Annotated in this window: 64 protein-coding genes and 2 pseudogenes (2 of these 66 cut by a window edge); 38 read left to right on the top strand and 28 right to left on the bottom strand. The window is 63.4% G+C overall.

Annotated features, from left to right (window positions below):
- The 9 genes from ACOQFP_RS04680 to ACOQFP_RS04640 form a co-directional block, all read right to left on the bottom strand.
- Positions 1-738, bottom strand: the 5' portion of a protein-coding gene (locus ACOQFP_RS04680) for a LysR family transcriptional regulator (RefSeq protein ID WP_230074817.1). The gene continues 168 nt to the left of window position 1, outside the view; 738 of the gene's 906 nt are visible here — the first part of the coding sequence; it begins with the start codon at positions 736-738; its stop codon lies beyond the left edge, outside the window.
- Between the two features lie 170 nt (positions 739-908).
- Positions 909-1,943, bottom strand: a complete 1,035-nt coding sequence (locus ACOQFP_RS04675; protein WP_051364866.1) for an arsenic resistance protein — start codon at positions 1,941-1,943, stop codon at positions 909-911.
- Positions 1,940-2,371 carry a MerR family transcriptional regulator gene (locus ACOQFP_RS04670; protein WP_027494242.1) on the bottom strand — a complete coding sequence of 144 codons (432 nt, stop codon included), beginning with the start codon at positions 2,369-2,371 and terminating at the stop codon, positions 1,940-1,942. The genes ACOQFP_RS04675 and ACOQFP_RS04670 overlap by 4 nt, the downstream gene beginning before the upstream one ends.
- Positions 2,372-2,683: 312 nt before the next feature.
- Positions 2,684-3,562: a phosphatase PAP2 family protein gene (locus ACOQFP_RS04665; protein WP_051364869.1), complete on the bottom strand. Its 879-nt coding sequence runs from the start codon at positions 3,560-3,562 to the stop codon at positions 2,684-2,686.
- A gap of 367 nt (positions 3,563-3,929) precedes the next feature.
- Positions 3,930-4,490, bottom strand: a complete 561-nt coding sequence (locus ACOQFP_RS04660; protein WP_027494243.1) for a universal stress protein — start codon at positions 4,488-4,490, stop codon at positions 3,930-3,932.
- Positions 4,491-4,516: 26 nt separating this feature from the next.
- Positions 4,517-4,882 carry a fluoride efflux transporter CrcB gene (gene crcB / locus ACOQFP_RS04655; RefSeq protein ID WP_027494244.1) on the bottom strand — a complete coding sequence of 122 codons (366 nt, stop codon included), beginning with the start codon at positions 4,880-4,882 and terminating at the stop codon, positions 4,517-4,519.
- A complete protein-coding gene (locus ACOQFP_RS04650; RefSeq protein ID WP_027494245.1) occupies positions 4,879-5,364 on the bottom strand; it encodes a fluoride efflux transporter FluC in 486 nt (161 codons plus the stop codon). Before ACOQFP_RS04650 ends, crcB begins: the two co-directional genes overlap by 4 nt.
- A gap of 1,120 nt (positions 5,365-6,484) precedes the next feature.
- Positions 6,485-6,682 (bottom strand): hypothetical protein, encoded by a 198-nt coding sequence (locus ACOQFP_RS04645; protein ID WP_206498364.1) that lies wholly within the window; start codon positions 6,680-6,682, stop codon positions 6,485-6,487.
- On the bottom strand, positions 6,679-6,918 hold the full coding sequence (locus tag ACOQFP_RS04640) for a hypothetical protein (protein ID WP_206498363.1): 240 nt from the start codon (positions 6,916-6,918) through the stop codon (positions 6,679-6,681). The genes ACOQFP_RS04645 and ACOQFP_RS04640 overlap by 4 nt, the downstream gene beginning before the upstream one ends.
- Before the next feature lie 398 nt (positions 6,919-7,316).
- Here ACOQFP_RS04640 and ACOQFP_RS04635 point away from each other — a divergent pair, with 398 nt between their 5' ends.
- From ACOQFP_RS04635 to ACOQFP_RS04615, 5 genes are all read left to right on the top strand, one after another.
- Positions 7,317-8,996, top strand: coding sequence for a Mu transposase C-terminal domain-containing protein (locus ACOQFP_RS04635; RefSeq protein WP_421583635.1), 1,680 nt, complete (start codon positions 7,317-7,319; stop codon positions 8,994-8,996).
- Positions 8,997-9,000: 4 nt separating this feature from the next.
- Positions 9,001-9,939 carry a TniB family NTP-binding protein gene (locus ACOQFP_RS04630; protein ID WP_421583634.1) on the top strand — a complete coding sequence of 313 codons (939 nt, stop codon included), beginning with the start codon at positions 9,001-9,003 and terminating at the stop codon, positions 9,937-9,939.
- 17 nt (positions 9,940-9,956) lie between these two features.
- On the top strand, positions 9,957-11,168 hold the full coding sequence (locus ACOQFP_RS04625) for a TniQ family protein (RefSeq protein ID WP_421583633.1): 1,212 nt from the start codon (positions 9,957-9,959) through the stop codon (positions 11,166-11,168).
- Positions 11,169-11,373: 205 nt separating this feature from the next.
- Positions 11,374-12,540 (top strand): tyrosine-type recombinase/integrase, encoded by a 1,167-nt coding sequence (locus tag ACOQFP_RS04620; protein ID WP_421583632.1) that lies wholly within the window; start codon positions 11,374-11,376, stop codon positions 12,538-12,540.
- Between the two features lie 88 nt (positions 12,541-12,628).
- Complete coding sequence (locus ACOQFP_RS04615) at positions 12,629-13,666, top strand: recombinase (protein ID WP_421583631.1); 1,038 nt, start codon at positions 12,629-12,631, stop codon at positions 13,664-13,666.
- Positions 13,667-14,152: 486 nt separating this feature from the next.
- Here ACOQFP_RS04615 and ACOQFP_RS04610 read toward each other — a convergent pair whose 3' ends face one another.
- A complete protein-coding gene (locus ACOQFP_RS04610; protein ID WP_232433770.1) occupies positions 14,153-14,323 on the bottom strand; it encodes a hypothetical protein in 171 nt (56 codons plus the stop codon).
- A gap of 567 nt (positions 14,324-14,890) precedes the next feature.
- Between ACOQFP_RS04610 and ACOQFP_RS04605 the strand changes: the two genes are divergently transcribed.
- Positions 14,891-15,715, top strand: coding sequence for a hypothetical protein (locus tag ACOQFP_RS04605; RefSeq protein ID WP_206510273.1), 825 nt, complete (start codon positions 14,891-14,893; stop codon positions 15,713-15,715).
- On the opposite strand, the gene ACOQFP_RS04600 is transcribed toward ACOQFP_RS04605, so the two are convergent.
- Both ACOQFP_RS04600 and ACOQFP_RS04595 read right to left on the bottom strand, forming a co-directional pair.
- On the bottom strand, positions 15,691-16,890 hold the full coding sequence (locus ACOQFP_RS04600) for a diguanylate cyclase (RefSeq protein ID WP_421583630.1): 1,200 nt from the start codon (positions 16,888-16,890) through the stop codon (positions 15,691-15,693). The two genes, ACOQFP_RS04605 and ACOQFP_RS04600, sit on opposite strands and share 25 nt — an antisense overlap.
- Before the next feature lie 79 nt (positions 16,891-16,969).
- On the bottom strand, positions 16,970-17,998 hold the full coding sequence (locus ACOQFP_RS04595; protein WP_206510271.1) for an Rv1355c family protein: 1,029 nt from the start codon (positions 17,996-17,998) through the stop codon (positions 16,970-16,972).
- A gap of 409 nt (positions 17,999-18,407) precedes the next feature.
- Here ACOQFP_RS04595 and ACOQFP_RS04590 point away from each other — a divergent pair, with 409 nt between their 5' ends.
- From ACOQFP_RS04590 to ACOQFP_RS04550, 9 genes and pseudogenes are all read left to right on the top strand, one after another.
- Positions 18,408-18,575: a hypothetical protein gene (locus ACOQFP_RS04590; protein ID WP_421583629.1), complete on the top strand. Its 168-nt coding sequence runs from the start codon at positions 18,408-18,410 to the stop codon at positions 18,573-18,575.
- A 576-nt stretch (positions 18,576-19,151) separates the two neighbouring features.
- Positions 19,152-19,751, top strand: a complete 600-nt coding sequence (locus tag ACOQFP_RS04585; protein ID WP_094689029.1) for a recombinase family protein — start codon at positions 19,152-19,154, stop codon at positions 19,749-19,751.
- A 139-nt stretch (positions 19,752-19,890) separates the two neighbouring features.
- Positions 19,891-19,998 (top strand): recombinase family protein, encoded by a 108-nt coding sequence (locus ACOQFP_RS04580; protein WP_421583628.1) that lies wholly within the window; start codon positions 19,891-19,893, stop codon positions 19,996-19,998.
- A gap of 12 nt (positions 19,999-20,010) precedes the next feature.
- Positions 20,011-20,508: pseudogene (locus tag ACOQFP_RS04575) on the top strand (recombinase family protein); the annotation flags it as partial.
- A gap of 6 nt (positions 20,509-20,514) precedes the next feature.
- The gene (locus ACOQFP_RS04570; protein ID WP_421583627.1) at positions 20,515-20,781 is read left to right on the top strand and encodes a hypothetical protein; all 267 of its coding nucleotides are present in this window, start codon (positions 20,515-20,517) and stop codon (positions 20,779-20,781) included.
- 91 nt (positions 20,782-20,872) lie between these two features.
- On the top strand, positions 20,873-21,808 hold the full coding sequence (locus ACOQFP_RS04565) for a DUF2637 domain-containing protein (RefSeq protein WP_421583626.1): 936 nt from the start codon (positions 20,873-20,875) through the stop codon (positions 21,806-21,808).
- Positions 21,805-22,473, top strand: a complete 669-nt coding sequence (locus ACOQFP_RS04560; RefSeq protein ID WP_421583625.1) for a TetR family transcriptional regulator — start codon at positions 21,805-21,807, stop codon at positions 22,471-22,473. Before ACOQFP_RS04565 ends, ACOQFP_RS04560 begins: the two co-directional genes overlap by 4 nt.
- A 97-nt stretch (positions 22,474-22,570) precedes the next feature.
- Positions 22,571-23,065, top strand: coding sequence for an LNS2 domain-containing protein (locus ACOQFP_RS04555; protein ID WP_421583624.1), 495 nt, complete (start codon positions 22,571-22,573; stop codon positions 23,063-23,065).
- An 86-nt stretch (positions 23,066-23,151) separates the two neighbouring features.
- Positions 23,152-23,982, top strand: a complete 831-nt coding sequence (locus ACOQFP_RS04550) for a hypothetical protein (protein ID WP_421583623.1) — start codon at positions 23,152-23,154, stop codon at positions 23,980-23,982.
- A 14-nt stretch (positions 23,983-23,996) separates the two neighbouring features.
- Here ACOQFP_RS04550 and ACOQFP_RS04545 read toward each other — a convergent pair whose 3' ends face one another.
- A complete protein-coding gene (locus ACOQFP_RS04545; protein WP_421583622.1) occupies positions 23,997-24,368 on the bottom strand; it encodes a histone-like nucleoid-structuring protein Lsr2 in 372 nt (123 codons plus the stop codon).
- A gap of 198 nt (positions 24,369-24,566) precedes the next feature.
- On the opposite strand from ACOQFP_RS04545, the gene ACOQFP_RS04540 reads away from it, so the two are divergent.
- The 4 genes from ACOQFP_RS04540 (at position 24,567) to ACOQFP_RS04525 (ending at position 26,398) form a co-directional block, all read left to right on the top strand.
- The gene (locus ACOQFP_RS04540; RefSeq protein WP_421583621.1) at positions 24,567-24,767 is read left to right on the top strand and encodes a type II toxin-antitoxin system HicA family toxin; all 201 of its coding nucleotides are present in this window, start codon (positions 24,567-24,569) and stop codon (positions 24,765-24,767) included.
- Positions 24,764-25,150 (top strand): HicB family toxin-antitoxin system, encoded by a 387-nt coding sequence (locus tag ACOQFP_RS04535; RefSeq protein ID WP_421583620.1) that lies wholly within the window; start codon positions 24,764-24,766, stop codon positions 25,148-25,150. Before ACOQFP_RS04540 ends, ACOQFP_RS04535 begins: the two co-directional genes overlap by 4 nt.
- A 128-nt stretch (positions 25,151-25,278) precedes the next feature.
- A complete protein-coding gene (locus tag ACOQFP_RS04530; RefSeq protein WP_421583619.1) occupies positions 25,279-25,515 on the top strand; it encodes a hypothetical protein in 237 nt (78 codons plus the stop codon).
- Between the two features lie 28 nt (positions 25,516-25,543).
- A complete protein-coding gene (locus ACOQFP_RS04525; protein WP_421583618.1) occupies positions 25,544-26,398 on the top strand; it encodes a hypothetical protein in 855 nt (284 codons plus the stop codon).
- 358 nt (positions 26,399-26,756) lie between these two features.
- Here the strand turns inward: ACOQFP_RS04525 and ACOQFP_RS04520 are convergent, their stop codons facing one another.
- The 3 genes from ACOQFP_RS04520 to ACOQFP_RS04510 form a co-directional block, all read right to left on the bottom strand.
- Complete coding sequence (locus tag ACOQFP_RS04520; RefSeq protein ID WP_141216750.1) at positions 26,757-27,281, bottom strand: hypothetical protein; 525 nt, start codon at positions 27,279-27,281, stop codon at positions 26,757-26,759.
- Between the two features lie 133 nt (positions 27,282-27,414).
- Entirely contained in the window at positions 27,415-28,503 is a 1,089-nt protein-coding gene (locus tag ACOQFP_RS04515; RefSeq protein ID WP_421583617.1) for a matrixin family metalloprotease, read from the bottom strand.
- A gap of 221 nt (positions 28,504-28,724) precedes the next feature.
- Complete coding sequence (locus ACOQFP_RS04510) at positions 28,725-29,666, bottom strand: GlxA family transcriptional regulator (RefSeq protein WP_421583616.1); 942 nt, start codon at positions 29,664-29,666, stop codon at positions 28,725-28,727.
- A gap of 107 nt (positions 29,667-29,773) precedes the next feature.
- Here ACOQFP_RS04510 and ACOQFP_RS04505 point away from each other — a divergent pair, with 107 nt between their 5' ends.
- Both ACOQFP_RS04505 and ACOQFP_RS04500 read left to right on the top strand, forming a co-directional pair.
- Entirely contained in the window at positions 29,774-30,085 is a 312-nt protein-coding gene (locus ACOQFP_RS04505; protein WP_006247389.1) for a putative quinol monooxygenase, read from the top strand.
- Positions 30,086-31,076: 991 nt separating this feature from the next.
- Positions 31,077-32,402, top strand: a complete 1,326-nt coding sequence (locus ACOQFP_RS04500; protein ID WP_099040036.1) for an ISL3-like element ISPfr2 family transposase — start codon at positions 31,077-31,079, stop codon at positions 32,400-32,402.
- Between the two features lie 927 nt (positions 32,403-33,329).
- Here ACOQFP_RS04500 and ACOQFP_RS04495 read toward each other — a convergent pair.
- The 5 genes and pseudogenes from ACOQFP_RS04495 to ACOQFP_RS04475 all read right to left on the bottom strand — a co-directional run.
- Positions 33,330-33,764: a hypothetical protein gene (locus ACOQFP_RS04495; RefSeq protein ID WP_042940335.1), complete on the bottom strand. Its 435-nt coding sequence runs from the start codon at positions 33,762-33,764 to the stop codon at positions 33,330-33,332.
- Complete coding sequence (locus ACOQFP_RS04490) at positions 33,761-35,854, bottom strand: hypothetical protein (RefSeq protein ID WP_094642678.1); 2,094 nt, start codon at positions 35,852-35,854, stop codon at positions 33,761-33,763. The genes ACOQFP_RS04495 and ACOQFP_RS04490 overlap by 4 nt, the downstream gene beginning before the upstream one ends.
- Positions 35,851-37,632 (bottom strand): hypothetical protein, encoded by a 1,782-nt coding sequence (locus ACOQFP_RS04485; RefSeq protein ID WP_141215008.1) that lies wholly within the window; start codon positions 37,630-37,632, stop codon positions 35,851-35,853. Before ACOQFP_RS04485 ends, ACOQFP_RS04490 begins: the two co-directional genes overlap by 4 nt.
- Positions 37,633-37,667: 35 nt before the next feature.
- On the bottom strand, positions 37,668-38,471 hold the full coding sequence (locus ACOQFP_RS04480) for a site-specific integrase (RefSeq protein WP_232433769.1): 804 nt from the start codon (positions 38,469-38,471) through the stop codon (positions 37,668-37,670).
- A 270-nt stretch (positions 38,472-38,741) separates the two neighbouring features.
- Positions 38,742-39,152: pseudogene (locus ACOQFP_RS04475) on the bottom strand (site-specific integrase); the annotation flags it as partial.
- Positions 39,153-39,573: 421 nt separating this feature from the next.
- On the opposite strand from ACOQFP_RS04475, the gene ACOQFP_RS04470 reads away from it, so the two are divergent.
- The 3 genes from ACOQFP_RS04470 (at position 39,574) to ACOQFP_RS04460 (ending at position 42,196) form a co-directional block, all read left to right on the top strand.
- Positions 39,574-39,960, top strand: coding sequence for a hypothetical protein (locus tag ACOQFP_RS04470; protein ID WP_421583615.1), 387 nt, complete (start codon positions 39,574-39,576; stop codon positions 39,958-39,960).
- Between the two features lie 203 nt (positions 39,961-40,163).
- Positions 40,164-40,448 carry a hypothetical protein gene (locus ACOQFP_RS04465; protein ID WP_421583614.1) on the top strand — a complete coding sequence of 95 codons (285 nt, stop codon included), beginning with the start codon at positions 40,164-40,166 and terminating at the stop codon, positions 40,446-40,448.
- 101 nt (positions 40,449-40,549) lie between these two features.
- A complete protein-coding gene (locus ACOQFP_RS04460) occupies positions 40,550-42,196 on the top strand; it encodes a ParB/RepB/Spo0J family partition protein (protein WP_421583613.1) in 1,647 nt (548 codons plus the stop codon).
- Between the two features lie 88 nt (positions 42,197-42,284).
- Here ACOQFP_RS04460 and ACOQFP_RS04455 read toward each other — a convergent pair whose 3' ends face one another.
- On the bottom strand, positions 42,285-43,274 hold the full coding sequence (locus tag ACOQFP_RS04455; protein WP_421583612.1) for a DUF2971 domain-containing protein: 990 nt from the start codon (positions 43,272-43,274) through the stop codon (positions 42,285-42,287).
- Complete coding sequence (locus tag ACOQFP_RS04450; RefSeq protein ID WP_421583611.1) at positions 43,271-43,513, bottom strand: transcriptional regulator; 243 nt, start codon at positions 43,511-43,513, stop codon at positions 43,271-43,273. The genes ACOQFP_RS04455 and ACOQFP_RS04450 overlap by 4 nt, the downstream gene beginning before the upstream one ends.
- A 239-nt stretch (positions 43,514-43,752) precedes the next feature.
- On the opposite strand from ACOQFP_RS04450, the gene ACOQFP_RS04445 reads away from it, so the two are divergent.
- From ACOQFP_RS04445 to ACOQFP_RS04390, 12 genes are all read left to right on the top strand, one after another.
- Positions 43,753-43,992, top strand: coding sequence for a hypothetical protein (locus ACOQFP_RS04445; protein WP_421583610.1), 240 nt, complete (start codon positions 43,753-43,755; stop codon positions 43,990-43,992).
- Between the two features lie 125 nt (positions 43,993-44,117).
- Positions 44,118-44,333 carry a hypothetical protein gene (locus ACOQFP_RS04440; RefSeq protein ID WP_421583608.1) on the top strand — a complete coding sequence of 72 codons (216 nt, stop codon included), beginning with the start codon at positions 44,118-44,120 and terminating at the stop codon, positions 44,331-44,333.
- Positions 44,333-44,989 (top strand): DUF6349 family protein, encoded by a 657-nt coding sequence (locus ACOQFP_RS04435; RefSeq protein ID WP_421583606.1) that lies wholly within the window; start codon positions 44,333-44,335, stop codon positions 44,987-44,989. Before ACOQFP_RS04440 ends, ACOQFP_RS04435 begins: the two co-directional genes overlap by 1 nt.
- 38 nt (positions 44,990-45,027) lie before the next feature.
- Positions 45,028-45,966 carry a hypothetical protein gene (locus ACOQFP_RS04430; protein WP_421583604.1) on the top strand — a complete coding sequence of 313 codons (939 nt, stop codon included), beginning with the start codon at positions 45,028-45,030 and terminating at the stop codon, positions 45,964-45,966.
- A gap of 127 nt (positions 45,967-46,093) precedes the next feature.
- Positions 46,094-46,426: a hypothetical protein gene (locus ACOQFP_RS04425; RefSeq protein ID WP_421583602.1), complete on the top strand. Its 333-nt coding sequence runs from the start codon at positions 46,094-46,096 to the stop codon at positions 46,424-46,426.
- Positions 46,423-46,803 carry a hypothetical protein gene (locus ACOQFP_RS04420; protein ID WP_421583601.1) on the top strand — a complete coding sequence of 127 codons (381 nt, stop codon included), beginning with the start codon at positions 46,423-46,425 and terminating at the stop codon, positions 46,801-46,803. Before ACOQFP_RS04425 ends, ACOQFP_RS04420 begins: the two co-directional genes overlap by 4 nt.
- A gap of 372 nt (positions 46,804-47,175) precedes the next feature.
- On the top strand, positions 47,176-47,532 hold the full coding sequence (locus ACOQFP_RS04415; protein WP_421583599.1) for a hypothetical protein: 357 nt from the start codon (positions 47,176-47,178) through the stop codon (positions 47,530-47,532).
- Positions 47,533-47,934: 402 nt separating this feature from the next.
- Positions 47,935-48,171, top strand: coding sequence for a glutaredoxin family protein (locus ACOQFP_RS04410; protein ID WP_421583597.1), 237 nt, complete (start codon positions 47,935-47,937; stop codon positions 48,169-48,171).
- Between the two features lie 50 nt (positions 48,172-48,221).
- Positions 48,222-48,821 (top strand): DnaB-like helicase N-terminal domain-containing protein, encoded by a 600-nt coding sequence (locus ACOQFP_RS04405; RefSeq protein WP_421583595.1) that lies wholly within the window; start codon positions 48,222-48,224, stop codon positions 48,819-48,821.
- A 169-nt stretch (positions 48,822-48,990) separates the two neighbouring features.
- Complete coding sequence (locus ACOQFP_RS04400) at positions 48,991-49,260, top strand: hypothetical protein (protein WP_421583593.1); 270 nt, start codon at positions 48,991-48,993, stop codon at positions 49,258-49,260.
- Positions 49,261-49,335: 75 nt separating this feature from the next.
- Entirely contained in the window at positions 49,336-49,671 is a 336-nt protein-coding gene (locus ACOQFP_RS04395; protein ID WP_421583591.1) for a CopG family ribbon-helix-helix protein, read from the top strand.
- Positions 49,668-49,895 (top strand): hypothetical protein, encoded by a 228-nt coding sequence (locus ACOQFP_RS04390; RefSeq protein WP_421583590.1) that lies wholly within the window; start codon positions 49,668-49,670, stop codon positions 49,893-49,895. Before ACOQFP_RS04395 ends, ACOQFP_RS04390 begins: the two co-directional genes overlap by 4 nt.
- Before the next feature lie 138 nt (positions 49,896-50,033).
- Here the strand turns inward: ACOQFP_RS04390 and ACOQFP_RS04385 are convergent, their stop codons facing one another.
- Both ACOQFP_RS04385 and ACOQFP_RS04380 read right to left on the bottom strand, forming a co-directional pair.
- Positions 50,034-50,972 carry a methyltransferase gene (locus ACOQFP_RS04385; protein ID WP_421583589.1) on the bottom strand — a complete coding sequence of 313 codons (939 nt, stop codon included), beginning with the start codon at positions 50,970-50,972 and terminating at the stop codon, positions 50,034-50,036.
- Between the two features lie 121 nt (positions 50,973-51,093).
- Positions 51,094-51,525, bottom strand: a complete 432-nt coding sequence (locus ACOQFP_RS04380) for a hypothetical protein (protein WP_421583587.1) — start codon at positions 51,523-51,525, stop codon at positions 51,094-51,096.
- A gap of 276 nt (positions 51,526-51,801) precedes the next feature.
- Here ACOQFP_RS04380 and ACOQFP_RS04375 point away from each other — a divergent pair, with 276 nt between their 5' ends.
- Both ACOQFP_RS04375 and ACOQFP_RS04370 read left to right on the top strand, forming a co-directional pair.
- Entirely contained in the window at positions 51,802-52,164 is a 363-nt protein-coding gene (locus ACOQFP_RS04375) for a hypothetical protein (protein ID WP_421583586.1), read from the top strand.
- 14 nt (positions 52,165-52,178) lie between these two features.
- Positions 52,179-52,805 (top strand): DUF6308 family protein, encoded by a 627-nt coding sequence (locus tag ACOQFP_RS04370; protein ID WP_421583584.1) that lies wholly within the window; start codon positions 52,179-52,181, stop codon positions 52,803-52,805.
- Positions 52,806-53,011: 206 nt separating this feature from the next.
- On the opposite strand, the gene ACOQFP_RS04365 is transcribed toward ACOQFP_RS04370, so the two are convergent.
- From ACOQFP_RS04365 to ACOQFP_RS04355, 3 genes are all read right to left on the bottom strand, one after another.
- Entirely contained in the window at positions 53,012-53,347 is a 336-nt protein-coding gene (locus ACOQFP_RS04365; RefSeq protein WP_421583583.1) for a hypothetical protein, read from the bottom strand.
- 112 nt (positions 53,348-53,459) lie between these two features.
- Positions 53,460-54,017: a hypothetical protein gene (locus ACOQFP_RS04360; RefSeq protein ID WP_421583582.1), complete on the bottom strand. Its 558-nt coding sequence runs from the start codon at positions 54,015-54,017 to the stop codon at positions 53,460-53,462.
- Between the two features lie 3 nt (positions 54,018-54,020).
- On the bottom strand, positions 54,021-54,272 hold the 3' portion of the coding sequence (locus ACOQFP_RS04355; RefSeq protein ID WP_421583580.1) for a hypothetical protein. It continues 213 nt past the right edge of the window; the window shows 252 of its 465 coding nt (coding positions 214-465); its start codon lies off the right edge, out of view; its stop codon occupies positions 54,021-54,023.

Below are 54,272 nucleotides of genomic sequence, written 5' to 3'. Positions count from 1 at the left end.
GAGTACGGCCGGTGCGAGGCCGCCGATGACGGCAGCTTTGATGGCAGTGGTGGAGGACACCTCGAGCAGTGGCGCGGCGAGTGGGCCCGCAGTCCGGAGCGCACGTTCGAGCGCGAGACGTGTGCCGGACCCGGGTTCGCGGGTGACCAGCGGTGTCGCGGCCAGTTCGCTCGCCGTGATCGTTCGTCGAGCCCATTGATGATCGGGGGCGACGACGACGACGAGTTCGTCGCGGGCAACGTCCTTCGAGTGGAGTCCGCTGGGCAGATCGGGGCTTTCGACGAATCCGATGTCGGCGCGGCCGTCGAGCACCGATGCGGCTACGTCGACAGAGTTTCCGGAGGTGAGAGTCGGTGTGATGGAAGTGTCGTGGGAGCGCAGTGTGATGAGCCATCGCGGTATGAGGTATTCGGCGATGGTGAGGCTTGCGGCGATACGAATGTGGCTGTGGCGGTCGGTGCGCAGCATTGCGATGCTCGTGGCGAGCTCGGCGGCTTCGGCGATGACGCGCTCGGCCCAGCCGGCGACCAGTTCGCCGGTTGCGGTGAGGGTGGCACCTCGCTGCCCGCGATGCAGGAGTGCTACCCCGATGCGGCTTTCGAGTGCTTTCAGGCGTGCGCTCGCCGCTGGCTGCGACATGTCATGCGCCTCCCCTGCGCGTCCGATGCTTCCCAGCTCGGCGACGGACAGCAATAATTCGTAGCTGATCAGGTCGGTCACATGGGTCGGCAGGGGCACGGTGCCAGCGTAGAGACTGCAGTCGTAGCGGGCGCGGAGCCCACAGGCGCGTTTGCCGGAAAAGTCCCCATTCGATGCTCAATGCTCGCGGGAAGTGGAACGGGGTCGCGGCACTGGATCCCGTGGTTCGTTCACCCTCACTGACGCCACCTGCTTTTATCCAGTTCTCGTCACCCAGGATTGCCTTGGTTCGTGCGAGTTGTTTCGAACTTCACCGGTGCTCTCGCAGCGTGAGCTGGGACAAGGCAGGGGATGAGTCGGACGTAGGCGACCATTCCGATCAGCTCCACCAGTGTCTGCGTCACCACGACCACGGCAGCAAGAGACAGTGCTGGTGGCAGCGCGAGCGCCAGCGGCAGAACGACCAACGAATTTCGGGTGGCACCGGAGAAGATCAAGGCCCGAGCGTCCGGGACGTCCAGGCGGGTCACTCTGGCCGTCGCCCATCCGACAACCGCCATGATGACCAGGAACGCGACGAAGATCGGCACCGCGGCAAACAGCTGGGAGCCTTCGGAGCGGACTGCGTCGATCTGCGACGCCACGACGACGGCAAGAGTGGCCATCATGACCGGCACCATCGCCGCGGCCATCACATCCATGATCTGGGTGCCGATACGCCGACGACGCGCAAGTGCTTGCGTCAGGGCCGCCAACACCAGAGGAACAACGATCAACAGCACGAACGCTTCGACGAACGGTGCAATGTCGATGATCTCCACCAGCTCGGACCCGACGAACAACCACAGGTAGAGCGGCAGGAACGCGATCTGCAACAACATCAACAGCGGCGCGCTCGCGAGGAGCCGTTCCGACGCTGCACCGGCCAACCCACTGAAGACGATGACGTAGTCGATGCAGGGAGCCAACAACACCAACAGCACACCGACGAGTACCGCCTGATCAGCAGCAACGAACCGGGTCAGAGCGAATACGACGATTGGAACGAGCACGAAATTCAGTACTACGACGCTGAGCAAGAATGTGCCGTCGCGCAGCGATGCGCCGATGGCGGAGAACGGAACCGCGAGGAACGTAGCGTAGAGCAACACGATCAGTACCGGATTGATAGCAATCTCGAACGCATGCGCCGACGACGGCGCACCCAAACCGACACCGCCACCGATGAGCAGGGCCAGCAGGTAGAGCGGGATCTGGAACTTCTCCAGCCACGCCACCACCGAGGTGGTGCTCGATATGTTCATGCGGTGCCCACCGCGGTGTTCGCTGAGATCAGCCAGGTGCAGTCCGGATTGCATGGCGTCGGCGCGTCGGGTGTGTCCCCGAGCCGGGCCAGCGCGTCGGTCAAACTCTCACGCAGAGCGGTCAATTGAGCGATCGATTCGTTGGCGTGCGCGATGTGGGACTCGATGGCGGGGCCGAGTTCGGCTTTGACTGCTGCGCAGGAGTCTTTCTCCCAGACACGAAGGAGAAGTTTGATCTCCGGCAGCGACAGGTTCAGGCTCTTGGCGGCGGTGATGAACGCCAAGCGTTGCCGAGCGCGGTCGTCGTAAACGCGGTAACCGTTCGCCGAACGGTCCGCCGGGAGCAGGCCCTCGCTTTCGTAGAACCGTAGCGTGGTCGCCGGGACGCCGGTCGCCGATGACAGCTGTGAAATGCGCAGAGCGGACATGCGCACGAGGATAAACCTTCGAGTCGGGTGGAAGGTCAAATCCTTGACCTTCCACGCAGGTGCTGGGGCTAACGTCGGGCCATGTTCCCAGCGAGACCGCGCCCGGACGTCCGGGCGCTCATCCGTCTAGACCTGACGCCTCTCAGCGAGATGAAGGCCCCGTCGGCGTGCACGCTCTCAACGGCTGACCAACCTGAGGGTATCGAGTTGTGGGCAACGATCCTCACCTGCGCTACCAGCCGCGGACGGTCGACGGCGGACTTGTATTCACCTTCCCGTCACGTAGTGCTCGGAGTCGGAGTGGGTCCGCGATCAGTCGGGTGAGGCTGCCTGAGGGGTCGGTCCGAGCCGGACATTGACCCAGTGTCGGACCGGAGGGATCGACCACATGGTCCACAGTGCGAGGAGCGCAGTGCTGGCGGCAAGAATGCTCGCGGCGACGTCGAGCGGGAAATGTACGCCGAGGTACAGCCGGGAGGCAGCGACGGCGAGCGCGAACAGCACTGATGTCGTGCGGGCCAACCGCCGGACAATTACGTGCGCCCGAGCGGTGAGCAGGACCACAAGCCCGATCATGGCCGCAGCCACCGCTGTATGTCCAGACGGGAACGACCACACGGTGTCGGGAGGAATCAGCCAGAACCGTTGCGGGGGACGGGGTTCGCGGATGCTGTATTTCGCGATTGTCGACACGACGAGGGTAGATGCCATCACTGCCAGGGCCCATGCCGCGTCGACCCGTCGGCCTCTCCACGTGAGCCATGCGGCGATACCGATCGCCACCACGATTCCGACGACCGGTTGTGCGCAGTCCGTGACAAATTCGGCGAGGGCAGTGGCCCAGCCGGCGCGATGAAGGGCGATACGGTCGTGGAACCGCAGACCCGCCTCTGTCACAGCAGTGGTGGAGGCGAGAGTGCCGGCGGCGAGCAGTGCGGCAAATGCGAGCAGAGCGGCGGCAAACGGCCGAATCCACGGACGAGCAGGAAACATAGGTGACTTTCCTTGGTTGGGTTGCGTGGGATGGACGGTGGGGTGCCAGGTGCGGCGACGACCGGTGGCGAGTAGGGCGGCCACTGCGATGACCTGGATTGCGGGAACGACGGTGAGCGACGCGGGAATCGAATGTCGTAGAGCAGATCGGTTTTCGGCTGGGGAACGGATGGCTTTGCCGCTCCGTTCGTCGATCACGAGAACGCAGACGCGCCAGTGCGCCGGCGATCCAGAGGAAGTGCACGGCGATGACGGGGTGGGCGTAACCGGAAACGTCGACGCCCAGAAGCGGCGGCTTGGTGTATGCCACCGGGCCGGAGACCGAGCGCACCATCAGCGCTGCGACCTCGTCGGATGCGGTGACCACACCCCGACGACGAAGGCGGTAGCCCCCCGCGAGGCGAGGGGGCCGGTGATCGAGCGGGCACCTTCGTAGACGAAGTCCGCGAGCATGCTGACCGTCCCGAACGCGACAACGAACCGACACGCCCCCCATCGATGGTCGTGGCGGTTCGGTGGATTTCTTTCTGGAAGCGCGCGGCGGGAACCCGGTGCGGCGGATGGGTCACCGGCGTGTTTGGGCTGCGTCACTATGCTGCCTATCGGTAGCGGGGACGAGGAGGACCGGGCGGTGGGCGTGGCGGGCGAGTGTCGCGGACACCGATTCGCCGACGGCCCTCTCCACCAGTGACATCATCCCGCCGCGGGTGGTACCGATGATGATCATCAGGGCGTCGTTGGCGTCGGCGATCGTGGTCAACAGTCGAGCCGGGTTGCCCCGCCTCGAGTAGAACGCCCAGTTCCCGGGGATGGCGGCCAGCATCGCGCATGCCTCGCGGCGCTCTTGTTCGACAGCGTCGGCGATGCGTTGTTCCCAGTCGTCGCTGTCCGGGTCGATCGGCAGGTCATCGGTGTCGACGATGTGCGCTACATGCAGGAACGCGTTCAGTCGACCGGCAAGGTCCATCGCGTAGGTCAAGGCAGCGTGGCTTGCTGGGTGCCGGTCGAACCCCACGACCAGGTGGCACACCGGTTCTACCGAGGCGGCGGGGCCGTCCACCTGTAGCGGAGCGCGCCAGTCCCCTAGGTCGTCGCAGGAGGCGTGGCTGGGATCGTCCTCGGTCATTGTTTTCTCCTCATATTGTTTTCTCCTCATACGGAAGCCAGGACGAGACCGGCACCGCCGGCGACGACAGTCACCAGCAGGGTGCCGACCGCGTTCAACACGCCAGCGATGTACTTCTGACGTTGGATCAGCCGCACCGTCTCGAAACTGGCGGTGCTGAAGGTGGTGTACCCGCCGCAGAAACCGATGCCCACGATCAGCTGAAGTTCCTGGGGTAGTCCGTGGAAAAGGATCAGTCCGGTGACGAATCCGAGGAGCAGTGATCCGGTCACGTTGATGATCGCTGTCGCCCAGGGAAAATCCGACGCCCGGCGGTGCCTGATGGCCCCGTCGAGCACAAAACGGACGATCGCCCCTGCACTGCCCGCGCAGGCGATCCAGAGTGTCGTCATTGTGTTGCCTCCGCGGGCCGTGTCCGCAGTCGCGCGGCGATCGCGATTCCGGCGGTGGTGGCGACCAGACCCACCAGTACGGTGCCGGCCGCGTAGCTGCCGGCGGCCCACCACTGATGGCTGCGCAGAAACAGATCGGTATCGACGGCCAGTGTGCTGTAGGTAGTGAACGAACCGAGCATCCCGGTGCCCACCAACAGCCGGACCCGCTGCCGCCACCCTGTGTCCGGGCCCAGGCGAGCCAATCCCTCCAGCAGCATTCCGAGCAGGAACGCCCCGACGATGTTGATAGCGAAGGTCGTCACCGGCCAGCCACTCGCGGCAGAGGAACACCACAGTCCGAGTTGGTATCGGAGCGGGGCCCCGACCAATCCACCGACACCGACGGCGGCGATCGCGGACGCTCGCGCATGCAGCGGGCTTGGGGGCGCACTGTCGGGATCGACCGGTAGGGTCGGATTCGGGTCGTGATGGCCGTTCATGGACAGACTCCTTCCACTCAGGGAAAGGAGCCATCAGCCCCAGGGTTGGGGCGGTTCAGACAACCCCCTACGGGGCGGTCTCGGCGGAGATCCATCGCCGGACACCACTATAGCCTGACCAGGGATCGACCCAAGCAGATCCGATGTACGTTCGAGATTCTCGGTCAGCAGGCCGAGGTGTCTATGTGCCAGCGCTGCAGCTCAACAACCGAACCCGGTTGTTGAGCTCGACTAACGGCCACGACGGCACCGGCCACGACGGCACCGGCCGTGCAACGGGTCGGATTGGACACCTGTGTTCGCGTATCAAGCCCGGTATTCCCGATCCGCCGACCACCGCGATCTTCTCAACACGGGTACGTGGCACACGGCGTCACCAAGACGCTGAACATTTCGCCGAACACAGCATTGTCGTCGAACTCAGAGCGGGCACCAGGCTCGGAACCGAGGTTCATTGCCACGCCGCATCGACACGCAGTCGACTAGACCACACTCGAACATGAACTGCGCCACCCAATTTAACCCCACTGCAGTAGGTCGAGAGTGAATCGGGATACTTCGAATCGAACGCATAGAACGTCTGGCGCACAAGCGCACTCAACATACCGGTGACGAGCTACGTCAAAGTCAAAGACTCCAAGGGAACACACACGACGTGTCGAGGGCAATCATGTTCACTGGTAGATCGAGGACTTTTCGATCACAGAAGCTGTTCTATATGGTGGTTGTACGCGTAGCTCGGCGGGATGAATGCTACTGACCGGCGCTCCCGTGTGGTGGGTAAGTGCAGTCGTCTTCTGAACTAGTGCAGTCGTGTTCTGAAACTGACAATTCGGTCGACGCTGTCAGTTTCAGAAGTGGCCGTCATGACTTCCCTGGGGAATTACCTCCGATTGCAGTCGCCTTCTGACATTTTGAATGCAGAAGTGAACTTCACAATCGATCACCGGAATTGAATTTTCAGAGACTGCGATAGAAGCACACAAGTTCAACTTCGTTCAGGGGGTGTCTGGACCGCGCCGACCGAGTGCTGGGAGTGGGCACGGTTGCGGTTCGCGACGTCAAGCGCGGGCTGGTGGCTCGATTCTCGGCCCAGGTAGCGGGCACCTCCGTGGTCGACTCAGGTGCCTATTCGGTTGATGCCGTCGTCCTGTTCGAGCATGATTTTGCCACCCAAGAAAACCGCTCCCGCAGCAATTGCACCACCCCCGAAGACCGCGACCTTTCCGAGGACGGTGTTGAGGAACTCCTTGTTCTCACTGTCCTTCTGGGATACTTGCTTCCCGTTTTCTTGGATCAGTTCGATGATGAACTTCATTGGTCCCAGGTGAGGTCATCCTTGTCGAGCTCACCCTTGAGGATCTCGCGGATATCTTCAAAAGCCTTGTATGCCTGTTTCTGGCTCTTATCATTCGACTTGAGCGTGGACTTGTGAGCCTCTTCTATCTCTTTCACCGTGTCCAGGGCGAATTCCTTGAAAGCTGGGAACTGTTCGATGATCTTGAGGGCTACTTCGGTGTCCATGTCGGGCATGAAAGCGGCAAACCGCAGCATCTTGTCCTTGGAGAGGTTTCTTCAGGATTCGATGTCGAGTTTGCTTCATGACTTCGACTTCGCTGAGTCCCATGCCTTGCCCTATCTGTCGTACTGTCCGGTATCTCCTCAGAGCCTAGCGAGCTGCGCCGACAGCTAGTCGTACACAGACGAGTTCACCGAGCGACCACCGGGCAGTCTTCGCCTGAGTCGCTTTCTGCGGGTTTGGGTGTGCGTTTTGACCGTCGTCATACCGGACGAGTGCGAACGGGCCACTGGGAGTGATTGATGTCAGTTTCAGAAGACGGCGGCACCTTTTGCTGGCGATTTGTGGGTAAATGCAGTGGTCTTCTGACATTCTGATGTCAGAAGTGCGCTGCACGATCGCGCTCGGCTCTCGGTGACAGGGGAGGCTTGTGGTGGACCCGGGCAAGCTCGCCATCGTAGAGACCGGTGTGCTGACGGCGTCGGGGGAGCGGTGGGCGCAGGCAGAGACCCGATTCGCCGTGTTGGCTCCTATGTTGGAGATGCATCCGGTGCGTTTGGAAGCGGTCGATGATGCGGCCGAACGACTGGGGTTGTCGCGGCGTCGGGTCTATGCGTTGCTCGGCAAACTCAGGGATGGGACGGGTACGGTCACCGACCTACTGACGAAGGTCTCGTCGGGAGGGCGTGGCCGCAGCCGAGTAACGGCTGAGGTCGAAGAAGTGATCAGCGACCATCTCACCCGATACTTTCTTCACCGCCAGAAGCTCAGTGTCGCTGCGCTGCACCGACGTATAGCACTGGCCTGCCACCGCGCAGGTCTGCCAGTGCCGGCCAGAAACACCGTCACCGCACGAATCGCCGCCCTCCATCCGGCATCGGTGGCCAGGTCACGCGGAGGATCCGATGCCGCCCGCCCACGTCAGTCCGCCGGCGACAGTCCACCGACAGTTGCGGGGATTCTCGATCAGGTCCAGATCGACCACACCGTCGTCGATCTGATGATCGTCGACGAGTACGAGCGGCAACCGATCGGCCGCCCCTACCTGACGATCGCCATCGATGTCCTCAGCCGTTCCGTACTCGGGTTCGTCGTAACCCTGGAGCCGCCGTCGTCGATATCGGTCGGGTTGTGCCTGGGCCGCGTGTGCTGCGAGAAGCAGACATGGCTAGAGGCATGCGAGCTCGCGGAGCAGGTGCAGTGGCCGATGGCAGGTAAACCGAAACAGTTGTATCTCGACAACGCTGCCGAGTTCAAAAGCGAAGCGCTGCGCCGCGGATGCGCCCAGCACGCCATCACACTCCAGTACCGTCCTCCGGGCCGACCGCACTACGGCGGGATCGTCGAACGCATCATCGGAACGGCGATGACGGCGGTGCACGAGCTACCTGGGACCACCTTCTCGAACCCAGCGGATCGCGGAAGTTACGACTCGGACAAGCACGCGGCGCTGACATTGCGTGAGTTGGAGCGCTGGCTGGTCCTGGCCATAGCCTCGTATCACGCGAGCGTTCACACAGGGATCGGGAACACTCCTGCCGGCGTGTGGGCCGGCGAGGTCGCCGCAGTTGGTCATGCCCCTCGTGTGGTGCTCGGCGAAACCGCGTTCCTGGTGGACTTTCTTCCCGTCATCCGGCGACGTCTGACGCGTACGGGCTTCGTTCTGGATCACGTGCACTACTTCTCGAACGCGCTCAAACCGTGGGTTGCGCGGCGAGAGGATCTGGGGCGGTTCGTGATACGACGTGACCCACGAGATTTGAGCAGAATCTGGGTCCTCGAACCAGACGGTGCCGGCTATGTCGAGGTGCCGTACCGGACGATGTCACATCCCGCGGTGACACTGTGGGAGCACAGAGCTGCTATCACTCGTCTCCGCGAACAAGGTCGGTCGAACGTTGATGAGAGCGCACTGTTTTCGATGATCGAGCAGATGCGCGAGGTTACCGACCGCTCGCAGAAAGCCACCCGCAAAGCCCGGCGCAACCGCGCCCGCCGCACACACCTCACCGACGCCGCGTCTGCACCGATTCCGGTGGTTCACCCGCCGGTGGAGTCTCAGACGGACGGCAGCACCGCAGCGCCGGTTTTCAGCGACATCGAGGAATGGTGAGCCGATGACCGCATCGACAGGAAGCAGCGACGAAGCCACCGGGTCGTCCATCGAGGATTTGGGGCACCTGCGGGAGTCGGTTCGACCGCTCACCGCACTCGACGACGCGGACCGGATCCGGTTGATCCGGTCGGAGAGGTGGATCGGGTATCCGCAGGCCCGTACGGTCATCGACCATCTGGAGACGTTGCTGTCGTGGCCGGACCGGCAGCGTATGCCGAACCTACTGTTGCTCGGTCCGACGAACAACGGCAAGTCGATGATCATCGAAAAGTTCCGGCGCACTCATCCGCCGATCAGCTTGTCCGACCGCGAGCAGATACCGGTGTTGTGCATGCAGATGCCCCCGGACCCGTCACCCGGCCGGTTCTACCTCGCACTGCTCACAGCGTTGGGAACACCGACCCGACCACGCAATCGGGTCCACGAACTCGAACAGCAAGCATTGATGCTGCTCCGCGCCACCGGCGTACGGATGTTGATCATCGACGAGCTCCACAATGTTCTCGCCGGCCGCGACAACGTCCGCCGCGAATTCTTGAACGTGCTGCGATTCCTGGGCAACGAACTACGCATTCCTCTTGTCGCCGTCGGAACCCGCGACGCCTACCTCGCCATCCGGACCGATCCCCAGCTGGAGAACCGATTCCACCCCATGACTTTGCCGGTCTGGACCAACACGGCCGACACCAGATCACTGCTGGCCAGCTTCACCACGAGCTTCCCCCTCCGGAAACCCTCGCACCTGACATCACCGGAGATGACCGACTACCTCCTCACTCGCTCCGAGGGCACCATCGGTGAACTGACAACGCTGCTCACTGCCGCAGCAGTGACCGCCGTCGACAGCGGAGAGGAAGCGATCACCTCATCGGTGCTCACGCGCACTCCGTACGTCGGCCCCACGGAGCGCCGCCGCCAGTTCGAGCGCCACCTCGCATGAACGCGCGGCTCGCACCTATGCCCGATGATGCGTACGTTCGCCCGTGGCCGCTGCACCCGCAGCCACTGCCAGGTGAGGCCCTCTCGTCCTGGTTGGCCCGGATATGCGAGCTGTATCCGCACATCAGGCCCTCTGACCTGCTCGCAGACCTCGAAATCGATTGTGCTGTCGAGGATCTCGACCGCTACACACCGGAGCCGATACTTGTCGAGCTGGCCGGTCGCGGCGCAGTCCCGGTAGAGAGGGTGCGGATGATGACGTTGGCGGGGTGGACACCGTGGTTGCTCGACAGCACCGACCCCGCCGACTGCGACTTCGACACCTACGTCCACCAGTTCTCGATCCTGCTACCGGCCGACCTCGCGAGGGAGGATCGACGACGCCGCACACCCACGAGCGAGGCATGGTTGCCGTGGGCTAGCACTCCGCGCAGTCGGGCATGCCCGGCATGTATCGACAGCCTCGAATCCACTGCTGATATCAACATGACTCTGCTGCAGCAATATCCGGTGCTGAGCAGCTGCCTCGACCACCGTTGTCGACTCGAACCCTGCTCTGCTTTCCCTGGTCATGCAATCTTCTGGGATCAGGTCCGGTTCGGTTCGGACGAACGGGTCTCGCCCGTTCCGGTTCCCTCAGCGGTCACGGACCTCGATCGGCGCAGCACCGAGGCTCTGACGACGGGATGGGTGGAACTCGGCCCAGGCCGGGTACATGCCGCAGTGTGGTTCCGGCTTCTGCGCACCGTCGTCGACGAAGTGTCCTCGCCACTGGTTCGCACCGGACGGTGGGCGACGAGGCTCGTTGCGATCTGGAGGGCCGCCGGTCGTTCTCGCCCGTTGCGGACAGCGTGGGTTCCGTTCGAGGACCTGCACTGGGACGAGCAGGCGAAAGTTCTCGAGGCTGCAGCGATCGGCATTGCGATGGTCGAGAGCGGTGAGATCGATGCCGGCGGTGCGCACGCATCTCTGCTGAGCCCACGACCGTATGAGCCGGTCGATCCCGGGACAGCTCCGACGCGCTCGTCTTATCCCGCACCCGAGCGCGATCTGTGGGCTGACGCGCATGCTGCGGCTGAGGCCGCCATCGCGGCGGCGCGCGTCGATCCCGCATCCGCCAGTTCGTTGTACAACTTCCTGCGCTGGGGGTGCCGCACCGCAGCGGAGCTGGATGAGACGGTGCAACTGTTCCTCGACCACGGGATCCCGCTGCAACATCCGCCGACGTAGCTCTCGCCCGATGGAGCGGGGTCGTCCGCGACGCACACGCTGCGACAGCCGAGAAGCCCGTTTTCGCGCCGGGGTCATAGTCACCAACGTTATTTGTGCGGTCACCGACGAGAATTTTCCTTCCCGCACCATCATCGCTGAAACGCCTGTTCAGCGTGTTTTGGACTCGAAAAAGCTGTCGGGGGTGCTCGCTACAGTCCCTGTCATGGCAGAACGGCAGCTCGATGAGGTCCTGGACACGTATTCGGTCGTTTCAGTGAGTGGTGCGGCGGTGTTTCCGGACCTGCCGGTCGAGATCGCGGCTCGGATAGAACGGTCGATGGCGTCGGCACGGTCTCCTGCTACCCGCCGCGCCTACGATTCGGCGTGGCGACGATTCGAGACCTGGTGCATCGCCGCCGGACAGATCCCGCTACCGGCGCACCCCGCGACGGTGGCGGCATACCTCGTCGCCGCGGCCGACACACTCACCGTCGACGGCACGCGGGCGTACGCGCCGTCGACATTCGGCAAATGGGTCGCGGCGATCACCGACCGCCACCGCGCTACCGGCCACGACAACCCGTGCAGCCACGAGATGGTGCGCGCCACCCTCGCAGGCATTCGCCGTGATTACGCGTCTGCGGGGGAGCGGCCCCGCAACCGGCGTGCCCCGCTGCTGACTACTGACATCACCACGATCGTCGACTACGCACGCCGCAGTGCGTCCGGGTGGGCATCGGAGGTACTCGAACGTCGCGACACCGCGCTGCTGCTGATGGGCTACACCGGGGCGTTTCGCCGCAGCGAACTCGTCGCCCTCGAGTGCCGCGATATCCGCCGTGACCGCCTCGACGGCGCACACGTACGGATCCGGAAATCCAAGACCGACCAAGACGGCACCGGAACCGTCAAAGCCCTACCGTTCACCGACCGCCACGAATCCTGCCCGGTCTGCGCGTGGATACGCTGGCAGCAGATCGTCGCCGCGTTCGACACCGGCGGCAGAGTCGCCGTCATTCGGTTACATTCCCGCGCAGCAGAATTCGATTCTCACGTCTGTCGCGGCCCCCTGCCCACTCCCGAGAAGCGATCACCCCTCTTCCGATCCATCCGTAAGAACGGCAACCTTTCCGCCGCCGCGTTGTCCGGGGCTGCGGTACATGCGGCCATCCGCCGCCGCGCCGCTCACGCCGGGTACGACCCCGACACCGTCGCACAACTCGGCGGGCATTCACTACGGGCAGGATTCGTCACCCAAGCTTTCCGCAACGGCGCCGACGCGCACGCGATCATGCGGCAAACCGGACACACCACACCCGGCATGGTCGAAATTTACGCGCGCGAGCATGCGCCGCTGGTCGGCAACGCCGTCACCGACCTAGGATTATGAGCCAACTCGAAGATCGGGGGGCACGTGCGCCGGCGAGCCGACCGAAGTCTGGGCGGCACCTGCAGCCGACGTCGCCAATCCTGATCCGGTGCATGCGGCACGTAGCGTGAAAGCGTCTGTGGTGGAGCGGGATCGGCACACCTGGTCACTGTTCGAGGACTGGTGCGCCGCTCTCGATCAGCCGGCTGTGCCGGCCTCGCCACAATCGCTTGCTTGGTTCCTACGAGCGCATCCTGCAGCGCCAGGGACGCAACGCCGCCGGATCGCGGTCATCGACGCCGCCCACTACCGCCGCAACCTACCGCCACCGGGACGCGCAGAGACCGTCCGGGCTGCCCTCGACGTGGCCCGCGCAGAACGACTGCACGATCTCACTACCCTCATCGGCGGCATCATCGGGCGTCTCCCGGAATCGGGTTGGCCGACAGCGTTGTTCGCGCGACGAGACGCCCTGATGCTTGTGTTGGCTTCGACGGGTCTGCCGTCTACGCAGATCGCGGCGGTGCGGATGTGCGATGTCACTGTAGATCTGCAGGCAGATGCTCTACACGTCGAGACAGCCAACGGCGCTCACGCCGTCACCTCGCCCAGATTGGTGAGATCGGGTGTATCCCCGGAGAGTGTGTATCGACGTTGGTGCGAGGTACTCGGGCACTACGAGCGGTACCCGAGCAACGGCATGCTCGCTGATGCCATCGAGGAGGTAGGCGTTACCGAACTCGCCGGATGTGACCGGCATCTCGATCCGGCCAGCGAACAGCTACTGCTGACTCCGATCGACCGGTGGGGCCACACCCCGCTGAGTGAAGCCCCGCTCACCCCGCGTGCGGTGGCCGACATCGTGCGGATGCACCTGAACGGGCGAGCGCCTATCCACCCACGCCATCGAATTCGGGCTCAGCGCCCCGAACCGGATCTTGCACCGGAACCCGCATCGACGACGACCTCGTTCGACTCTGGCTACTACGAACGTGGAACACTCGCACGCAGACGAGCTCATGACTTTCTCGGCGACATCGAGTCCGTCTTCGCCGACGTCGAAAGCCGCGCTGAGAAGATGCTGAACGATCTTCTCGGGTTCCTCGACCCGGACGCGGCGGGAGACTGGTCCGACGTCGTCGAGTAGCGAACAACTCTCTGCTGGAACCCAGCTGAGTGAGAGGGTAGAGGCACGCTGGTCGGTCGTTGCACGAGATCCCGCACAGCCTCGTGCGAGTGCTGTCGGGGTTGTGGTGTGTCGGTTCCGTCGTACCGCCGCGACGACGGAACCGACACGCCGCATACTGAACCTACCGGGAGCGCACAGACCTCTCGTCGTCCGTATCCGCCACCCATCGGTACCGAAACAGTGGTGACGCTTGCTTTTTCTTCACTATTCGCCGACGCGGCGCGCGCTCATCCCGGCGTCGTGAATACTCGACCAGCCGATCCCGTAACGCCGGGTCGAGGCAATCTCGATCATGTGCGTCCAGTCGTTCCCTCAACCGGCGGCGATACTCACCCATCCCGAGTCCGAACTCGACGAATACATCCGATGCCGACGCTCCCCCGAACGGCTCCCACAACACGGCAAACGCAACCAACGATCACATTGCTGCTCGGGCGCCACCGCTCACCGTTTCTTTCCGTCGATCTCGGTCAGCAAATCACCGTCGTCGACGAAGGCGAGTTCTCCCGAGTTCAACGCGACAGCCCATCGATGCGGGTGCGCCCAGTCGCGACCCAACGCGGGACCGGAGACAAGTTGATCGGAGTAGTCCTCGACGACGATCCCCGACACCATTTCTCCGCCCCTCCGGAGCTGGACCTCATCACCAACAGCCGGTCCAGAATTTGTGTTACTTCCTGCAGCAACCATGGACGAATTCAAGCAGAGTCCGCTCGGATCGTCACTCATCGGGCACGCAGAGCACCAGACAGACCCGCTGGATGGCGAGAGCGAGAGCAGCGCAAGAACTCGACAACGATTCGTGTTCCCGATGGGTGCGGATTAGCCCGCAGCCCTTCGTGTGCGGCGAAGAAGCCGTCGTCCCCGCTCCGCCGTAGGACGGCCTGTGACTGAGCGACATCCGGAGCGAAACGAAGTCGTTGACCGACACATCCTCGCTGAAAACCGGCTCCACGCAACCAGGTGATGTGATGAATCATGAACTGTGCGACTTCCATGCGCTCAATTCAGTGACATAACACATTTGAGCCGCCGTTAACAGACTGAAAGGATGTTTTGAAGCATTCCTCCGGTCCGTAGGCTTGTTTGTTGCACAATAGCTGTGTTAGCTGTTCCACACCGACTACTCGCTCGACATGCCCCAGAAGGGTTATCGGGCACCACCCCCTCAGGAGCTCATCGATGACGATTCCCATACTTTCGAGCTCGCACTCGGCCGATGCCATCGAGTCCGCAGCCGATCGGCACGCTACGCGCAACTCGTCGGCCAGCCGACAGAGCACACAGACAGACAGGCTCGTCCGTCCCGTCGGTCAAGGGCTCGACGTCGGTTCCCGGTCGACGCGCTGCGCCGGTGGAACCATGACATTGACGGCCGCGACACCATCGGGATCCCCGGAACTGTGGTCCCGCTATGTCGAAGGAGCGTGGGAATCGTACTCACGCCATGGTGTCACCGCTGCGCTCGATCTGGACGAAGTCGCCTCCGGCGCAACGACAACCCTGTTCTACGTGGTGCTCGACAGGGCAGGACAGATGCTTGGCGGAGTCAGGGCACAAGGCCCCTACACGATGATCGAGCAGTCCCACGTGTTGACCGAATGGCAGGACTCGCCTGGACTGCCTCTGGTCACCGAACTGTTGCACGCCCGGATCCCCCACGGGATCGTGGAAATGAAAAGCGCGTGGGTCGATGCGGGTGCCGCAGGGCGGACGGTGTCGAATGTGCTGGCTCGGACAGCATTGCCGACGCTCGAACTGACCGGCAGCCGGTACCTGTTCGCCAGCGCGGCCGATCACGTCCTGCGCCTGTGGGAAAGCTCCGGCGGGCGGATCGACCATGCCATTCCGGCCGCGGCGTACCCGAGCGAGCAATACCGGACCGTCATGATGTGGTGGGACATGCACACACTGGCCCTCAGTGCGAGACCCGAGGTGTGGCAGTCGATGGTCCGCGAGGCCCACTCATTGCGTGGAGACGGTCAGCGCGTCCCGTCGGCGGCGTGACGGCTGGTCGGGAGTTTGGGGCGGTTCGTCCTCATCTGGCCGGACCTGGGGCTGCCCGACCATGTGATCGTGAGTGTGCCGGCGTGGAACGCGCGATCTCTCCCGTCGGCTTTGGCGCGATAGAGCGCGGCGTCAGCGGCGCGGATCACGGCGTCGAGCACGTGATCGAGACCTCCCGATTCGCGGGAGGAAACGTTTGCGGTGGGCAACGCCGGTTCGCCGGGCGCAGTGGGCCGGACGTCGAGCGTCACCGTTCCGATGCTCACAGTCACCGTGCAGTCGGACCGGACTCGATCGAGTATCCGTTCGGTGAGTTCGTGGCCGTCTCGGTGCGGGGCGAGAATCAGGAATTCTTCGCCACCGGTTCGAGCGACGACCGCGTTTTTGCCGACCGCTGCGTGCACAGCGCAAGCCAGGGTGTCTGCGACTGCTGCAAGCGTTCGATCCCCGGCCGTATGACCGGCGGTGTCGTTGACGGTCTTGAAGTAGTCGACATCGATGACGAGAGCAGACAGCGGTTCCCTCCGCTCGCACGCCTCCTGGACGAGAACCTGGGCATTCGAAAGCAATCCACGGCGGTTGACCAGACCGGTCAACGGGTCCGTGTCGGCCAGCCGCTGCAGTTTCTCGTTGACCGAGGACAGGGTTCGGCGTAGGCCGCCGATGAGCGCGACCGGCACCAGCACCGTGGTCGCGGCGGCACCGATCGCGACGGCGGTCACCGCCCACCCGGAGGATCCCACACTGACCACCGAGAGCGCCGTGACCATGACGACCGAGGCCGCAGACAGGCGGGCGGTCACGCGTGGCGGTGAGCTGGATGCGGCGATGGCCGGAACGATCGCGAGCATCGAGGTGACCGCGCGCGTCCCGGACGAATCCGCGATCAGGTAGGCACTGATCGCGACACCGATCATGCCCCCGAGACCCAGGACCGCGAATTGGCGTTCACTCAACCGCCCCACTTTGGCAGCGAAAAGCACGGTGACTGCGGTGAACGTGAGCACCACGATGAGAATCGGAAGCGCGTTCGGGCGTAGGAACGTCGGAGACACCAGGGCAATGGCCAACAGCGGCACAGCGCCGGTGGCGCTGACAATGACCGCGGTAGTACGGGTATCGAGTCGTGATCGCCAAGGGTTCGCGCGCCGACGAGACTTGTCGATTACGTTCATCGGGTGATTCCTCGAATCAGAGTTGGGCGCGATCCCGGCACGGAATGTCTGGCTGCCCTTGTTGTCTTGGCGCGCTCGTTCATCCCCCTGCGTATCCGGCCGTCGGATCGACTCCGGTACGCACCAACGAATCCAGGTCGATTCGCCGCCGACCGGACGAGAGCGGTTCACCGCGGCCGAACGCCCTCACAGCGGCGGTCACCGCGGCACCGCCGAGCGCGACGTCGCCGCCGAGCTGCGGCCATGTCGAGAGCGTGCGCCCGATTTCCGGCACCGACGCGATCATTCTCGGGGTCAGTTTTGTCGGCTCGAGCAACGTCGCTGCAATTGTGCTCTTCTGCTCGACGGTCAAGTCGGCCACATCCGCGGTCGTCATCTCGCCGAGCAGTCCGTGGAACACCGGTCGGTCGGGTTCGAGATCGAAGCGTTCGACATCGAGTACGCCTCCATCGCTGGTCTCCATCACCACAGGAATTCCTCGGGCGCGGGCGTGATGGCGGACCAACAGTTTGGTGTCGATCGAGTCGCATTCCTCCACAACGAGATCGAGCCCGTCCAGAAAGTTATCGAGCGTCTCGGCCGTCACACCGTCCGCGAAAACCCGCACATTCAGGTAGGGGTCGAGTTCGGCGATCCGCCGGGCCGCGACGACCGCCTTGTTCAGGCCCAAGTCGAAGACCGAGGACGGCACACGGTTGAGATTGGAGAGATCGAGCTCGTCGAAGTCCGCCAGACGCAACTCCCCGCACAGTCCTTCCATCGCGAGGGTATGAGCGACGGCATGGCCGACGCTCAACCCGACAACTCCCACTCGCAGGCCTCTGAACCGAGCTTGCTCTGCGGAAGTAATCTTGTTTCTGTTGCGATCCAGTCGTAGCCGATCGAAGCTGCGTGGACCGAGGACCCGCACCAGGGTGCGCCGCCACGGGTAATGCACCCACCGCGGCAATTCCTCGGTCTTGCCGGTCATCGCGGGAAGTAACCGGCGAAGCGAGGCCAGCTGTTCGAGTGTCGTGTCGACGACACCGACGGTGGGATCATCGAGCAGTGCACGGACAACCGAGTCCTGTTCACGCTCGGATGGGTCGAACACGCTGTGCTCTGACATTGCTGATGCTCCACATCTTTCGGATGACTGTCGACGACACACAACGCCGATCGTGTCCGACGGCCTGGAGGGACATCAGACTGCTTCACGTTACTTAAGTACTTCCCGGCGGTGCGGACACCACGTCGACGTTGATACTGGCTATCCAGGCGACCGAATCTACTGCCTATGGGAATACATCGCCAGGGACTGCCCTGGTCTTCCGATACGGAAGTGAGCTGCACAATCGCTCATCCTGCTCTCGTGGCACGGAGGCGTGTGGTGGACCCAAACAAGCACGACATCGTGGAGACCGGTGTGCTGACGGCGTCGGTGTCGCTTTCGGCTATGAAGCGGGAGCTGGCAAGTAGCCTTGCATATGCGTCGGCATTCACGGCTCGGACGCTGGCATCGACGACAGGACATCACCATGGGCTACCGAATCCGTTACGACGGAGTGACCTTCGAGGTCGATGACACGATCGGCAAAGATTTGCTCGACGAACTGGGCAAGGAGGTCGAGGGTCTTTTTCAGCTTTCGGGGCAGTCGTTCATCACGATCGGGCGCGGTATTCCGATCGCCATTGAAAAATTTTGAGGACGGTCGTAGCCGGTTGCACCGCGGTCTGTCGATGCCTGCTCCGACTTCAAGCCCCTAGCGCCGGTGAGCGGGAACGAAGGTTATCTCGGTGCTGAATTAGCCGGCGGCGACGGTGACCCATTCGGATCGGTCGGTCAGTTTAAGGTAGAGCTTGCGATGGAGCCGATCTTCTCGCCGCTGGCGCGTCTAATTGCGAACGACACCGTCGAGGCTCCTCCGTCGTCGAAGCGAACTCGGTGGCCGGCCGCACACCCCGACCCCTGAAGAACGGGTATACCTACTCCAGGTATACGAAACGCTACAGTTCAAAATCGAAACACTCTGCAAGAACATTGGATTGAAACGATCCGCCCTCTACAGCAACCTCACCCTAGCGAGGGAAGAACGGGACGCTCTAGCTGTCGCGAGAGGTGGCTTGTGCAGTCCACTTCTGAAACAGTGCAGTCGTCTTCTGAAACTGACAATTGACCACGACGTTCTCTCGGCCAAACCGTCCACTGGAAGTGTCCACTTGATTGGTCCAGCTTCCCGTAGTCTCTACTGGACAGATCGAGTTCAGCGGGCCGGAGGGGAATGAAAATCGGGTACGCGCGGTGCAGCACCGCCAGACAGGACACCTCCGTTCAAATTGGACTGCTCGCCAAGATCGGTGTCGAACGCGACCGGGTCTATATCGACCATGCCGTCAGCGGCCGTCAGGCAAAACGCCCCGGACTCGAAAATGCCATCAACGCCAGCCGCGAAGGCGACGAATTCTGCGTCACCAAACTCGACAGACTCTCCCGATCAGCCGGAGACCTCCACGAAACCGTGAACCGCCTCGCCGCTAGGGGAGTAGCACTATTGATCGACGGCAAGGTTTACGACCCAGCGGATCCCATGGGCAAAATGTTCATCGGCATGCTCGGTCTGATGGCCGAATTCGAGTCCGACCTGATCCGAGCCCGCACGCGCGACGCCATCGCCGCAGCCGCAGCCGCCGGCAAGATGAAAGGACGGCCCCATACGCTTACCCAGGAAGAGCGGGCCTACCTGCTTCAGGTGTACGAAACTCGTCAGTTCAAGATCGAAACACTCTGCAAGAACACCGGATTGAAACGATCCGCCCTCTACAGCAACCTCACCCTCGCCAGGGAAGAACGAGACGCTCTAGCAGTCGCGAGAGGTGAGTAGTGCAGTCCACTTCTGAAACAGTGCAGTCGTCTTCTGAAACTGACATCGGTCGACGCTCCGACCAGCCTGTCGGTGTCCTGGTAGATAGTGTTGCAAGTAATCCCAGTTTGATCGCAGATTTCGAGACGGAGGGCTCCAGGTGGACGAGAACCTGATCGGGTACGCCCGATGCTCCACGCGAGGACAGGATCTGCGAGCGCAGCGCACAGCCCTCCGCAAGCTCGGCGTCGACACCGGCAACATCTAGACCGACCGCGGATATACCGGACGCAACCGTGAACGGCCCGGCCTCACCGAAGCCCTCGCGGCAGTGGGGGAGGGGGACACCTTGGTAGTTACGAAACTCGACAGACTCGGACGATCGGTCACCGACCTGAACGCTATCGTCACCGAACTCGACGCCAAAGGGGCACGGTTGATCTACGGTGGTCAGGTCTACAGCCCCGGCGATCCGTCGAGCAAGATGTTCTTCACGGTCCTCGGCGCTATGGCCGAATTCGAGGCCGACCTGACCCGCGCACGCACCCGGGAGGGCGTCGCGATCGCCAAAGAGCAGGGCCGGATGACCGGCCGCAAGCCCAAACTCACTGCACTGCAACACGAACGCCTTCTCAAGGACTACGAATCCGGCGAATTCGGTGCCGTAAAACTCATGGAGCTGTACGGGTTGAGCCGATCGGCCGTCTACGCCGCACTCATCCGGGCCCGCGAGCAGCGTGACGCCATACCCTCCCGCACCGCGACGACCAGGAGCTGACTCTCGATGACCACCAACCCCGCGGATCGCTACGCCACCGACTGGCTCGACAAAGCCCAGTTCGCCCGCACCTGTAACGAACTCGGCGAACCCTGGCCCGCGTGGTCAACAGGCCAACACCTCGCGGTAGCTGTCCTGCTCCAGGACATGAGAAAGCTTGCTGACCTTGACTACACGGAAGTCGATGCACTGGAACGACTTCGGTACGACGTCGATCTACCAGACCTGAACGCAGCGGCGCAGTGGTTCGCGGATCTCCGCGACCGCTTGTGAGCACATCAAGTACCCATCCGGCCACAAAAAAGGCCCCGGCAGTGCTGGAACACCGCCGGGGCCGGTCGATCACAGAACGGACCTGCGATCAATGAACAACGCTAATACCCACCCTGATCAGAACACCACCGAGGACACCCGCGAGATCCACCCTGCTGTCATCACCTGGGCGCTCGTCATCGGATTGATCGTCGCCTTCGCGGTTACCGCGTCCAGTTTCAAGCTGAGCTTCACCACCCTGCTCGACCTGGGGTCCATGGCCGGACTGCGCGATTCCGCGTGGGTCATACCGGTCGTGCTCGACGGACCGATCCTGGCGGCCAGCATCTTCCGTATCGCGCTGTCCCAGCACACAGACCGCGCCACCGTTCGCGGCCGCCGATTCATCATCGCCGTCTTTGCCCTCGCTGGAGTGGCCAGCATGGCAGGAAACGCTTACCACGCCGTCCTCACCGTCACCGACCTGAACGCGGCCGTTGCCGCCATGATGGGTGCCCTCGCTCCGCTGATGGTGATGACCATGGGCGAGATGATGTCCGTCGCAATCAGTGCTCCCCGTCGACGCATCATCACCGCGGCACCGGTTGCAGGCGATGATGCGTCGACCGGGCCGGCCTCCATCGCCGCCGCACAGGACCCCGCCGTCGAGCACCCTGCATCGCGGCCTTTCGAGGCTGTGGGAGTGGAGGAAGACTTGGACAACGGCCTGCTCAAGCCTGCCGTGTGGACCAGTGTCCATCTCTACCTCGCAAACCCCGACTGGTCATTCAGTGATATCGCACGCCACCTCGAGCTCCACACCTCGACTGTCTCGCGGCATATCAAGACCTGGACTCAGGTACAGCAGAACATCGCTGCCGAGCGCAGCACCGCGACCCCCACCATCGTGGCCGACGAAGCGCACACCACGACCGACGTCGATCACGACCACAGCGCCGATGGCGCGACCGAAGCACGTTCGGGGTACGACGACGCCGACTACGACTCGATGGACAGCGATCGTGACTACGTGGGTGCGTCGCGGTGACGCAGGAGCGAGCCGTCAGGACCCGCGCTGCCATATTGGACGGAGCAGCAACAGAATTCGCGCGGTACGGGTACGCCGGATCGTCGGTGACCCGAATTCTCGACAACACGTCGAGCACCAAAGGCGCGATGTACTTCCACTTCTCCTCCAAGCAGGAGATAGCAGTCGCGGTACTCGACACCGCCGCCGCCGCGTACACCGCCATAGCGGCACGCTGGAGTACTGCTGACGGTGTTCCCCCGCTCGATGCGATCGCTGGCATGGTCGACGACGCCGCGCAGGCCTTCGACCACGACGTCTCCTTGCGCGCCGAAGCCAGGTTGAGCGTGGAACCGGACTTCCATGCTCACCGCTCGTCCGCAGCGTGGGAGGCGGCAATACTCGACCTCGCGGACCGCGCTGCCGAATCAGGCAGTCTACGAGAAGGTTTCACCGCGGAGAGGTTCGTGCGCGTTCTGGCGGCATCACTGGCCGGGTATCGCCTGCTGGCCCACATCGTCCCGACAGGGTTCAGGGCGTCTATTGCGATCGGCTACCGCGAGTCTCTCGATACCGTCCTCGCCGCCGCGCGCAACACAGCCGCCACGGACGCGGCGTCGGAGGAGATGAACACCGCGTCACCTCTGCGGCGCGCCACCGAGGATGGCGATGTCGCTCGGGTATGAACGAGGAGTGGACACCGTCACCGAGCCGACCCGGCCAGCACCGACACGGCGACGGCCCAGACCTCGAGTGCACCGCCCGAACGAGGACCGGGTGGTCATGATCGACATCGACGGCGTCCTGGCCGACCTGTCCGCGCACGACAGCGTGCTGACCGACGACGAGATCGACCCAGCTCAGCGGTGGCGCGAATTCTTCGCCCACGTACCCGAAGCCGCAGTGCTCGCCGGCGGGCACGATCTGGCCTGGGCGGTGCACGGTCTCGGCTACACGATCGTCTATTCGACGACGCGGCCCTCATATGCCCTGCCCGCGACACGAGCGTGGCTCACCGACCAGGACTTCCCCGACAGCAGAGCGGTCCTCGGCCGACCGGCCTCCGAGTACAACCAACACACACGGCAGGCCTGGCAGATCAAGCTCGGGCACGCCAGGGCAGTGATCAACCGGCACCCGGCATGGCTGCGCGGCTTCGTCGACGACGACCCGGACGCCGTTCGCCGCCTGAGCGTCAGCGGTGTCCGCGCACACGAGGCGGACAGTCTCGCCCAGCTCGGAATCGCGTCACTACGCGACCGATTGGACAACCCGTAGCCCCGCTATCAGCGAGCACTTTTCGGGGCGATCACCGAGCGGGCGCTGCCACCCCGCATCACCACTATCGAAGAACGGGAAGAGACATGGACGCCGAGCAGGCGCGGTACGAGGTCACCGAGATCAAGGTGATCCGGGGTGCTGAGTCGAAAACGATCGCAGGTAAGCAGCAGGAAGGTTGGGAGCTGGTCGACCGACAGGATGGCATCCTGCGAACCACCATGACCTTCCGTCGACCAAAGCCAAAGCCTCCCTGGCGATTGTGGGCCGCACTGGGAGGGGTCGGGGTCATCCTGGCGGGCATCATCACCGTCGGAGCGCTCACAGAGGACGACGACGCGTCCGCGACCGACGCCGCAACGGCCTCGAGCGCCGAACAATCCTCTCCGCAGCCTGCTCCGGCACAGGAAGCGGAACCCTCCCCGTCGGCCGACCCGATGGTCTGCGACACGACGGACCCATGGTCCCGGGGAGGTCCATGCACGTTCGGGCAGACCGCAATCTACAGCGACACGAGGCGGGATTTGAGCGAGGTGAGGCTGGAGATCACAGTGGGCGCACCGGTCGAGTTCGCACTGAGCGAGGACGCCATCATCGACTCTGACCAAGCTCCGTACCCCGTGAGCGTCTACTTCCCGGTCACCGTCAAGAACACATCACCGGACTCAACCATGCCGGATATGGTCTCTACCCAGGCGACAAACGCCGAACAGAGCAAATACAGCGGTACATACGTCGGTATTCAGCAAGTGAGCGATGGCGACGTCGATTCGTCCGCGGCCAGCGGCATTGAAGGACTGCCGATGGGCGAGACCCTGAGCGTCAAGGAAGGCTGGAACATGACGACACTCGAGGGTGTGCAGTACAGCCTGTCGATCGACGGTCTGGGTGGATACACCGTTGAGTTCGCGCGGTGATCCTGAAGTAATGATCAGTGTGCAGCGTTGAATGCTTCTTCGATCGCAGCGGGAATGCGGCCCCTGTCGCTGATTTTGTGGCCATTGTCTGCGGCCCACTGCCGGACAGCTCTGGTCTGAGCCGGATCACGTGTGGCCCCGCTGTTCGAGGGTGCAGCAGACGGAGCCGTGAGGGTGGGGGAGTGCCGACGCTTACGCCCGCCGACACGGGTCGCGTGCTCGATGTAGTAGCCGATCTTGCGATGAAACTCGCTGGCGTTCTTTGCCTTCAGATCTACGAGGTAGTCGACACCGTTGACGGAGAATTCGATCGTCTCGCCTGAATCGTCGTCGATGACCGAGCCGTCGATATCGTCGACCAATTGGGTGAATACTTTTTTCGCCACGGTTCGATGCGGCCTTTCTCGAGTTGAAGACACACTGCTGTCGACAACCACCCTAACCAGACCGAACCCGCAGGCAGATGCGCCAGATGAGGAAATGCGGAGTAAGCACTTCCTCCGTGTCGACCACCGCACCGCCATTAGGCCGGATTTCGTCTAGTCGACTTGACTAGAAAGTGTCCAATCGACTAGACTAACCTCATGGTTACCGAGCAGCCCACGCGGAAAGTGGTCAAGGCTCTCAAGGCGGCCGGGTTCACCTCGGTCCGCACGGTCGGCTCGCACAGCACGTGGGTCTCGGCCGATGGAGCAGTCAAAGTGACTGTGCCGGAAGGGCACCGGACGATCTCGCCCGGCGTCTACCGCAAGATCCTCGCAGTCATGAAGGAGGCACAGCAGTGAGCAAGACCTACACGGTGTCGGTGACCCGAGACGGCAAGTGGTGGATGATCGCCGTCCCCGAACTCGACGCCCTCACTCAAGCCCGTCGCATCGACGATGTCCCCACCGCAGCGAAAGAACTGATCGCCCTCGAAACCGGAGTCGCACTTGCCGATGTCGAGATCGAGCAGCACATCGAACTCGAACCCGGGGGAGAGGATCTCGCGGTCCGCATCGCCGAGATCGCGACACAGCGAGCACGTCTGGCCGAGGACGAAGCCCGCGTCAAAGCCAGCACCGAAGCCTTCGCGAAGAAACTCGCGTCCGCCCAGGTGCCCGTCCGAGACATCGGATCGCTTCTCGGCGTGACATTTCAGCGAGCCAGCCAACTCGTCAACAGCTGACCACCCAACCATGCGGTCGCGGCGGACGAGACGCTCCCGAGCGGATAGCGGGCCTACCGCTACGAAGGGTCCGACGACCTGATCTACGACACGGGAACCGCGCCCGACGCCGCCGCGTCGAACTAGGTGTGGACCCCATCGAACGCGCGGCCATCATCGACGAGGGCTACGACCCCGACGACCCGACCGTGCGCGATGCCCTGGACGACGTAGTGCGAATCCTCGCCGAGCATCGCCACCTCACCGGCGATCCCGATCTCTCACTCGAGCACGTCCTCGACGCGGCGAGAGCGTACGAGTCGGGCCTGGAGGCGAGGTACGCAGGCAACTCGACATCGAACATGTGTTCGCATAGATTGGGGTGACTGATCCGTTCGGCGAAAGGCGCATCTCATGGCCGGTATCGCCAGCGCTTCGCCCGACCTCACGGGGCTCGACAAGGCCTCCCAGCTCGCAGCGTTGCGCCGACAGATGGCCTCCATCCCTGGTCGTCGTGACCACGCGCCCACGGAGCTGCCCGACCCCATTGCGCCCGTTCAGGAGTCGGTAGCCGCGACGTCCCCAACGGGAGCCGCTACTGCCGAGCCGCTCACGGTCACGCTGCGGGGACGGAGCCTGCGGACCATCCCGACACCCACGCCACTGTCGGAACTGCTGCCACAGGGCGCACTGGCCCGCGGAACGGCCCTGTCGATCACCGGAGCGGGGTCCGTTCTCGTCGGCCTCGTCGCCTCTGCCAGCGCGGCCGGCCATCACGTCGCCCTGATAGGCCTACCCAAATTCGGGCTCCTCGCCGTACACGAACAGGGTGGGAATCTGGCGAAGGTACATCTGATAGATCCCGGCGACGGAGACCCATTGGACGTCGCCAGCATCTGCATCGATGGCATCGATCTGGTTATCAGCACCGTGCACGGCCGCGACGTGCCGCCGACTCGCGCTCGGTCGATTCTGGCTCGAACACGCACGCACGCTGGAGTATTCGCGATCACGGACGGGCGCATGCCCGGTCTGGATCTGACCATCGCCTCTCGGCCCATCGCTTTCGGCGGCATCGAGGGAAGCCGAGGCCGGTTGCGGTCGATCACCATCGAAACCGCCGTCCACGGGCGCGGTATCGCCCAGCGCACCGGCAGATACACCCTGACCGCCCCGAGCTTCGGCGAGCAGGGCCTACGCTGGTCGCCCACCGCCGAGAGCATCCCCGCCGGGACCGAGACGACCCGTCGACTGGCGGCGGCGCAATGACCAGCGACCTGTACGAGAACTGGCCCGTCACGTTCGAACCACCGACCCGCCGGATCGTTGATCCGCCCCAGCGAGTTCTGGTCAATATTTTGTAGACGGGGTTTGCCTCTGACCACTGTGCATCCGATTAGTATCCCGCTGTTTCGGGCCATCACCAACGAGGGTTCGACACCTGCCCGAATCACGCTCGGACCATGAGCTGCCGCTGTAGCGGAGCCACCGCGGATGAGGATTTGGCCCGTCGACAGCCAAGACAGGCTAAAACGTCAGTGCAGTTCGGGAATAAGTCATACACCCCCGAACTGCACTGGTGGGACGTGAAGATCAGCTTCCGGTCCAGTCGACTGAAGTCACACACCTACCTTGGTGGCACTGGCGGTTCGGAGCTGACGGGCTCCGATTCGCGGTTCGGATCGAACGGAATCTCGTTGTCGATGGCATCTCGCATTGTTGCGACCGGCGCTGGCTCATCGGTTGATCGCCGCGCAGTTCCATCGCTGACGGCAGCAACTTCCTCTGCTGACAACGTCACTTTGCCCGCGCGTGGAGCGACCGTGTACCAGTTTTCGGACGGCAAGAAGCCAGCCGACATAAGGTATGTTGCTCCCGGCTCGATCAGTGGGTCATCGTCCAGTAAGTACAACGTACCGTCGGTGCCATACCCGCCTTGCTGATTGACGAGTATTTGGCCCGCGACGTCACCCTTTAGGGTCTGAAGCACCTCAACAGAAAACTGCGTCTCGGGAAACGGCCCAACTGCCTTCGTACCGACTTGCTCAATCACTGTTCCGACGAAGACCGCGTCGGCCCAACCGGCAAGCTGCTGAGGGTCTGTCACATCGAAAGCCGAGTCCATTTCCACTGCTTGTGTGCGCGTAGTCACGCTGGCAGTCGTGCCAGCATCTCCAGGTTGCGTGCCTGCCGAAGTGCTGCAGCCAACTAATACAATGCAGGCGAATAAGCTCGCAACGCCCACCGTGCCGTACTTTGATCCTAAACTTCTGACCTTCATCATGTCATCCCCAGAGTTGACGGTAGGCGGCTTGATCCATGAACTGCGGCGCAAAAACCGATGAGTTTGAAATCGGATCCATCAGCTGACTTTTGCAGTTATGCGCCAAACCGAGCGCATGACCCATCTCGTGTGTCATAACGTTCCGTTGATTACTGGCGTTACCGAGCTTCGCTGTATTCATTTGAATAGTGTCCACCCCAAAGTCGGTGTTGCTGTATAGCCCGGCCCATGTGACGTCCGGACGGTTGGCGTCGGAAATTTCCACATTAGTGAGCGTCGGGTTCACAGGGTCATAGGGGGTAACCTGGACGCTCCCAAGTGCATTCCAAGCAGTGGATGCCTGCGAAATTGCGGTCGTGTATTGGGAAGATGACTGATAGGTGAGTTTGGAGAAGAGGACTGAGCTGTAGCCCAATGTCGGCGGCCTGCGTCCTGACGTCAGATACTGGCCGTTCTGGAAGTTCTGTCCGGAAGCGCCATATGACTCGTAACCATCATTGGACGTTGTTCCATCTTGACACAGGTACTCATCACTGCTCGGGAAGCCCAAGGGTCCAAGCTCGTAGTTCTGCGCAGCCCACTGATCGCGAATGTTACCCCAGGTGGCATAGGCAGATGTGGCTCCGAACTTGTATGTAATCGCGCCGCCCTGGAAGTTGTTGTACCGCCCGCCAGAAGCAGGGCTCTCACGTGTGACCGGGTACCCGAGTCGTCCACGTTCGTCGCTTCGCTTCTCGTACTGATACGGGCCGTTGACATACGTTCTGTACTGACGCGATGGCAAATTAAGCCACTTGTTCATGATCAAGCCGCCGATTTGACGACCTTTGTTTGGGTCGACATTCGGCGACCAGTAAATGCGATTAGTAAACCCGAATTCCTGCCACCGCCCCTCGTTGCTGTTTCCTGCGTAAAGCGGCTCTTCCCAGATGAGGGTGTAGGTCGGCCGGGCGCGTCGGTCCGCAGATAGACGTCGAGGTCTCCCGACGATGGAGGTTTCTACGCCATCCATCCGAAAGACCTCGACGTGTCCGACGCTACCCCGCCGGCCGGCTTCGGCCGCCCTGACCTGACCGCCTTCGCGGCTCATCCCAATCGACCCTGATCGGGTCTGCTGACCCCCGGGACGAGAACGCAGCGACATCACAGCCACCCAACCCCGACCGTCCGGGAAGCCGGGGCACGTCACATGGCCTGTGCTGCGGGCGTGTCGAGTGGGTCGTCCAGGGGCGACGCAGGAGCGTCGACGCGACGTGCTGAGAGGTGGTTCCAACCGAGCGCTAGGACACCGGCTACAGGCATGGCGATAGGTCAGGAACGGCGTCGCTCCCTGCGCAGGAGGGAGCGCAGAGTCTCGGCGTTCGCGTAGCCGACCCGTAGCGCGATCTCGGCGGAGGTGAGGTCCGTGGTTGCTGAGAGGTGCCGCGCTCGTTCGATGCGAAGCCGTTGGACGAAGCCGAGCGGAGTGAGGTTGAGCGCCGCACGGACTCGTCGTTCGAGGGTGCGCCGGCTGGTGCCGAGCGACTGCGCGACGAAGGCGACGTTGAACGGTTCGTCCAGGCGGGCGCGCACGAAGCGTTCGAACTCGACGACGATCGGGTCCTCGTGCCGGAGATGTTCGTAGGCGACGAAGGCCGCCTGCGACGGACGCTCGTCGATGATGAGGAGCTTGGCGACATGTTGGGCCAGGTCGGGGCTGATCGATCGCACGAGTGAGAGCGCGAGGTCGATGTGGGCGAACGCGGCGCCGGCGGTGACGAGGTTCCCGTCGACCACGACCATGGTGTCGAGATCGAGGGCGACGGTCGGATAGCGCTTCAGGAACTCCGGCCCCAGGAACCAGCTGGTCGTCGCCCGCCGATGATGCATCCGTCCGGTCTCGGCGACGGCGAACACGCCGGTGCACGCCGCGGCGATCCGGGTGGTCGCGTCGTCGAGGCGCCCGAGTGAGGCGATGACCGAACGTGCATCTCGGCTCTGGAGGGCGTCGTGGGTCGCGGCGGCCGTGAGGGTTCCAAGCGCAGGGACGACGACCACGTCGAACTCTGCGGACTCCGACAGCGGGTGGTCTACCGACAGGGTCATCGATGTTGTCGTGGTCACTCGCCGTTTCGGTCCGAGGATGGCGAGTTCGATCGGGTCGATCCGCGGGTCGACATCGCCGCGGGCTCCGTCGGCCACCCGCACGATGTCGATGACCGACGCGACCGCCGAACCGAAGCAGCCGTCGATCGCGATCAGTCCGATACGCATGGCGCGAACAATAGCAATACTGTCGTATACGCCACTCCCCACCGGCCCTTGCTCGTCGTACGCTGAACTCGCCCCACGAAGAACCCCGACTTCAAGGAGAACCCCTCATGTCCACGCCCGCATCACTTCCGTATGCCTTCGTCGCCAAGATCGTCGCGGCCGATGGACAGCACGACGCGCTCGCCGATCTGCTCGCCGGCGCTGTCGCTCTCGCCAACGAAGAAGTAGGAACGATTGTCTGGTTCGCGGCTAGGACCCACGCCGACACCTTCTGGATCTTCGATGCATTCCCCGACGAGGCCGCTCGCGACGCCCACGCCAACGGCGCCATCGTCGCAGCCCTGATGGCCAACCAGCACCTCCTCGGGGCAGCACCCGAGATCCTGGCGGCCGACGTCCTCGCGTCCAAGCTCCCGTAGTCCGCCAACGCACGAGACGATCGCGCCCCGTCGAGCCGTCGGACCCGACCGCCTCGACACCCGCACCACGTTGACGATCCCCGACGGGCCGATCACGAGGAGGCCAGGCAACACCAGGCGCAAGCCTGGAGCGGCACTGTTTCACCGGTGGTCATCGAGAGAGCCAGCGCGGTTTCATGGCAGCGCAACTGTGTCAACTTGCCCTCCGTCCCGCGAGGCGCCGTGGGCGGGTCGTGGTTGCGATCCGTTGCCGTGACGGGAGACGCGTTGCGCGTCGCAGCGATGACGGGTCGTTGGCGTTCCGGGGCGTTGCGTTCGTGCGCGTCGCGCGTGCGGCATGGAGCATCTCGCTGCGCACACAACGATCGCTGCGCCGACGCACCGTTGACACCTCGCACGTCCAGGTCGCGACACAACGCCACGCTGCGTTGCCGAGCGGAGCGAGGCCTATCGGCACACGGACAGGATGCCGGCCGCGAGCGCTCAGCAGGCGAGGGGTCCGTCGCAGAGGAGAGCGACGTCGGTGTCGGGCAGAGCCGTGAGGCCAGCGCATCGCGCGACCACCAGAACCGAACCGCCCCTGCCCTGCGTTTGCGCAGGTCAGGGGCTGTTCGCCGGAGCCGCCTGTCGGAATCGAACCGACGACCTAATCACGTCGGCTCTGCGTCTATCGCTTGATGCGCCCACTGGGTGAACGAGCCGCTGACCTGCGCAAACGCCGAGCGTGGGGGACGCTGCCATCCGACGACGACCGACCAGTACCGACCGTTTTACCGGAGTTTCACCGGAGCTCGCGGCGGCGTCGAAGCCGAGCAAGCTCCATTCTTTAGCTCACCGCGCCTTGCTCCTCGCCGGTCCCGTCGTCGTCGAAGACGTTTCAGGGCTCTTCCCAGGTCAGGGTGTGGGTCGGCCGGGCGCGTCGGTCCGCAGATAGACGTCGAGGTCTCCCGACGATGGAGGTTCCTACGCCATCCATCCGAAAGACCTCGACGTGTCCGACGCTACCCCGCCGGCCGGCTTCGGCCGCCCTGACCTGACCGCCTTCGCTCGACTCGACGGCCTCGGTCTGAGCGTGACCGGGCAACGACTTGAACCGGATCGTGCGGTCCTCGCGTGCCGCGTGGTGGAACCAGATCAGTGGTGCCGACGGTGCGGCAGCGAAGGCGCTGCTCGTGACACCGTGATCCGGCGGTTGGCCCACGAGCCACTGGGCTGGCGACCGACCGTGCTGGAAGTTGTAGTGCGCCGCTACCGCTGTGCCGACTGCGGACACGTGTGGCGCCAAGACACCAGCGCCGCGGCGGAGCCACGCGCGAAGCTCTCGCGCACCGGGTTGCGGTGGGCGCTGGAAGGGATCGTGGTCGCACACCTCACCGTCGCCCGTGTCGCCGAGGGACTCGGGGTCGCGTGGGACACCGCCAACAACGCGGTCCTGGCCGAAGGCAAGCGGCTGCTGATCAACGACCCCACGCGGTTCGAGGGCGTGAAGGTCATTGGCGTCGATGAGCACGTCTGGCGCCACACCAGGCGTGGCGACAAGTACGTCACCGTGATCATCGACCTCACCCCGGTCCGCGATGGCTCCGGCCCAGCAAGGCTGCTGGACATGGTCGAGGGCCGGTCGAAGGCGGCGTTCAAGACCTGGCTCGCCGACCGCGACGACGCCTTCCGTGACGCGGTCGAGGTGGTCGCGATGGACGGCTTCACCGGGTTCAAGACCGCCGCTGCGGAGGAGATCCCGGACGCGGTCACGGTGATGGATCCCTTCCACGTCGTGCGCCTGGCCGGTGACGCCCTCGACAGGTGTCGGCGCCGGGTCCAACTCGCGATCCACGGGCACCGTGGGTTCAGGGACGACCCGCTCTACAAGTCGCGGCGCACGCTGCACACCGGCGCGGACCTGCTTACCGACAAGCAGAGCGACAGGCTACGCGCGCTGTTCGTTGATGACGCTCACGTCGAGGTCGAGGCGACCTGGGGTGTCTACCAGCGCATGATCGCCGCCTATCGCCACGAGGACCGGCAACGTGGCCGCGAGCTCATGGAGAAGCTGATCACCGACCTCAGCGCCGGCGTCCCCAAGGTGCTCACCGAGCTCACCACCCTGGGCCGGACCCTGAAGAAGCGAGCCGCCGACGTGCTCGCCTACTTCGAACGACCTGGCACCAGCAACGGGCCGACCGAGGCGCTCAACGGACGGCTCGAACACCTGCGCGGCTCCGCACTCGGGTTCCGCAACCTGACCAACTACATCGCCCGAAGCCTGCTCGAGACCGGCGGCTTCAGACCCCAACTCCTACACCCCCGATTGGGATGAGCCCGTAAAGCTCGCCACTGGTGGGTTCTCCGATACTCGAGGTGCCGCCTTGGCCGTATTGGTTAGCACCAGAAAGGAAATCGATAAATTCGCGTTCGATGGAGCCGAATACCCACTGGTTGTTGCGAAATTGATCGGCGTTCGCAACGCCAGGTGTAGAAACTAGCAATGCAAGGGATGTAATTAACGCACCGATAAGTGACATTCTTCGAGCGACAATTTGATTTCGCGTCCGATGCTGCCTGAAGCGGACATTGATCAATGGGCTTGGATCGCCAATATGCGACTTGAGAGGTAGCCTGCTCGGTTTCATGGAGCTCCCACAGTAAAGGGCATCAAGGACGAACCGAACAGTACGGTCAGTTTGCCCACCGTTGGAGAGACACGCGAACACGAGTTTGGTCACAATTCGGTCACCGTGACCGCCGCCAACTCGACGGCGGCTAGACTTCGAACGCATGAGCAATACAGGTTCTCGGTGGCTACGGCCAGCTGTCCTGCTGGTTCTAATCGGCGTCTTGCTCGTTGGTGTTGCATTTGGGGCGACCAGCCAGGTTGGGCTCGGTCGCTCGGCCTCAGAAATTTGCGAGAATGCTTATCCGGGGGCTGTCGACGTCGAGTCCAGTCGTCCCCTCCTACCGCTAGTCGTCGTGCGTTGCGCTGCACAGGATTTTGACACGCGTGTGGAGACTCATGAATTTGATCCGCTGTCAACGCTTGTCCTCGCGGCTGGGATCGCAAGCATTGTCGTTGGTGTATCTGCCATCCGACGTCAAAAGCTGAACGAGTCATCTCAAAAAGGACAGCGGTGAACATACTCGGAGTGGTCTGGTCTGATTCGCTGTGTGAGAACTCGAATTAATTCTGGTCGGAGGATACTTCCTCCCCGACGCCCAGTATCTTGCAGCTTTATCGGTGGATCGAGGCTTAGCGGTCCTGCCGGCCACACGCGCCCACGACAGCGTCCGCGGAGCTCGAGCGTGACTGCAGGGAGGTCACCCCTGACGTTGTTTCCAGTTCTTTCCGTAGGGCGTGGTTGTCGAGTGTTAGCCGCTGGATGACGGCCAGTGCGAGGGTGAGGTCTTGAGTCAGCGCCGCGTTGTCTCGTTGCACGCGTTTGTTGGAGGCAAGGAGTTCGGTCCGGTCGTCATGCCGTGTGGCGACGGGAGCTGCGACGGAAGCGGCTCTGAGTTCGGCAGCGATAGCGGGGTAGTGCCGCCAGAAGGTTGCGTTGGACAGACCCAGTCGACGGGCAAGGCCGATGACAGTGGCGCGGCCGCCGGCCGATGCTGCGTCTTCGATGTGCTCTGTCATCACTCGACGGACGTCCTGCTCGCTCGGGAGGTCGATGCGTTTACTCATCGGATTGAGTTCGGATCGTGTCGGTCGACGAACTGATTTATCTGCTCACTCCGTTGCCGTAGTCGATGCTGCAGCAACGGAGGCAGCGACGGTGTTCGTTCGAGCTCGCGCTCGATATCGGAGCTCTCCGAACGCAACTCGTCGAGGTTGCCTGAGGTGAGCGCGACGTTGCGGCATTCGAGAGGTCGACAACCACCGAGCGTCGGCGCGTTCTGGCCCGAAAGGTTTTGTGCGCGTGTGCACAGTGCCTTGTCCGGATCGTAGACGCAGGTGGCGTATCGGCCTGGATAGATTGCTGGGTCGAATCGGCGTATCAAGCGGTCGTGCCGACGCCGGTCGGTGACGACCTGTCCTTGGTATCGGATATTCGACTCGAGCTCGCTCAGACGTCGGCGGGCTTCGTCGGCGGCGGGTCCAACGAGATCGGTGTGTTCGTGGGCATCGATCATTGCCATCAGACCCTCCCCTCGGGCAAGGGCCTCCTCTGACTCGACTTCGGCGCGGAAACCGCTATCCGATGTGCCGGCGTAGCCCTCGAACATCTGGACAGCTTGGTGGCGATATTGAATTGCCCCGGCAATGGATCCGCCGGGTTGGCGTGCGATGAACCAGGCGAGTGTTCGTCTGAACTGGCGGGTTGTCAGCCGCCACGTTTGGGCATTCACAGCCGGAATGTCCTCTGCGAGATCATGTGCGCGACAATAGCCATCGATCCAGGACACCAGATTGTTGATGTGGTCGTTCGTGGTCTTGGTCAAATTGACGTGAGCGGCGGTTTTGCCGATCCGCACAGCGGTGCCATGAGTTGAGGGTGCGAACAGCCGGGTTTCGTTACGGGGTTGGAGGAGTTCGAGGACCGCCACGGCGCGGGCGGCCGGAGCGCCGACAACCCAGGTCGCTTGCACTCCGGTGGGGTCGCGTTCACCTTTGAACGCCAGGCTGGTGATCATCCACCGGTAGGGCCTGCCGTGAGGGTCACGTTTGACGCTGATGCAGCCCCGCTGCAGATGCTTGATCTCGCTGTCACGCATGCCGGACAGGAACGCGATGATCACGTAGCAGGCTGCGCTCAGCGCCGACAGCAGGTGCAAGATCCCGGCCTGCCGATCACGCCGATTGAACAGGATGCGGTCAATCCAGGGGGACCCGTTGATCCGTCCGTTGATCACCACGTCACACGAGACATCGTTGTCGACCCCGACCAGTCGAGCTGTGTCCTCGATGAGGTCATGGTAAGTCCGCAAGGTCGAGCGATCGCATCCAAGCAGGCGGGACAGGTGGCGAAAGCTCGGTTGGCCGTTGTGTCCCGGTAGTGGGCGTTCTGCGTCACGGTATTCAGCTAACAGATGGACCAGATCCTTCTCTACCCAACGCCTTGCCTCGGGCGGAACTACCCCTTCTTGCAATCGAACTCGTCGCCACTCGCGGTCTGCCGCGAGAATGTCCGATGCAAACTCATCGACGAACCGCAGACTCCAGGTGAGTAGGGGTCCGAGCACCGCCTCCGGAATTCTGGCGGTCGCGTTGTCTGGCCCGCTCCTGTCGCCGGACTCGCTCCAACCATCGATGTGGTACGGGTCGAAAGTCAGCTGATCGGTAACCATGAGTCCGCGGTAGCGATAGAGCGACCGAACCGAACTGCGATAGCGATCACGAACCGTGAGAGTGGGTTGCGTCGCGAGCAAATGCAGTTGGTACGCAATCAAATCGGAAGGTTGCAACTCCGATAGCAGCGGCTGGCGCAGGTTGGGTCGCGAAGCGAGCCAGGAGAAGAAGTGGCGGAGCGTGGGCAACATCGAGGCAATCGTCGCTACCTTCGGTAAGCCGCGTCCTCTGGCGGGTGCAGGCCCGCCCAGCAGCCCGATGAAAAGTTCTTTGGCCACGGTGCGATAGACAGACGGCACGGATGTGAAGTCGAGGATCAGAGCAACATGATGTTGCTGAAAGAAAGCTGGACTGAGATCCCAGACGTCCTCTACGAATCGGGAAGCTCGGCTGAGTTCTGTCTCCGGGCGCACCGGCCGCCCGTTCAGTACGCATCGTTCGTCGAACGGGTGCGACGTCGACGGTTGAGGGTGGGCGTTGGTCATGTTTGCTCCCATGGTGATTCGACGAGATCGAGAAGTGCATCGGTGGGTTTGATCTCCGTTGCCGCCAGGATCTCGGACCGATTGAACTTCGAGAGAACGTCATGGCGGATGGCCGCCCACGTCGGTCCGTATCGGACCCACCAATCGGCCTCCGACAGCTGATCGCGGCGGGCCGCCAGCGCATCGAGCAATCCGAGCAGTCCAGGAAGGTGATCAGGCGTGATCACGCAGTTTCCGCAGTGAAAGCAGTCGAGAAACGATGCGCGACAGCTTCTCCCGGTGGCGGGATGGTGGTCGTGATCCCGGCAGGCTGACCAGGCGGTATCGGCTGCGTCTGTGTGCGTCGGCGGGGTATCCCCGTGAGGATTGGTGGCGGAGCGTTCCGGCTGCACGTTCAGTGTGCCTCCTGCAACGTGCAGCGCCCGTCTGTGTGCTGCCAGAGCGCTCGATTCGGCGTCGCTGACGGCAGCCGCAACAACGGTGTGTGCCCATTCCTGTGTTGTCGGGTCTCCGCGTAGATAGTTCCGGAACAGAACCGGGATGGTGTTGCTCCGGGCAGCGGACGGGAGGTGACCGCCGATCTGTTTGGTACGGCGCACGTCTGCCGTGGTCTTGATCCGGTTGCCGGTGACCGCAAGCGGAGCCGGGGGCGTTCCGTCGACGACGTCAGCGTGGAGGCAATGCCGGGTGCGCCATCCGGCAAGGTTGATTGCTGTCGCGGTCAGTTCGCGAGCGAATGGGTCGAAATGTTCTTCGATACCGCGAAGGCCGGTGTTGTGGCCGCTACGCCAGATCGACCAAACGGATGCGCTGCCAGAAGTGTTCCTGCTGCGAGTGGTCAGTTCGTGTAGCAGTAGGTAAAGACCGCCGGGATAGTGCAGTTCGCGACCCGGTGGCCCGATCTCCCACGTCGCGGTCTCGAACCATCGGTGATTGCCGCGGCGGCGTTTGATGACACGGACTTCGACGGCGCGTGTCTCCAGGATTCGGTGTTCCCAGGGGAGCTCTTTGATGGTTTCGATATTGCGGCCGGTCAGCGCCACCATCAACACGAGCATTGGCGCGAGGTCCCGGATCGTCATATAGAGCCGGCTCGCAAGCTCCAGTCTGACGACGTGCGCGCTGAAGCTCCGGCTCGGGGGTACGACTCCTGATTCCGCAATCGCGACGAGCTCTTTGTCGCCCTCCAAGCCTTCCTGTTCACCCGTTTGTCCTATTGCAGCTTCCGAGAGTCGAATTCGATCGCGCAATGCGGTGATGTCTGACCGAGCGGCTGAGAGAATACGATCGAACTCTCCGTCCGAGTAGCCAGGTTGGCCAATCCGGGTCTGCCCGATTTGGCGGCAGGTGTAGTCGATCACTGATGAATTCACCGTATCGACCAGCGGTGGCAACGTCAGGAACTGTCCGAAAAGTGCGATGCCTCGCCAGGCGTAGACGTCCTTCTGCGTGATTCTGCGCTGGTTGTAGACAGATTGGAGGTGGGCGGTCTCCAGCAACGGTGGTCCGGTCGGTGGATCCGGCAGTTCCGAGAGGGATCGCAGCATGGATCGCACCCTCGTAACCAGTCCCTTCGCTGAGCTGAGCGTCCTGCTGCGTCCCGTCGCCCCGAGGGCAAGGGCCAGAGCCTCTGCAACTGCCGTGTGCCAACCGGGCAGCGCCATCTTCGCGACGTCCACCAGCAGAGTCCGGCCGTCTTCACCATCGAATCGGACCGTGAGGCCGGAGGCGATGGCGTGTTCGCCTTCGGTCGGTGTGTACGGGCCAGATGGGAGCATCGCGCGGCGCCCGGTGCCGGTACTGCCGCGACCGTTCACTGTGTTTTGTTCTCAGTGGCGACGTCGAAGACGTCGAGTGGAGTGTCGCGGGGATCTTCCCATGTGTTGGGCACCAACATCATTCGCGTTTCCATTTCCAATTCCGACAGCGCGTGTAAGTAGATCTGTGTTGTCACCACGGAGCGGTGTCCGAGGCGACGTCGCACCCAGTCCAGAGGGTCACCGAAGATCTGTGTCCATTGCCCTCGCTGTTCGGCAGTCATTTCGGTCATCGCGCTGATATGTCCGCGCTGTAGCTGTTCCAGAGTCACCACCGCGAACGTGTGCCGCAGGAGGTGAGCATGTGCAGTCAGAGGAACTCCTGCTCGACGACACCGTGTGTTGGCGACTGCGAACATGTCTTTCCAGGTCGAGACCGCGATGGGGGTGCCGAACTCCGACAGCCAGAACGCGGCCGGCGTCAAGCCATCGGGCCCGTCGATGAGCAAGCGGCGTCGTTCGTCGGCATCGAGGTTGGAAACTTTCACGGTCGATCGCAGACCGGACCGAGTCTGTACGACGACCGGCGAATGCGGATCAGGGATCACGAGCGGGCGGCGAACCTGTTCGTACCGTCCGCAGGCGCGTGCGCGGGCGATGACCTCCGCGCGATCGAGTGTCGCGTACCCGATCAGGTCGGCGATCACGGATTCAGGAACGTAGACTCGGCGGGCCGAACGACCTTTGGCGATGGCCGTCGGCAGCCAAAAACGTTGATAGCCCCCGAGACCGCGAGCTGTTGGCACATCGAATACCGTCAGCGCCGCTTGCTCGGACAACCGCATGCCGGTGCGCACCATCAAGTCGCAGAATGATGCATTGCGCGCCGCCCAGCGACCGCGAAACCCGGTGTCGTGGACACCGTCGGCGCGATATCCGCGAATCCCGACATCGCGCCATAAACGGTAGGACTGGGGTGGGAGCCACTCGATACGATCCGTCGCGGCATCGTGCGAGTAGGTTGCCGGTGTTGTGGTCGAAGAGTCATGACGGACGAGGCCCGCGCCGAACGGCATTGGTCGTCGAACTCTCTGCGGCACAGGGTTGTTCAATATATGGCCCGCGCGGACCTGCCATCGATAGAACTTGTCGACTGCGGCAACCTCTCGGTCCCATGTCGCACCTTGTATGTGCGGCCCTTGAGAGTCGATCCTGCGCCAGCGCCAGTACGCCAGATGGTCAGCCTCGTTGACGTCGCACCAACGAGCTCTGTCTCGTGAGACAGCAACGAAGTTCAAAAACGCGGCTAGATCGCGGGCGTAGCCCACCTGGGTGTGGCGCGCCTTCGCCTGCATATCGACTGATCTGAAGAAGGCATTCAACTCGATGTCATACTCAAATGATGGGTCAATGAGGAACGGCGTGCCGGCCACCAACTCTGGCCGCGCGAACCCAGGCCACTCCAAATTTGTGTCCGGCACCGCTGGCCGCGGCACCAACTCGTGTGGAGTGATACAAACACGCCAACCAGGTCTCGGCATGGTGGGCAACAGTACGTGGACATCTGTCCATCCGTGCACAAAACATAGCGCTCACTGTGGCAGGCTCATCCGGAGGCAGCTCCTTCCGAGACGGGACGCCACTCAAAGTCAGATCGGAAGGTCTCGCGATGGACACCAAATCGCCCGGACTGCTCCATGCTTGGGCGAAAACATCTCGCGGACAATGGATTTGCTGCCTCAGCTTCCAGATACCGATCGGCAACGGTAAGGGCTTTCTCCAGCTTTCCCGGCAGTGGTGCCCCGCAGAAGCTGCGACGCCGGTCCACTGAAACCGCCGTCATCGTCAACACATCTTGACGGCCTCATGCGGCATCAACGTCAAGATATGTTGACGTCGCCTGATCGGCGGCATCGTCAAGACATCTTGACGAACCATGAAGCGTCAAGATATGTTGACGCTATGGAATCGGAGAGCGTTCTCACCCCGACCGAACTGACCGCACTCTACGTCGAATACAAGGCCGCACTACTGGACGTGGAACTCGCGGAGATCGTGCGTGAGCAGGGGAGCAAGGATGCTGCGACGTGGGTGAAGAACTCCGAGCGCCGAATGGGCGAGGCGGTCTCCGACGTCGACGCACTCGAGATCAACGCGTTCCTGGCCTCGACGATGATCGCCGATCGCTACGCCATCATCGGACGCCTCCGGAGTCAGGAGCGGCCGCTGCCGTGGTCCAAGATCGGCGAGATCCTCGGCATGAGCAAGCAAGCCGCGCAGCAGTGGTACGACACCTACAACCTCCGGTCCCCGGTGCAGAACCCCACCAAGCCGCTCGATCCCGCGTGACTGTGGACCGATGATGCTGTAACGCAACCATTTCCGAGTGTACCGCCGCAGGTGCTTCGCGGTCGCCGACCGGGAGTGGACATGATGCTCAACGGCCAGCGGTGATTCACGGCGCAAGTACGGGCAGCCGCATCAGATTCCCGATAATCTTGAAAATTGTTGCACGCCTTGACTTTACAGCGGAACGCTGTAAGGTTAGGGGCATGGGAGAAACGAAGCAGAACCTGACCGCCGTCACCTCCGAGTACGGCGACGAACGACCCCAATACGGTTTGGGAGTGTCGATTCGGCGAGGCGGCACCGAGACCGAGTACCTGGAAGCGACCGGCATCGAGGAGCACGCCCCGATGGACTGGACCCCAGAGATGGCGATGGTGTTGCTCGCCGAGCATGGATACGAAGTCACCGGAAGTTGGACCGACATCAGCGGCATCTGCGTCGAGGATCCGATCTGGGAAGCACCCGTGACGAAGACCGCTGAACGCTGAGCGTGCCGCATCCCGCCCCATTTTCGCGAGTGAGGCACCGGGCAGCTGATATCTGCCCGGTGCCTCACCTGCACACACTAGCCAGGGAGAGACCACACACCATGACCACCACCATCGCCGCACAATCGACTCCGTCCGCGACCGGCTACACCCTCGTCGACGCCGATCCGAACGAGCTCAACATCACCGCCAATGTCCGCACAGGCGTCGACATCACCGCTGCACCCGAGTTCATCGCCTCCATCACCGAACTCGGCGTCCGCCAGGCAGTGTTGGCAGTGCGCCGCGCAGACGGGACCCTCGCCGTTCACGACGGGCAACGCCGCGTCCTCGCCGCCCGAGAAGCCGGCCTCGCCTCGATCCCGGTAATGGTGCGTGATCAGACCACCGACGAGCGAGCAGCAGGTATCGAGCGCATCACCGAGCAGATCAACCTCAACGATCAACGCGAAGGCCTCACCAAGGGCCAACACGCCGCTGGCGTCGCCGAGCTGCGCGATCTGGGGCTGAGCGTGCAGAAGGTCGCGACAGCACTGCACGTCCCCAAGTCCTACGTGGAGAAGGCCGGTCGTGCAGGACGATCCGAGCGCGCCCGCCAGCAGCTCGACGACCGTCAGCTCACCCTCGAAGGGGCCGCAATTCTGGCCGATCTCGAAGACGCCGCACAGGCCGAGCCGTGGATCACCAATGCGATCGAGAAGATCTTCGAGAACAGATACGGCTTCGAGTACCGCTTGGCAACCCTCCAGCGGAAACTCGACGAACGAGCCGACACCCGAGTCGCCGCCGCCGACCACATCGCACGCGGATTCACCCTGCTCCACGACGAACCGTCCACCAGCGAGGGGGAGTGGTTCTCGCTCGCAGACCTACGTACCGCAGACGGCAGCGCGGTCCCGGCCGACGCACCTGAGCAGGCACCGCACCTGTGGCACGTCCACGTCCACGAGACCGGCGCCATCTGGGTCGACAAAGCGACCCGCGAACAGGTCGCCGAAGACGACATCGACTTCGACACCGAGGGCGACGACGACGCGGAAGCGTACGACGAGCTGCGGCACGCCAACACGGTCGAAAAAGTGCCCGCCTGGAGCTACGAGTTCTTCCTCCATCACGACAACCGCGCTGCGGCCGGCCTCGAACTCGCACCCGAGCGGATCGCCGCCGTCGGCGACGCATCCGATGACGATGCTCAGGACGGGCTGACCCCGGCCCAACGCAAGGCAGCGCGCGCCGAAGCCGAACGCATCGAGGACGAGCGGGCCGAACGCCGAAAGGTCAAGGCACTCAACCGCGCCGGAGCGACCGCCACCGAGGCACGGCGTACGTTCCTCACTGGCCTGCTGTCACGCAAGGACGTCCCGAAGAACGCCACCAAGTGGATCGTGACCGTCCTGGCCACCCACGGTGATGTGTTCACCGAATCCAAATGCGGGGAGCGATACGCCGACATCATGGGCTCACCCCTCCGCGAGGCCGCGCAGAAGGCCGACAGCGCCACCGTCGCACGCGCTGAGGTGCTGCTCCTTGCTCGTGTGCTCACCGCGTTCGAGGCCCGTCTCACCGGCCCCCAGGACGCCAAGGACTACTGGCGGTTCTCCTCCAAGCACTACCGAGGCATGGTCGGCATCGACCGCTACCTGACCTTCCTCGCCGACAGCGGACACACCCTGACCCCTGTCGAGCAGGCCGCGATCGGCAACATCACCGTCGACGACGCCTACGCCGCAGTCGACGACGACGCCTGACCGGAACCGCACCGACGGAAGGGCCCCGACCATCCGATGGCCGGGGCTTTGCGTGTTAGTCAAGATATGTTGACGATTGGCGGGTGTGTCAGCGGAACGGTGTGTCCGAACGGTGCACGTTATGCGAGGCGTCGACGTACCCGTAGCGGTACAGCATCGACCGCGCGGCAAGGTAGTTCTCGTACTGGTACGGCCCCGGACCGACCCAGAGGCCGACCACGGCGTCCGCTGGTAGTTCGATACTGCGATAGGGAACCAGGCCTGCTGCCCCGGCCTTGAAGTCCGGATCATTGGGAACTCCCGTCTCCTGACCGAAACCTGGTTCCACGTAACGCCATTCGCGCTCTTCGTCGAAACCTACGTGTTTCACGCTGGCTGCACGAAGAGCCAGCCGCTGAACGGCCTTTCGGACCGCGTACTCATTGGGCTTGCCGGAGCGTATGTCGGTCTGCGCCTGAGCGATGAACAGATGGAAAGCATCGAGTAGCTGGCCCTCGAGGGTGTCGCGCACGTAGGTGACCTCCTGTAGCCCTAGGCCCCCGATTCGCTCGAGAGTGCTGCTGCGAGGGAACAGCTCGGGCTTGAAACCGATCGCGAACCCGCCCGTGCCTTGACCGTAGGCGCGCCACTGACTCAGCGAGTCGCATTTGGTCGAGAACGAGACTGTCGAGCAATGAATGAAGTCCGGGTATGTCTGGTCGATGACTTGCTGAATGGCACGGGCAACCTCTTGGAGAAAGGCCTTCGCTTCGGGAGTGTGGTCGAAGGATCCTCGAACGCCCAGCTCCACCAGGCCGTCCTTGATCAGCTCCAGGCCCAGGGTCAACTCGCGTCGATCGTTGAGAAACTGCGCTGCCGAAGCGTGGAGGATCGGCTTGTAGGTGCCGGATCGGGGCTTGTCGTCCTCGGCCTTCTTGTCCACGTTGTTCAGGATGCCGAGAAGGCCAGCGGTGTTCGTGTAGTGCCACAGCGTCTCCGTGGGGAACTCGGGAACCGCGATCTCCTCGGCGTTTGCGGATTCAACTGTGCGTGCCCCTTTCTTCCGAGTCCATCGGCGGAGCCGCGACGACAGTGTCACGGGCGCAGGTCGGTCCGCGCGCCGCTGCCCGGCCGGTCGGTGATCCATTGATCGATATCGTCGTGCGAGTACAGCGGGGCATTGCCGATGCGACGGGTGGCCTTGGGGGCCTGGCCGCGTGCGACGTAGGACCGCCACGTCGACGATGTGATCGCTCTGCCGGTCCTGCGTTCGATCAGTGCCAGAACGTCGGCAAGGGACAGTTCGTCGGCAGCCATCACTGCCTCGTTGATGCGCATAGTGGTGTGGTGCTCGACATACCTGCACCTTACAGCGATCCGCTGTAGAAACTTCGCTGAACCCCTTGCAACCTTACAGCGGAACGCTGTAAGGATGGGATATGTCCTCGACGCCCACCAAATCACGCCAATTAGATTGGCAGTCAACGCTGTTCGATGGCTGCGCGCTACCTGGATGTGCTGTTCCGGTCGCTACACCGGGCGATGTGTGCCAGTCCTGCCGCGCGGCGTTCGGGGACATGCTGAACGTGCGAATCGACGGATTGGCCCGTGCTCCGGAGCAGGTCCGCGCCGACCTCTTCGCCCGCGACGCGAGCACTCGCGAGCAGTACCGCGCGCAGGCCGCCACCGTGGCTGCCGCGCAGCAGGTGTCGACCCGCAAGCGCAACCAGATCTGCTGGCTCTGCGAAGAGCGACGGACCTGCACCTCGACCGCCGGACGCTGGGAATGCAGCAACTGCCAGACCCTGCCGTCCTGAACATCTGCGCACAGCCCGAGAACCGTCTCTCACACTCTTTCTCCGCCCGACCTTGGGAGCTACCCATGACCGCCACCCTCGCCGCGCCCGCCGCGCCCGCGCGCCGCCGCCTCAAAGGAGTTGGAATGAAACTGATTTCGCTCGACACCCAGTTCGACGGAACAATCATCGACATTCTCGGCTACCGGACCGCGCCCGCAGGCCGCGTCGAGGTCACCGCCCTCCTCGACGCGCCCGGTGCCTGGTACAGCCGCACCCACCCGGTCGTCGTCGACGCCAGCGACGTGCGACTCTCGCTCGCCGTGCAGTCCCTCACCCGTCCCGAGCTGGGCGTGCGGTGATGGCCGAGACCGCAGGCCAGATCGACATCTTCGAGGTGCTCGCCGCCGCCGACGCCGATGAACAGGAGCTGCACGTTCAGCGGCACGGCATCCCGACCTTGTTCGCCAGCCCCACCCGAGGGGTGGTAGCTCGCATCGCCGAATTCGAGACCTGGGCGACCACCTGGGGACGGCACGGCTCCAGCGCCGCCTCCCACGCGTTCCGTCCGGGAATCTGCGACCCGTCCACACCCACCGAGACCTGCCAACCCACCTGTATTGCAGCGGACCTCGACTGCTGCTGCCCGGACACGAGCAGGGACGCTCCGTGTGAGTGCGTTGGCGGCGATGTCTACCGCGGCGCGTGTACCGGCTGCCCGTGGGAAGGGGAGAACCGCGCCGACGAGGCCGAGGCAGTCTGCGACGCCCTCGATCACGCCCATCCCGGCTGGATCGACGACCTCCCGATCGTGATCCCCGAACGCGCACCGTCGCAGAAGGACCAGGTGTGGACAGCGAAGGTCATCGAGCTCATCGGTGAGCGCTCCACCGGATGGCCCGTCATCACCCGACGCGGCAACACCATCGGCCTGCGCTCGGTCCCGCACCGCTCGCCGTGGGGTGGCTACGACATCGCCGCCGCCACCGCAGCCGCACACCTCGCCCGCAAACCGTGACCCTGCTGCCCCACCCGAGCTGGAAAGGCCCATCACCGATGAATAACCCGCTACCCCAAACGACGCCCATTACTACCGCCGATTTCGTGATGTTCCTGTCGCACGTCATGTGGGGGTGCACCGTCCTCGGTATCGCTGGCATGATCTTCGGCGGAGTCACGCTCTTCCGGTCTCGTATGACAGGTGGAGAGGCCAGAACAGCCCCGCAAATGTGCGGGGGAGGGCTCTTCGTTGCCGTCGCCGCCACCGCAGTCCGAGCGGTCCTCTTGCCGGTGTCTACCGAGGAGGCGATGGACCTGCCGTCCGCCGAGCAGCCCGTGATCGCGGACGCCCCGGCACCGCCGACTGTCGTCCCCGACGTTCCGATGGACTGGACTCCGCTGGTCTGGATTGTCGTAGCGGTGCTCGCCCTCGCGCTGGCCGCGTACCTGAGCGTTCGGACCCGCAGCCATGTCGTCGACCGACGCAACGCCAAGAAGGCACTCGAAGCCGACTACGCCGCCGCCCACGCCGTCTACAGCGAGATCACGGACGCCTACGCCGCCTACCTGGCCGACCCCTACTCCATCTTCATCAGGCCCCTGCTCGACGACCTCACCGAGCCGCGCACCGCAGCCTTCATCGACGCCTTCGCCACCATGAACGATGTCCGGCCCGAACAGTGCCCCGACACCGCAGAGCGCGTGCAGGTCTTCGCCCTCGCCGCGCAGAAAGCACGCACCGCCTGGCGCAGCGCCGACGGCTACGCCCGCACCATGGGGCTGCGCGTGACCAGCGTCGAGGACCAACGAACCGTGCGCCGGATCCGCAGCGCACTCGGTATCGCCCTGGACACCTCGGCCACCGGGCAGGAACGCGAGACAGCGCTACGCACCGTCGAGGAACTCGCGGCCGGCATCGTCACCATCCCCGACCGCATCTACGCCAGCGCCAAGATCGCCATAGAAACCACCACACGCAAACAACTCACCAGCTGACCCGTCATGCCCGCTGTGGTGCCGACAGACAGTCACTTGTCGGCACCACCTGGCAGCATGACCCACCAACGGCACAACGACAGGCACAACAGCCGATCACGGCAGAGGCCAGAACGGACAATCACCTATGAACCTCGTCAACACCACAGCCTTCATTGTGTTCGTTGTACTCGTCACCGGGGCCTACGCCCTCGGCACCGTCTACATACGCAGACCGTCCCGATCCGCACTGCACAGCAACGCACTTGCCCTCATCGGCCTCGCCGTAGTCGCCGCTAGCGTCTTCGCCCTCACCTATCCAGACCTCGCCTGGGGATGGAAAGCCGCTCTCATCGCAGGATCCATCCTGTTCGGCTACCTGAGCGCACGGCAGTTCAACAGCACCCGCGCCGAATACGAAGCCGACCAGAAACGCAGCTTCGTCCGAGCCACCGTCGAAGAAGACAGGACCAACCGATGAACCCGTTCACCACCTTCCGTGACCACGCCCGGATCCGCCAGGAATTCCTGTTCGACGACAGCGAAGAGAATGCGGCACGTTACTTCGAGTCAGCGGACGCAATGGACGGGCTTCGGATCGGGCTCAACAGATTCGCCGCTGTTGTGGTGGGCATCCTCGGGATCGCCGCAGCCGCGTACAACGTCAAGATGGGCTTCGACGGATCTGGCGTCAGCATCATCGAACTCTTATTTCCCGCTCTTGCAGTGGCATTGGTGTTCGCTCTTGTCCGTATCGGCAACGAACTGGGCTCGAAAGGCACGAAAGAGATTGTCGCGACCGCGAACAGGGCCAAGTTCATCGGCGATCAACGCCGAGCGAGCGCGTCCGACCGTTGACATGACCAGCCCAGAACAGAAGCCGAAGGTAGTCAGCCCGATCCAACTGGCCGACCTGATCGACAGAGACCGCCGCCTGCTCGACAACTACCTGCTCCGGGGCACCCACTCGATCTTGCCTATCTCTCGTCGTGAACTGGAGCCCACAGGTACGAGAAACAAACGCGTCCGGGAATGGAGGGATGCACTGTACGACCTCTCTCTCAGGGCGCTACGGGAGTCCACACCAGAGCTCCTACGCCGTTGGGTGCACTTGCGGCAGCAGATAGTCGTAAGAGGCCCACTGGGCATCCGTTGGTCCCCGATCCCGCACCGCAACCGACGCTACGAACTCGACCACTGACCGACCGCGACACAACGAACAGGGACACCATGGACATCGCCACTGCTGCAGCCGACAACCAGAAGGCCCTCGATCTGGTGACGGAAGAACCCACATTCGACCATCTCAGGCAGTACGACGCCGCAGCGAGCATCTACACGGGTTTCCTCGGCCGACGGATCGACACCTATCTGCGGGTCGGCATTGCGGGGTTCGTCGTTCTCGTAGCGTTGTACTTCCTTTTCGACGTCCCGCAATTCCCGGGCATCATGGTGGTATTCGTGTGGGTGCTCGGGATCATGGTGCCGATCGCTTGGAATATGCGCTGGCTGCTCATGGTCCGCAAGCTCGTTGTCTCGGCTCACGTCTTCGTGGACACGGCCAGGTCTCTTCGGAACGAAGACTGACCGCGAACACGAACGTCGCGCAACCGACGCGACGAACTCGACCACTGACGAGCCTCGTCACCCTCCATCACTTCCACGCAGGCCCCCGCCAGCCGTATCCCACAACGCCGCCGTAGAGCACCAGCTCCGGCGGCGTTCTGCTTACCCGTCACATTTGCTTTGTCGGAGTCATCTCCGGAATCGGTCGTATGTCCCAAATGCAAACGGAATTGATCACGCGTAGCTTCCTTTTGCCGACATTGGCAATTCGACATTCGGCACTACGTGACGCCAGGGTCAAAATCCTATGTAAACGTCTGCACTGCAACGAATTAGACAAATTAGAACCACCATAATATATGGAAAATTCGAGTGCATTGATATAGAATTGAGGCTACCGAAACAATTCCTCAGGAGCTATTCATGTCGATCACCGTGTACACGAAGCCGGAATGCAACAGCTGTGATCAAACGAAGCGGCGGCTGGACAAGCGCGGCATCGAATACGAGACCGTGGACGTCACCGAGGACGATGCGGCCCGCGACTTCGTCACCGATCGACTCGGCTACCGGCAGATGCCCGTCGTGTTCGTCGACGAGAACACCCACTGGAGCGGCTTCCGTATCGACGCACTCGACAAGCTCGCCGCCGCCGTCTGACCGATCGCCTCTGCCCTGCTCGAACCTGCCCGCGAAACGAGCCTATTTCGATGACGCCTCTGAGTGCAGTTCCCTCACCCGCCGACGAACCCGCTCGTATCCCTGTGCGGGGCCTGGTGTCCGTGGACGACGATGTCGCTGCCGTCGATGATTGGAGCGCAGCTCACCTACCCGCCACCGACCCTGAGGCACTGCTGCTGTGTGCTCTGATGTGGAGCGCCCACACCGGGGGAGTGTCCACCGAGGACCAGCGCATCACCGCGATCGTGACCGGCGACGACTTCGATACCGTCGCCTACCGGCGACTGTTCGTCGTAATCGCAGCTCTCGTCGCGGCCGGCGAACCCTACGACCCGGCGAGCGTCACCGCAGCCTTCATGCGATCCGGATCAGGCGGAGCTAAGGACGCGCCCCTGCTCCGCCGCCTGAACGAGGTCATCACCGCAGGAGCGGACGGCTTCACCGCCACCCACTACGCCGATATCGTGCTCTCCCAGTCCTACCGGCGCAGTTACCGGACCGTGGCAGCGGCCATCGTCCAGGCCGCAGAAGAGCTGCCGGAGGAATACCTGTTCGACCATCTCGTCGAGTACGGGCGCGCTCAACGCGCACTGTGGAAGCGGCTCAACGCCTTTCGTGGACAGCAGTGACAACCACGACCACCGACACGGACGCGGCGGATCACCCGTAGCCCGCCCAAACGTCAAGATATCTTGACGACCCGGTAGCGTCAATATATCTTGACGCCCTGCTGGGTGATGCTCTGGCGACGCAGGGTTATGTATTACACAACCGGACGTTTTGTAGTACACTACCTGTATGGGGATCAGGTGGGCGAGCAGCGCGGACAAGCACGGAATCGACCACGACGACGCCCTGCACGCAGTAGGAAACGCCTACTACGTCGAGGAGGAATTCGACGAACCGAGAGTCCCCGGGCACGCCAAACCGACGTTGTTCATCGGCCCACCGCGAGCACTCGGAGGTCCGCTGCTGGAGGTGATGGTGGAGATGGTCCCGCCGCGCGACATGGTCGTCTTCCACGTCATGGAAGCACGGCGAAAGCATCTCGACCGGATGGACGACTGAACGACCCGCCCCCATCCCCCGTTCGACACGACCAGCTCTACCGCACGACCGCTACCCCGACCAGAGGTGAACATGATGAGCAACTCCGACAAGCCCGACGCGGGCACCGACTACGAGGCCCTGTCCGACTGGGCCGAGAACGAGATGACCCTGCCCACGAAGTCGGCCACAGCGAAACGGGGCCGCGACGCCGCCGCTGCGGGCCGGGCGCTGCTCGACCGTGTCGGTGGACGCCCGTCACTGGACCCCGACGCCGAACCCGGCAGTGAATCACCGGTACGCCAGGTCCGGCTACCCAAGCCGCTCGATGCACGGATCGACGCGATCGCCGAGCAGCAAGGGCGCAGCCGATCAGCGGTACTGCGAGATGCAGTCGCCGAGTACGCCGACGCGCACAGTACGAACGCATGACCACTCCCGGTGTCGTCACCGCCGAAGTGCCCTCTCCGATCGGGGCGTACTTGTGGTGGTGCGGACACGTCGGTGCCGACACGCTCGATCTCGATGCGCTGCAGGAATGGGACTACCTCCACGCCGACGAGATGACCGACACCGAACGACGCACCCTGACCGCATGGGCACGCTCGGCAGGGATCTTCGGTGCACCCGACACCGCGCCGCACCCGCAGCACTGACCGCGCGAAAACCCTGGCCCGAACAGAAAGAAAGGCACCCACACTTCGATTGTGTGGGTGCCTTTCTCGTCCAGTGCGAGCGGTGTCAGTGGCGTTCGCTCCCCGGTGCCGGGGCCGGTGCGATGTGCTGCTCGGCGGTCATCCGAGACCGTGATCGGCCGACCGCGATATCGCCGCAGTGTGTGTCGGGGCCGGTGCGGTGTACAGCGTCGGCGATGCAGCCCGCGCAGCGCTGGGTGCGCGTGTGGGCGGGGGAGTGACCAACCCGCGCGGACGCGTCGACGCACGCTCGACATCGACCGCGTTCGACACCGATACCGGCACGGACACAGCCGCCGTGTTGTCGGCGCGCGCGGCCGGCGTCGACCGCGCTTGGAGTTCCTCGAGGTCGGCTGCGAGGGCGGTGATGTATTCCGCGTCGGCCACCGGATCGAGGACGGACAGGTTCGCCCGCATCCGTTGGACCTCGGAGAACCGGTCGACGGCGACGCGGTCGGTGTCCGAGACATCGGCTTCGTGGGTCACGCGCAGCACGGTGTCGTTGCGCATCGGTTCGACGGTGCCGCTGAGTTCGGCCGCGAGCTGCTCGGCGATGCGGTGCGCGTTCTCGGGGATGTACGCGCCGACCTCGGTGCGCGAGTTCGGGATCGGGCCCGGACGGGTGGAATACACCTCCACGTCCAGAACCGCGACAGCGTCGGGACCGTCGACAGCAGAGTCGGGCAACGGCGGCGAGGCGTCGACAACAGCGGCGACGGCTGCGGTGACATCCCTCGGTGCCGGGATGACGGTGCGCAGCACACCGTTCTTGTAGTCCGGGAGCGCGGTCAGCTCGGCGGCGAGTTCGCCGGGAGTGCCGATGAACTCGACATCGCGGCGAGAGGTTCCCTCGCCGACTGCGTCGATAACCACGGAGACGATGTCGACCTCGCGGGTGTCCGAGAGTGCTGAGGCTTGGGTGAGTGCGAACTGTGCAGCGGAACGAGAGGTGTAGAACGCGCCGCGGAAATGCACGAAGCCGGGGTCGCCGTGCTGATCGAGGGAGGCTACTTCGACGTTGAATTCGGGCTGGCTCATGGCAAGTGGTCCTTCGAGGGTGTGGGTGTGCGCCCCTACGCGAGACGATGTGTCGAGCGTGCGAGGGACACGGAGATCCGCGACCGGTGCCGGTGCGCGGGCAGTGCGCAGGGCAGTGGTGTCAGGACGCGGGGGCAGTCGAGGACTGCGGTTCGGTCGAGGCGTCGGGTGCCGACGAGGTGGCGACGTCGTCGGGTTGTCGGTCGGGGCCGGCAGTGTTCTCGGCACCGACTCGGCGGCGCGGCGTAGCGCGGCCTGTGGTGCGCTTCGCCGATCCCTTGGATGCCTTCTTGCCGACCGGTGTCGGTGCAGTCAGTCCACTCTCGGTGAGTTCGGCTGCTGTCCAGCCCGCGTCGATGGCGTCCTTGTAGGCAGCGGCGTGTTCGGTGGCGGCGCGATCGGCCGCGCGAGATGCCTCGGCGACTTTCTCGCGTGCGGCGGCGGATGCCTGGGCGGCGTCGAAGAGTGACTCGATGTATTTGGTGCGGTTCTCGATCGCGGCGCGTGCGCGGGCGATGACGGTGTCTTTGTCGACCGTGGGTGAGATGGACATCAGAAGTGAGGGCCTTCCAGTTTCGGTGCGCGGATATCCCCACCGGACAGGCACCGATCGCTCACAGAGCTGTACAGGCGCACAGTGCGGAGAACGCAGTGCGTCGTGAATCGGTACGGGTGGGGCGCGCTCGAACGTGACCCTCATCGACGCTCGAACTTGATGCAGAGCCTAATGCAGATCGGTACGCCCCGCCAGGATCCTCACCCCGGCGGTCGATCTCGGTTCACGGCGGGCGAGGTGTTCGTGTCGGTGCTCGATGGCACTGTGCCGACCATGACCGACGACGACGCCGCCACACCGCAGCCTCTCGTGCGAGTGCGGGAGGTGCTTGACGGCGATGTCCCCAATGGGACGCACGTCGTCGTGCACGGCATCCTCGAGGAAGTCACGGTGAAGACGAATCAGCAGACAGGTCAGTGGGCGATGGGGCGTCTCGTCGACGGAAACGACTCGATCGACTTCTGGATGTTCCCGCGCGCGTTCGCCCGCACCGGCCGATCGAGCGTCGATTCGGTCGGCCCGATCGCTGCGACCGCATGCGTGTCTGGCCCGCCGAAGCGCACCGCCCTGATCATCAACAGCATGGAGCGCGTCGAACCCCACCCGGAACCCGACATCGACACCACTGCTGTCTGACACGATCGACCGCTATGAGCGTCACTCTTCCATCGCCCCTGATCGTCGACAACGACGACAACGCAGTCGATCTGCTGCGGCAGTACTACGGCGGCACCTACCTCGATACCGGGTGCTACACCGGCGCGTACTTCGACAGTTGGGCACCGCAGAACCGCGCCGCCGACAGCAACCGGTTCACTGCCGACGATCTCGTCGCCATCACCTTCCTGTCAGTCAACGTCAAGCCGAGCGCGGCACGTGAACTGCTCGTCACCCGCGCCGCACGGTTCGCCGAGTTGCTCGACGCTATCGGTCCGGATCGCGACCTCGCCGACGAAGCGGACGGGCTCACACCCGACGCGCCGATCCTGCTGCTGGAGGACGAACTGCGAGGCGTGACCGATGTCGGCCGCACCATCGCAACGAAGTTGATGGCCCGCAAACGCCCCCGCCTGGTGCCGATCTACGACGTGGTCGTCGGGCGCGTGCTGAATACGGTGATGGTGCACCGTGATCCCATCCGGGAAGCGCTGCGCGCGGACGGAGGTGCGCTGCACAGTCGACTGCTGAGAATCAGAGCGGCCGCAGCGTTGCCCGACGACATCAGTGCGCTCCGCGTCCTCGACGTCATCAGTTGGATGCACGGCAAATCGAACTAGATCAGTAGGGGACGGAAATTCGCCACGGAGACGTCAACTCGATGCTGTGCACGCGTGCACGGCGACGTCGTGTCGGTGGGATGCGTTTCCCCCCTGCGCAGTCGGCCCGCGACGCGTTGCACACGGCCCGCACCGCCGCCGTTGCAGCGATCGCACATCGCCCCGGCAAGGTGACTGCGACATCGTGTGCAGATGGGCGATATCGGTCAGTGGTAGTCGTTGTCGTACTGGTTGCGGTAGTACCCGCGACGGGCCCTGCGGTCATCGACTCCGCTGGCACCGCCGAGCGCGAACATGGGAACCATGAACAGCATCACCGCGATGAACGCGCCGATTACCGCGATGAACGCGCCGAACACGACAGCGAGAACGATGAGGTACGCGCCCACACCGACGACGGTGAGAATGTTCGCCACGAAACCCTTCCATCCGGGGTCGTTCTCACCGAGGTACCGCACGTACCAGATCAGGAAGCCGGCACCGGCGACAGCGAGGAGGGGGAGCGGTCCGACGTCTTCGGTGAAGAGAGAAGAGAGCGTCATCTCGTAAGTCCTTTTCGTTGAGGACTGCTCTCACCGGTGCGGTGCAGCGGCCCGAAGCCTTGATGGAGCTATCTCTACCGGTCGCCACCGACATGTGTCGGTGGCGTTCGTTTCAGAACAGCGTCGGTGGTGCTTGGGCGTCGAAGCTGTGGCCCGCGAACGCGGCCCGCAGTCTCGGTTCGTCGTAGCCGTCCTTGAGTGCGTCGCGGATCGCAACGGCGCGCCCGTACCGTCCGCGTGGATCCCCGCCTGCCGGTGTCGGTCCGATGTGCCGGCCGACGGCAACAGCGTGCGCGAGGTTCGCCGACTGGGTGCCGCGCTTGAGGTGACCGTCGGCAACCCGCACGCACAATGTCTCGTCACAGTCGTGCTCACCGACGATCCCGTCACCGAGGTCGCCGTATTCGAGCAGAAGAGCGAATCGGTGCGCAGACAACGTGCGTGGTGCGTCGCCGTCGGTGAAGGTAAATCTGCCGTAGCCGTCCGGAAAACTCACCGACCCCCTGAAAAAATGGCAGCTCGGAGTTTTGACCACCTTCGCCCAGAACCTCGCCACGGTCTTCCCGGTCAACGGCTGCTGCAACGGTCGCCACACCCGGCGAACCGGCTGCGGTGTTGCAGCGTCGGTGTCGTCGCCGAACAACGCCAGTTGCATCACCGCGGCGGTCATCGGCTACCCCTGACTCGTCGCGGGATCGGCGTCCGGGATGTTGTCGCCGGTCGCGGGTTTGCTCGTCGTTGCATCGCCTGTCGACGTCGAGTCACCCGGCTCGTTCAAGGCCGATCCATCACGCGATTCTGCGTTTGCATCCGAGTCGGAGTCCGAGGTGTCGTCGCCGGTGTCCGCGCTCGCCGACGGCGCTGCGGTGTCGGCGAGCAGTGCCAGAAGTTTGCGAGCTTCGCCGGTCGTAATCCCCGCGAGTGT

The sequence above is a fragment of the Rhodococcus sp. MALMAid1271 genome (assembly GCF_049195265.1).
Lineage (GTDB): Bacteria > Actinomycetota > Actinomycetes > Mycobacteriales > Mycobacteriaceae > Rhodococcoides.
The sequence above is the reverse complement of the archived record's forward strand: the minus strand, read 5'-3'. Positions and strand labels throughout refer to the sequence as shown.

Bases quoted from the DNA above. Each gene is read 5' to 3' on its own strand.
- ACOQFP_RS04675 (WP_051364866.1), bottom strand. From the start codon at position 1,943: ATGAACATATCGAGCACCACCTCGGTGGTGGCGTGGCTGGAGAAGTTC.
- ACOQFP_RS04670 (WP_027494242.1), bottom strand. From the start codon at position 2,371: ATGTCCGCTCTGCGCATTTCACAGCTGTCATCGGCGACCGGCGTCCCG.
- ACOQFP_RS04660 (WP_027494243.1), bottom strand. From the start codon at position 4,490: ATGACCGAGGACGATCCCAGCCACGCCTCCTGCGACGACCTAGGGGAC.
- crcB (WP_027494244.1), bottom strand. From the start codon at position 4,882: ATGACGACACTCTGGATCGCCTGCGCGGGCAGTGCAGGGGCGATCGTC.
- ACOQFP_RS04650 (WP_027494245.1), bottom strand. From the start codon at position 5,364: ATGAACGGCCATCACGACCCGAATCCGACCCTACCGGTCGATCCCGAC.
- ACOQFP_RS04645 (WP_206498364.1), bottom strand. From the start codon at position 6,682: ATGAAGTTCATCATCGAACTGATCCAAGAAAACGGGAAGCAAGTATCC.
- ACOQFP_RS04640 (WP_206498363.1), bottom strand. From the start codon at position 6,918: ATGCTGCGGTTTGCCGCTTTCATGCCCGACATGGACACCGAAGTAGCC.
- ACOQFP_RS04630 (WP_421583634.1), top strand. From the start codon at position 9,001: ATGACCGCATCGACAGGAAGCAGCGACGAAGCCACCGGGTCGTCCATC.
- ACOQFP_RS04625 (WP_421583633.1), top strand. From the start codon at position 9,957: ATGCCCGATGATGCGTACGTTCGCCCGTGGCCGCTGCACCCGCAGCCA.
- ACOQFP_RS04620 (WP_421583632.1), top strand. From the start codon at position 11,374: ATGGCAGAACGGCAGCTCGATGAGGTCCTGGACACGTATTCGGTCGTT.
- ACOQFP_RS04610 (WP_232433770.1), bottom strand. From the start codon at position 14,323: ATGGTGTCGGGGATCGTCGTCGAGGACTACTCCGATCAACTTGTCTCC.
- ACOQFP_RS04605 (WP_206510273.1), top strand. From the start codon at position 14,891: ATGACGATTCCCATACTTTCGAGCTCGCACTCGGCCGATGCCATCGAG.
- ACOQFP_RS04600 (WP_421583630.1), bottom strand. From the start codon at position 16,890: ATGAACGTAATCGACAAGTCTCGTCGGCGCGCGAACCCTTGGCGATCA.
- ACOQFP_RS04595 (WP_206510271.1), bottom strand. From the start codon at position 17,998: ATGTCAGAGCACAGCGTGTTCGACCCATCCGAGCGTGAACAGGACTCG.
- ACOQFP_RS04590 (WP_421583629.1), top strand. From the start codon at position 18,408: ATGGGCTACCGAATCCGTTACGACGGAGTGACCTTCGAGGTCGATGAC.
- ACOQFP_RS04585 (WP_094689029.1), top strand. From the start codon at position 19,152: ATGAAAATCGGGTACGCGCGGTGCAGCACCGCCAGACAGGACACCTCC.
- ACOQFP_RS04570 (WP_421583627.1), top strand. From the start codon at position 20,515: ATGACCACCAACCCCGCGGATCGCTACGCCACCGACTGGCTCGACAAA.
- ACOQFP_RS04565 (WP_421583626.1), top strand. From the start codon at position 20,873: ATGAACAACGCTAATACCCACCCTGATCAGAACACCACCGAGGACACC.
- ACOQFP_RS04555 (WP_421583624.1), top strand. From the start codon at position 22,571: ATGATCGACATCGACGGCGTCCTGGCCGACCTGTCCGCGCACGACAGC.
- ACOQFP_RS04550 (WP_421583623.1), top strand. From the start codon at position 23,152: ATGGACGCCGAGCAGGCGCGGTACGAGGTCACCGAGATCAAGGTGATC.
- ACOQFP_RS04540 (WP_421583621.1), top strand. From the start codon at position 24,567: ATGGTTACCGAGCAGCCCACGCGGAAAGTGGTCAAGGCTCTCAAGGCG.
- ACOQFP_RS04525 (WP_421583618.1), top strand. From the start codon at position 25,544: ATGGCCGGTATCGCCAGCGCTTCGCCCGACCTCACGGGGCTCGACAAG.
- ACOQFP_RS04515 (WP_421583617.1), bottom strand. From the start codon at position 28,503: ATGAGCCGCGAAGGCGGTCAGGTCAGGGCGGCCGAAGCCGGCCGGCGG.
- ACOQFP_RS04510 (WP_421583616.1), bottom strand. From the start codon at position 29,666: ATGCGTATCGGACTGATCGCGATCGACGGCTGCTTCGGTTCGGCGGTC.
- ACOQFP_RS04505 (WP_006247389.1), top strand. From the start codon at position 29,774: ATGTCCACGCCCGCATCACTTCCGTATGCCTTCGTCGCCAAGATCGTC.
- ACOQFP_RS04495 (WP_042940335.1), bottom strand. From the start codon at position 33,764: ATGAGTAAACGCATCGACCTCCCGAGCGAGCAGGACGTCCGTCGAGTG.
- ACOQFP_RS04490 (WP_094642678.1), bottom strand. From the start codon at position 35,854: ATGACCAACGCCCACCCTCAACCGTCGACGTCGCACCCGTTCGACGAA.
- ACOQFP_RS04485 (WP_141215008.1), bottom strand. From the start codon at position 37,632: ATGCTCCCATCTGGCCCGTACACACCGACCGAAGGCGAACACGCCATC.
- ACOQFP_RS04480 (WP_232433769.1), bottom strand. From the start codon at position 38,471: ATGGTGCGCACCGGCATGCGGTTGTCCGAGCAAGCGGCGCTGACGGTA.
- ACOQFP_RS04470 (WP_421583615.1), top strand. From the start codon at position 39,574: ATGGAATCGGAGAGCGTTCTCACCCCGACCGAACTGACCGCACTCTAC.
- ACOQFP_RS04465 (WP_421583614.1), top strand. From the start codon at position 40,164: ATGGGAGAAACGAAGCAGAACCTGACCGCCGTCACCTCCGAGTACGGC.
- ACOQFP_RS04460 (WP_421583613.1), top strand. From the start codon at position 40,550: ATGACCACCACCATCGCCGCACAATCGACTCCGTCCGCGACCGGCTAC.
- ACOQFP_RS04450 (WP_421583611.1), bottom strand. From the start codon at position 43,513: ATGCGCATCAACGAGGCAGTGATGGCTGCCGACGAACTGTCCCTTGCC.
- ACOQFP_RS04445 (WP_421583610.1), top strand. From the start codon at position 43,753: ATGCTGAACGTGCGAATCGACGGATTGGCCCGTGCTCCGGAGCAGGTC.
- ACOQFP_RS04440 (WP_421583608.1), top strand. From the start codon at position 44,118: ATGAAACTGATTTCGCTCGACACCCAGTTCGACGGAACAATCATCGAC.
- ACOQFP_RS04435 (WP_421583606.1), top strand. From the start codon at position 44,333: ATGGCCGAGACCGCAGGCCAGATCGACATCTTCGAGGTGCTCGCCGCC.
- ACOQFP_RS04430 (WP_421583604.1), top strand. From the start codon at position 45,028: ATGAATAACCCGCTACCCCAAACGACGCCCATTACTACCGCCGATTTC.
- ACOQFP_RS04425 (WP_421583602.1), top strand. From the start codon at position 46,094: ATGAACCTCGTCAACACCACAGCCTTCATTGTGTTCGTTGTACTCGTC.
- ACOQFP_RS04420 (WP_421583601.1), top strand. From the start codon at position 46,423: ATGAACCCGTTCACCACCTTCCGTGACCACGCCCGGATCCGCCAGGAA.
- ACOQFP_RS04415 (WP_421583599.1), top strand. From the start codon at position 47,176: ATGGACATCGCCACTGCTGCAGCCGACAACCAGAAGGCCCTCGATCTG.
- ACOQFP_RS04410 (WP_421583597.1), top strand. From the start codon at position 47,935: ATGTCGATCACCGTGTACACGAAGCCGGAATGCAACAGCTGTGATCAA.
- ACOQFP_RS04405 (WP_421583595.1), top strand. From the start codon at position 48,222: ATGACGCCTCTGAGTGCAGTTCCCTCACCCGCCGACGAACCCGCTCGT.
- ACOQFP_RS04400 (WP_421583593.1), top strand. From the start codon at position 48,991: ATGGGGATCAGGTGGGCGAGCAGCGCGGACAAGCACGGAATCGACCAC.
- ACOQFP_RS04395 (WP_421583591.1), top strand. From the start codon at position 49,336: ATGAGCAACTCCGACAAGCCCGACGCGGGCACCGACTACGAGGCCCTG.
- ACOQFP_RS04390 (WP_421583590.1), top strand. From the start codon at position 49,668: ATGACCACTCCCGGTGTCGTCACCGCCGAAGTGCCCTCTCCGATCGGG.
- ACOQFP_RS04385 (WP_421583589.1), bottom strand. From the start codon at position 50,972: ATGAGCCAGCCCGAATTCAACGTCGAAGTAGCCTCCCTCGATCAGCAC.
- ACOQFP_RS04380 (WP_421583587.1), bottom strand. From the start codon at position 51,525: ATGTCCATCTCACCCACGGTCGACAAAGACACCGTCATCGCCCGCGCA.
- ACOQFP_RS04375 (WP_421583586.1), top strand. From the start codon at position 51,802: ATGACCGACGACGACGCCGCCACACCGCAGCCTCTCGTGCGAGTGCGG.
- ACOQFP_RS04370 (WP_421583584.1), top strand. From the start codon at position 52,179: ATGAGCGTCACTCTTCCATCGCCCCTGATCGTCGACAACGACGACAAC.
- ACOQFP_RS04365 (WP_421583583.1), bottom strand. From the start codon at position 53,347: ATGACGCTCTCTTCTCTCTTCACCGAAGACGTCGGACCGCTCCCCCTC.
- ACOQFP_RS04360 (WP_421583582.1), bottom strand. From the start codon at position 54,017: ATGACCGCCGCGGTGATGCAACTGGCGTTGTTCGGCGACGACACCGAC.